This is a genomic window from Propioniciclava sp. LT294, assembly GCF_059516005.1.
Window position 1 is genome coordinate 512,279 of sequence record NZ_JCAKNG010000001.1, and the last position, 46,596, is coordinate 558,874.

47 protein-coding genes and 1 pseudogene (1 of these 48 running past the window's edge) are annotated in these 46,596 nt (G+C 69.9%); 25 read left to right on the plus strand and 23 right to left on the minus strand.

Going from position 1 to position 46,596, the window contains the following annotated elements; all coding sequences use genetic code 11:
- Both AC5YDA_RS02385 and AC5YDA_RS02390 read right to left on the minus strand, forming a co-directional pair.
- On the minus strand, positions 1-356 hold the 5' portion of the coding sequence (locus AC5YDA_RS02385; RefSeq protein ID WP_496189380.1) for a DUF8744 domain-containing protein. 748 nt of this gene lie to the left of the window's left edge; only the first 356 of its 1,104 coding nucleotides appear in the window; the start codon lies at positions 354-356; its stop codon lies off the left edge, out of view.
- Positions 357-371: 15 nt separating this feature from the next.
- On the minus strand, positions 372-656 hold the full coding sequence (locus tag AC5YDA_RS02390; RefSeq protein WP_496189379.1) for a DUF2249 domain-containing protein: 285 nt from the start codon (positions 654-656) through the stop codon (positions 372-374).
- 110 nt (positions 657-766) lie between these two features.
- On the opposite strand from AC5YDA_RS02390, the gene AC5YDA_RS02395 reads away from it, so the two are divergent.
- From AC5YDA_RS02395 to AC5YDA_RS02415, 5 genes are all read left to right on the plus strand, one after another.
- The gene (locus AC5YDA_RS02395; protein WP_496189378.1) at positions 767-1,423 is read left to right on the plus strand and encodes a helix-turn-helix transcriptional regulator; all 657 of its coding nucleotides are present in this window, start codon (positions 767-769) and stop codon (positions 1,421-1,423) included.
- Positions 1,424-1,427: 4 nt separating this feature from the next.
- Positions 1,428-4,076, plus strand: a complete 2,649-nt coding sequence (locus AC5YDA_RS02400) for an MGH1-like glycoside hydrolase domain-containing protein (protein ID WP_496189377.1) — start codon at positions 1,428-1,430, stop codon at positions 4,074-4,076.
- Between the two features lie 268 nt (positions 4,077-4,344).
- Positions 4,345-5,256, plus strand: coding sequence for a type IV toxin-antitoxin system AbiEi family antitoxin domain-containing protein (locus tag AC5YDA_RS02405; protein ID WP_496189376.1), 912 nt, complete (start codon positions 4,345-4,347; stop codon positions 5,254-5,256).
- Between the two features lie 293 nt (positions 5,257-5,549).
- Positions 5,550-6,980 carry a nitronate monooxygenase gene (locus AC5YDA_RS02410; protein WP_496189375.1) on the plus strand — a complete coding sequence of 477 codons (1,431 nt, stop codon included), beginning with the start codon at positions 5,550-5,552 and terminating at the stop codon, positions 6,978-6,980.
- Positions 6,981-7,103: 123 nt separating this feature from the next.
- Positions 7,104-7,910: a pseudouridine synthase gene (locus AC5YDA_RS02415; RefSeq protein WP_496189431.1), complete on the plus strand. Its 807-nt coding sequence runs from the start codon at positions 7,104-7,106 to the stop codon at positions 7,908-7,910.
- Positions 7,911-7,919: 9 nt separating this feature from the next.
- Here AC5YDA_RS02415 and AC5YDA_RS02420 read toward each other — a convergent pair whose 3' ends face one another.
- The 4 genes from AC5YDA_RS02420 to AC5YDA_RS02435 all read right to left on the minus strand — a co-directional run bounded on the left by AC5YDA_RS02420 (position 7,920) and on the right by AC5YDA_RS02435 (position 11,287).
- A complete protein-coding gene (locus AC5YDA_RS02420) occupies positions 7,920-8,888 on the minus strand; it encodes an amino acid ABC transporter permease (protein ID WP_496189374.1) in 969 nt (322 codons plus the stop codon).
- On the minus strand, positions 8,885-9,556 hold the full coding sequence (locus AC5YDA_RS02425) for an amino acid ABC transporter permease (protein WP_496189373.1): 672 nt from the start codon (positions 9,554-9,556) through the stop codon (positions 8,885-8,887). The genes AC5YDA_RS02420 and AC5YDA_RS02425 overlap by 4 nt, the downstream gene beginning before the upstream one ends.
- Before the next feature lie 82 nt (positions 9,557-9,638).
- Positions 9,639-10,484: a glutamate ABC transporter substrate-binding protein gene (locus AC5YDA_RS02430; RefSeq protein WP_496189372.1), complete on the minus strand. Its 846-nt coding sequence runs from the start codon at positions 10,482-10,484 to the stop codon at positions 9,639-9,641.
- 62 nt (positions 10,485-10,546) lie between these two features.
- Positions 10,547-11,287, minus strand: coding sequence for an amino acid ABC transporter ATP-binding protein (locus AC5YDA_RS02435; protein WP_496189371.1), 741 nt, complete (start codon positions 11,285-11,287; stop codon positions 10,547-10,549).
- A 243-nt stretch (positions 11,288-11,530) separates the two neighbouring features.
- Between AC5YDA_RS02435 and scpC the strand changes: the two genes are divergently transcribed.
- Complete coding sequence (gene scpC / locus AC5YDA_RS02440) at positions 11,531-13,036, plus strand: succinyl-CoA:acetate CoA-transferase ScpC (RefSeq protein WP_496189370.1); 1,506 nt, start codon at positions 11,531-11,533, stop codon at positions 13,034-13,036.
- Between the two features lie 53 nt (positions 13,037-13,089).
- Here the strand turns inward: scpC and purB are convergent, their stop codons facing one another.
- The 6 genes from purB to AC5YDA_RS02470 all read right to left on the minus strand — a co-directional run bounded on the left by purB (position 13,090) and on the right by AC5YDA_RS02470 (position 18,480).
- Complete coding sequence (gene purB, locus AC5YDA_RS02445) at positions 13,090-14,523, minus strand: adenylosuccinate lyase (protein WP_496189369.1); 1,434 nt, start codon at positions 14,521-14,523, stop codon at positions 13,090-13,092.
- Positions 14,524-14,643: 120 nt separating this feature from the next.
- Positions 14,644-15,939, minus strand: a complete 1,296-nt coding sequence (purD, locus tag AC5YDA_RS02450; RefSeq protein WP_496189368.1) for a phosphoribosylamine--glycine ligase — start codon at positions 15,937-15,939, stop codon at positions 14,644-14,646.
- Between the two features lie 4 nt (positions 15,940-15,943).
- The gene (locus tag AC5YDA_RS02455; RefSeq protein ID WP_496189367.1) at positions 15,944-16,330 is read right to left on the minus strand and encodes a thiol-disulfide oxidoreductase DCC family protein; all 387 of its coding nucleotides are present in this window, start codon (positions 16,328-16,330) and stop codon (positions 15,944-15,946) included.
- Positions 16,330-17,610, minus strand: a complete 1,281-nt coding sequence (locus tag AC5YDA_RS02460; RefSeq protein ID WP_496189366.1) for an adenylosuccinate synthase — start codon at positions 17,608-17,610, stop codon at positions 16,330-16,332. Before AC5YDA_RS02460 ends, AC5YDA_RS02455 begins: the two co-directional genes overlap by 1 nt.
- A gap of 100 nt (positions 17,611-17,710) precedes the next feature.
- Positions 17,711-18,163, minus strand: coding sequence for a DUF3151 domain-containing protein (locus tag AC5YDA_RS02465; protein ID WP_496189365.1), 453 nt, complete (start codon positions 18,161-18,163; stop codon positions 17,711-17,713).
- Between the two features lie 20 nt (positions 18,164-18,183).
- The gene (locus AC5YDA_RS02470; RefSeq protein WP_496189364.1) at positions 18,184-18,480 is read right to left on the minus strand and encodes a hypothetical protein; all 297 of its coding nucleotides are present in this window, start codon (positions 18,478-18,480) and stop codon (positions 18,184-18,186) included.
- Positions 18,481-18,592: 112 nt separating this feature from the next.
- Here AC5YDA_RS02470 and AC5YDA_RS02475 point away from each other — a divergent pair, with 112 nt between their 5' ends.
- Together AC5YDA_RS02475 and AC5YDA_RS02480 are read left to right on the plus strand one after the other, a co-directional pair.
- On the plus strand, positions 18,593-19,537 hold the full coding sequence (locus AC5YDA_RS02475) for a hypothetical protein (protein WP_496189363.1): 945 nt from the start codon (positions 18,593-18,595) through the stop codon (positions 19,535-19,537).
- Between the two features lie 36 nt (positions 19,538-19,573).
- The gene (locus AC5YDA_RS02480; protein ID WP_496189362.1) at positions 19,574-19,768 is read left to right on the plus strand and encodes a hypothetical protein; all 195 of its coding nucleotides are present in this window, start codon (positions 19,574-19,576) and stop codon (positions 19,766-19,768) included.
- A gap of 66 nt (positions 19,769-19,834) precedes the next feature.
- Here AC5YDA_RS02480 and fbaA read toward each other — a convergent pair whose 3' ends face one another.
- From fbaA to AC5YDA_RS02495, 3 genes are all read right to left on the minus strand, one after another.
- Positions 19,835-20,857 carry a class II fructose-bisphosphate aldolase gene (gene fbaA / locus AC5YDA_RS02485; protein WP_496189361.1) on the minus strand — a complete coding sequence of 341 codons (1,023 nt, stop codon included), beginning with the start codon at positions 20,855-20,857 and terminating at the stop codon, positions 19,835-19,837.
- A gap of 134 nt (positions 20,858-20,991) precedes the next feature.
- Entirely contained in the window at positions 20,992-21,555 is a 564-nt protein-coding gene (locus AC5YDA_RS02490) for a hypothetical protein (protein WP_496189360.1), read from the minus strand.
- Between the two features lie 60 nt (positions 21,556-21,615).
- A complete protein-coding gene (locus tag AC5YDA_RS02495; RefSeq protein ID WP_496189430.1) occupies positions 21,616-22,263 on the minus strand; it encodes a TrmH family RNA methyltransferase in 648 nt (215 codons plus the stop codon).
- A 69-nt stretch (positions 22,264-22,332) separates the two neighbouring features.
- On the opposite strand from AC5YDA_RS02495, the gene AC5YDA_RS02500 reads away from it, so the two are divergent.
- On the plus strand, positions 22,333-23,265 hold the full coding sequence (locus tag AC5YDA_RS02500; RefSeq protein WP_496189359.1) for a DUF368 domain-containing protein: 933 nt from the start codon (positions 22,333-22,335) through the stop codon (positions 23,263-23,265).
- A 759-nt stretch (positions 23,266-24,024) separates the two neighbouring features.
- Here AC5YDA_RS02500 and AC5YDA_RS02505 read toward each other — a convergent pair.
- Positions 24,025-25,470 (minus strand): annotated as a pseudogene (locus AC5YDA_RS02505) (MDR family MFS transporter); the annotation flags it as partial.
- On the opposite strand from AC5YDA_RS02505, the gene AC5YDA_RS02510 reads away from it, so the two are divergent.
- Complete coding sequence (locus AC5YDA_RS02510; RefSeq protein ID WP_496189358.1) at positions 25,385-25,870, plus strand: MarR family winged helix-turn-helix transcriptional regulator; 486 nt, start codon at positions 25,385-25,387, stop codon at positions 25,868-25,870. The pseudogene AC5YDA_RS02505 and the gene AC5YDA_RS02510 sit on opposite strands and share 86 nt — an antisense overlap.
- Before the next feature lie 304 nt (positions 25,871-26,174).
- Here the strand turns inward: AC5YDA_RS02510 and AC5YDA_RS02515 are convergent, their stop codons facing one another.
- The 4 genes from AC5YDA_RS02515 to AC5YDA_RS02530 all read right to left on the minus strand — a co-directional run bounded on the left by AC5YDA_RS02515 (position 26,175) and on the right by AC5YDA_RS02530 (position 30,026).
- Positions 26,175-26,957, minus strand: a complete 783-nt coding sequence (locus AC5YDA_RS02515; RefSeq protein WP_496189357.1) for a LemA family protein — start codon at positions 26,955-26,957, stop codon at positions 26,175-26,177.
- 21 nt (positions 26,958-26,978) lie between these two features.
- Positions 26,979-27,521: an orotate phosphoribosyltransferase gene (pyrE, locus tag AC5YDA_RS02520; protein WP_496189356.1), complete on the minus strand. Its 543-nt coding sequence runs from the start codon at positions 27,519-27,521 to the stop codon at positions 26,979-26,981.
- 10 nt (positions 27,522-27,531) lie between these two features.
- The gene (locus AC5YDA_RS02525) at positions 27,532-28,221 is read right to left on the minus strand and encodes a class E sortase (RefSeq protein WP_496189355.1); all 690 of its coding nucleotides are present in this window, start codon (positions 28,219-28,221) and stop codon (positions 27,532-27,534) included.
- A 98-nt stretch (positions 28,222-28,319) separates the two neighbouring features.
- Positions 28,320-30,026 (minus strand): MSCRAMM family protein, encoded by a 1,707-nt coding sequence (locus AC5YDA_RS02530; protein ID WP_496189354.1) that lies wholly within the window; start codon positions 30,024-30,026, stop codon positions 28,320-28,322.
- A 165-nt stretch (positions 30,027-30,191) separates the two neighbouring features.
- Between AC5YDA_RS02530 and AC5YDA_RS02535 the strand changes: the two genes are divergently transcribed.
- Positions 30,192-30,875 carry a LuxR C-terminal-related transcriptional regulator gene (locus AC5YDA_RS02535; protein ID WP_496189353.1) on the plus strand — a complete coding sequence of 228 codons (684 nt, stop codon included), beginning with the start codon at positions 30,192-30,194 and terminating at the stop codon, positions 30,873-30,875.
- On the opposite strand, the gene AC5YDA_RS02540 is transcribed toward AC5YDA_RS02535, so the two are convergent.
- Together AC5YDA_RS02540 and AC5YDA_RS02545 are read right to left on the minus strand one after the other, a co-directional pair.
- Positions 30,868-31,680 (minus strand): spermidine synthase, encoded by an 813-nt coding sequence (locus AC5YDA_RS02540; protein WP_496189352.1) that lies wholly within the window; start codon positions 31,678-31,680, stop codon positions 30,868-30,870. The two genes, AC5YDA_RS02535 and AC5YDA_RS02540, sit on opposite strands and share 8 nt — an antisense overlap.
- Before the next feature lie 47 nt (positions 31,681-31,727).
- Positions 31,728-32,558: an alpha/beta fold hydrolase gene (locus tag AC5YDA_RS02545; RefSeq protein ID WP_496189351.1), complete on the minus strand. Its 831-nt coding sequence runs from the start codon at positions 32,556-32,558 to the stop codon at positions 31,728-31,730.
- Positions 32,559-32,895: 337 nt separating this feature from the next.
- Here AC5YDA_RS02545 and AC5YDA_RS02550 point away from each other — a divergent pair, with 337 nt between their 5' ends.
- A complete protein-coding gene (locus tag AC5YDA_RS02550) occupies positions 32,896-34,089 on the plus strand; it encodes a S8 family peptidase (RefSeq protein ID WP_496189350.1) in 1,194 nt (397 codons plus the stop codon).
- A gap of 96 nt (positions 34,090-34,185) precedes the next feature.
- Here the strand turns inward: AC5YDA_RS02550 and AC5YDA_RS02555 are convergent, their stop codons facing one another.
- Entirely contained in the window at positions 34,186-34,632 is a 447-nt protein-coding gene (locus AC5YDA_RS02555) for an NUDIX hydrolase (protein ID WP_496189349.1), read from the minus strand.
- A 205-nt stretch (positions 34,633-34,837) separates the two neighbouring features.
- On the opposite strand from AC5YDA_RS02555, the gene AC5YDA_RS02560 reads away from it, so the two are divergent.
- The 13 genes from AC5YDA_RS02560 (at position 34,838) to istB (ending at position 46,535) form a co-directional block, all read left to right on the plus strand.
- Positions 34,838-35,140, plus strand: a complete 303-nt coding sequence (locus AC5YDA_RS02560; RefSeq protein WP_496189348.1) for an urease subunit gamma — start codon at positions 34,838-34,840, stop codon at positions 35,138-35,140.
- A gap of 11 nt (positions 35,141-35,151) precedes the next feature.
- Positions 35,152-35,484 (plus strand): urease subunit beta, encoded by a 333-nt coding sequence (locus AC5YDA_RS02565; protein WP_496189347.1) that lies wholly within the window; start codon positions 35,152-35,154, stop codon positions 35,482-35,484.
- Positions 35,481-37,193, plus strand: coding sequence for an urease subunit alpha (gene ureC / locus AC5YDA_RS02570; RefSeq protein ID WP_496189346.1), 1,713 nt, complete (start codon positions 35,481-35,483; stop codon positions 37,191-37,193). The genes AC5YDA_RS02565 and ureC overlap by 4 nt, the downstream gene beginning before the upstream one ends.
- Before the next feature lie 7 nt (positions 37,194-37,200).
- Positions 37,201-37,689 carry an urease accessory protein UreE gene (locus AC5YDA_RS02575; RefSeq protein WP_496189345.1) on the plus strand — a complete coding sequence of 163 codons (489 nt, stop codon included), beginning with the start codon at positions 37,201-37,203 and terminating at the stop codon, positions 37,687-37,689.
- The gene (locus AC5YDA_RS02580) at positions 37,670-38,389 is read left to right on the plus strand and encodes an urease accessory protein UreF (RefSeq protein WP_496189344.1); all 720 of its coding nucleotides are present in this window, start codon (positions 37,670-37,672) and stop codon (positions 38,387-38,389) included. Before AC5YDA_RS02575 ends, AC5YDA_RS02580 begins: the two co-directional genes overlap by 20 nt.
- Before the next feature lie 15 nt (positions 38,390-38,404).
- Positions 38,405-39,037 carry an urease accessory protein UreG gene (gene ureG / locus AC5YDA_RS02585; RefSeq protein ID WP_496189343.1) on the plus strand — a complete coding sequence of 211 codons (633 nt, stop codon included), beginning with the start codon at positions 38,405-38,407 and terminating at the stop codon, positions 39,035-39,037.
- A gap of 2 nt (positions 39,038-39,039) precedes the next feature.
- Complete coding sequence (locus AC5YDA_RS02590; RefSeq protein ID WP_496192730.1) at positions 39,040-39,894, plus strand: urease accessory protein UreD; 855 nt, start codon at positions 39,040-39,042, stop codon at positions 39,892-39,894.
- A gap of 44 nt (positions 39,895-39,938) precedes the next feature.
- On the plus strand, positions 39,939-40,838 hold the full coding sequence (locus AC5YDA_RS02595; protein ID WP_496192731.1) for an urea transporter: 900 nt from the start codon (positions 39,939-39,941) through the stop codon (positions 40,836-40,838).
- Between the two features lie 92 nt (positions 40,839-40,930).
- Positions 40,931-42,814, plus strand: coding sequence for an ATP-binding protein (locus AC5YDA_RS02600; RefSeq protein ID WP_496189340.1), 1,884 nt, complete (start codon positions 40,931-40,933; stop codon positions 42,812-42,814).
- On the plus strand, positions 42,811-43,545 hold the full coding sequence (locus AC5YDA_RS02605) for a helix-turn-helix transcriptional regulator (RefSeq protein ID WP_496189339.1): 735 nt from the start codon (positions 42,811-42,813) through the stop codon (positions 43,543-43,545). Before AC5YDA_RS02600 ends, AC5YDA_RS02605 begins: the two co-directional genes overlap by 4 nt.
- 134 nt (positions 43,546-43,679) lie before the next feature.
- Positions 43,680-44,054: a DUF4242 domain-containing protein gene (locus AC5YDA_RS02610; RefSeq protein WP_496192732.1), complete on the plus strand. Its 375-nt coding sequence runs from the start codon at positions 43,680-43,682 to the stop codon at positions 44,052-44,054.
- Complete coding sequence (gene istA, locus AC5YDA_RS02615) at positions 44,026-45,735, plus strand: IS21 family transposase (protein ID WP_496192733.1); 1,710 nt, start codon at positions 44,026-44,028, stop codon at positions 45,733-45,735. Before AC5YDA_RS02610 ends, istA begins: the two co-directional genes overlap by 29 nt.
- Complete coding sequence (gene istB, locus AC5YDA_RS02620) at positions 45,732-46,535, plus strand: IS21-like element helper ATPase IstB (RefSeq protein WP_496189084.1); 804 nt, start codon at positions 45,732-45,734, stop codon at positions 46,533-46,535. The genes istA and istB overlap by 4 nt, the downstream gene beginning before the upstream one ends.
- Positions 46,536-46,596: the final 61 nt, after the last annotated feature.

The window sequence follows — 46,596 nt, forward strand, 5'->3', positions numbered from 1 at the left end:
AGGAGGATGCACCCCTGCACCAGCAGGAGCTGACCCAGGGCGTGCTGGCCGGCGGCAAGGGTGATGCCGCCGGCTCCGAGCACGCCGGGCGCGAGGTGGGCCCAGGGCTGCCGTAGCGCCTGGGCTCTCTCGAGAGCGATCACGGTGCCCATGAATCCGAGCACCATCACCATGCCGTGGACGCCGGGCAGGTGCGCGGCGTCCACGGGTGCCCACACGCCGACGGCGAGCAGGGCGGCGTCGAGTCCCGCGACCAGGCAGGCCCCGCCGAGCGCCAGCAGGGCGACCCGGCCGCGCGCGGGGCGCCGGCCGGACGCCGTGGGTCGCGGCGGGGCGGGCGCCTGGGTGGGACTCACGCGATCACGTGCCGATCAGACGCGGGCGAGCTTGAGCGTCCAGGCCTCGGGGCCCTCCTCGAGGTAGGACACCTCGATCGCGTCGCCGTGGGCCTCCTTGATCTGGGCCAGCAACGGCAGCGGGTTGTGCGGCGCGACGAGCGCGAGCGCACGGCCGGGGGTCAGCGACGCGACCGCGCCGAGGATCGAGGCGTGACGGATGGCGTGCGGGATCACGCGCGCGTCGAGGACCGGCAGGTCCTCGTCGTGGTGCCCGCAGGTGCAGCCGCCCTTCTTCTCGGTGATGTTCAGGTCGGTCATGGTTCTCCTCCTAGGTGACAGGGAGGGGCGGCCCCTCTGAGTCCACTGAGGGGCCGCCCTCACCGATATTTATACACCCTCATGTGTAAATATTCGAGTAGACTCCCGCCATGGACATCCCGGCACTCGGCCCGGCTCCCGCACCGGCGGAGCCGCTGAGCCCCGCGCGGGCGCGGGTGGCCCGGGCGCTGGCGGAACGTGGCCCGAAGGCTCTCCTGGCCACGCTCGCCGACCACCTCGGGGGGCACCCGAACGCGACCCGGCAGCACCTGGAGGCCCTGGTCTCGGCGGGGCACGCGACCGTCGAGTCCCTGTCCCCCGGTGGGCGGGGACGCCCCGCCCAGGCCTGGACCATCACGACCGCGGGACGCCGGGCCCTGTCCGCGGAGTCCGGCGATTCCGCCTACGCCGAGTTGGTCGACGCCCTCGCGTCCCGCCTCGCCGACCGGCCGGACGCCGTGGCGGAGGCCCGGGCGATCGGCCGGTCCTGGGGTGCCCGCCGCGCGCAGGACGGGCGGTCGCTGGTCGAGGTGCTGGACGAGTTGGGGTTCACCCCCGTCACCGATGAGGCGTCGCCGGCGACGGTGCGCCTGTTGACCTGCCCGATCCTGGACTCGGTCCGGACGCACCCCGATGTGATCTGCGCGATCCACCAGGGGCTGGTCGAGGGGGCGCTCGGGCCGGGTGCCGACGTCCACCTGGAACCGTTCGCCGAACCGGGCGCCTGCGTGCTCACTGCCGGGACGGATGGCGCGCGACTAGGGTGAACGCATGCGACCCAAGCGCGCGCCCCAAACCACCGCCGAGCACCGCCGCCTTGCCGAAGCGCCGACCGATGACGATCCGTGGCGCCTGTGGGGGCCCTATCTCTCGGGACGACAGTGGGGCACCGTCCGCGAGGACTCCTCCGCCGACGGCAACGCGTGGGCGTCCTTCCCGTTCGACCAGGCCCACACGCGGGCGTACCGGTGGGGCGCGGACGGCATCTCCGGGCTGTGTGACCGCTACGGATTCCTGAACCTGGCCGTCGCGCTGTGGAACGGCCAGGACGACCGCCTCAAGGAGCGCTGGTTCGGCGTCACGAACCCGCAGGGCAACCATGGCGAGGACGTCAAGGAGTTCTGGTGGGACCTCGACGCCACGCCCACCCACTCCTGGGCCCAACAGCTGTACCGCTACCCGCAGGCCGCCTACCCGTACGCCGACCTGGTCGCCGGGAGCGCCGCGCGGACGCGTGACGAGCTCGAGTACGAACTGGCCGACACGGGGATCCTGGCCGAGGACCGCTTCTTCGACGTGGTGACCACCCACGCGAAGGCCTCCCCGGACGACATCTGCATCCGGATCACCGCGACCAACCACGGCCCGGACGCCGCCCCGCTCGATCTCGTCCCGCACTTGTGGTTCCGCAACACCTGGTCGTGGGGACGCGACGAGCGGCGTCCGGCGATCCGGCAGGTGCACCCACCGGAGTTGACCCCCGGGGGCGTGGTGGCGGTCGAGGCGACACACGGCTTCCTGGGGCGCTACCACCTGTACGGCCACGGCGAGCCGGAGGTCCTCTTCTGCGAGAACGAGACGGACGACGAGCTGACCTGGAACACCCCGCGCCGGTGCCCGCACCCCAAGTCGGCCATCGACCGGGCGATCGTGCACGGCGACCCGTCGTTGTTGAACCCCGCCGGGACCGGCACCAAGGTGGCGTTCCGCTACCACTTCGATGCCGTGGCACCCGGCGAGAGCGTGACCGTCGACCTGCGGCTGCGCGAGGAGCCGCTCCAGGGGCAGCCGTTCGGGCGCTCCTTCGCCTCCGTCCTGGAGAACCGGCGGGCGGAGGCGGATGACTTCTACGCCGCGGTCATCCCGGCGGAGGCCGACGACGAGGAGGTCCTCATCGCACGCCGGGCCTTCGCCGGCCTGCTGTGGACGCGCCAGCACTACCGCTATCCGGTCGCCGCATGGCAGGAGGGCGACCCCAACGCCGCTCCCCCGCCCCCGCGGGCGCGCAACGCCGGCTGGAAGCACCTCTACCTCGCCGACGTGATCTCGATGCCGGATGCCTGGGAGTACCCGTGGTTCGCCGCGTGGGACCTCGCCTTCCACTGCGTGGCGCTGGCCCATGTCGACCCGGCGTTCGCCAAGAACCAGCTGATCCTGATGTGCCGGGAGTGGGCGCAGCACCCCGACGGCCAGCTGCCGGCCTACGAGTGGGACTTCGGCGACGTGAACCCACCGGTCCACGCCTGGGCGGCATGGCAGGTGTTCCTGGCCGACGGCGGCTGGGACCACGAGTTCCTGGTGCGGATCGGGACAAAGCTGCTGCTGAACTTCGGCTGGTGGGTGAACCGGACCGACCTCAACGGGACGCAGCTGTTCTCGGGCGGATTCCTGGGGCTGGACAACATCTCCGTGATCGACCGGTCGCACGACGTGCCCCCGGGCTGGGAGCTCGAGCAGTCCGACGCCACCAGCTGGATGGCTTTCTTCTGCCTCTCGATGCTGAAGATCACCTTGGAGCTGGCCCGGCGTGACGACGCCTGGGACGACCTCGCAACCACCTTCACGGAGCGCTTCGTCGCGATCGCCGAGGCCATGGACGCCTTCGGGCCCGAGGCGACGGCCTTGTGGGACGACGAGGACGGGTTCTTCTACGACGTGCTCGTCGATGACGTCGGCCACGAGTCGCACAAGCTGGCGGTCCGCTCGATGGTGGGGCTGCTTCCCCTGATGGCGGTCACGGTCGCGCCGGACTGGGTCGCGCACGAACTCACCGACTACACCGCGCGCCTGCGCTGGCTGCAGCGACGGTTCCCCGGACGGCTGGCCCAAGTGCTGACGTCGACCCCCGAGGGTGGCGACCAGGAGCTGACCTTCGCGGTCGTGCCCAAGGACCGGTTGCAGCGCCTGCTCACCCGGATGTTCGACGAGGGTGAGTTCCTGTCGCCGCACGGGATCCGGTCGCTGTCGGCGGCCCACGGGCCGGACCACTGTGCCGAGGTGGGCGACCGGAGGATCCCGATCTCCTACGTCCCCGGTGAGTCGAACTCGCCGATGTTCGGGGGCAACTCGAACTGGCGCGGTCCCGTGTGGTTCCCGGTGAACGTCCTGTTGATCGATGCGCTGCACACGTACGCGCGCGCCTCGGGCAAGGATGTCTCGGTCGAGTTGCCCAAGGGCTCGGGTCACTGGGTCTCGTTGGAGGAAGCGGCCTACGACGTCGAACGTCGCTTGGTCGACCTGTTCCGCCCGGGCCCGGACGGCCGCCGTCCGGGTGACCCCTACCACCAGCCCACGGGCCCGTTGTGGGCTGAGCACCCGACGTTCAGCGAGTACTTCCACGGCGACACCGGGGCCGGGCTCGGGGCGTCCCACCAAACCGGCTGGACAGCCCTCGTGGCACACCTGATCTGTACGCCGTAGGCACCTCGTCGCCGTGGTGTCGGCGTGTGCCCGCCGGGCGGGTGGGGGCCGGGCAGGTGGGGGCCGGGCGGGTGGGGGCCCGACACTCAGACTTGCCACATCTGAGCGCGTGGCAAACCCGCCCGATGTGGCAAACCGCTGCGTGGGCGCCCCCAGGGATCGTCCGGCCGCTCGGCACGCCTGTGGACACCCGCCGACATGCGTGACAGTTGTCCACAGCGCCGAAGGTCGCTGCCCGGAATCGGGTTCGTTCGCCCATCGTCCGGCCATGAACGACATGCTCGACCTGGCCCGCCGACAGGGCTACGTCTCCGCCGCGGACGCCAAGGCCCTGGGCCACCACCGTCAGGAACTCACCCGCTTGACCAGGGCCGGGGAGCTGAGGCGCAGCGTCCGCGGTATCTACCTGCCGCTGCCCGACAACCACACTCGGGAGACACGCCACGCCCTGGTGACCCGCGGGATCCTGGACGGTGACCCCTTCTCGGCGGCCAGCCACCATTCCGCGCTCGCCGTGCACGGGATCAACCTGTACGGCGTCCCGTGGAGCCAGATCCACCTCCTCGATCCACGCAAGAGCAGCAAGGCGCATGAGACAGTCCACCGCCACGTCCTCCGTCCGGGCGACCAGATCGTGACCGTCGATCGTCACCGGGTCGCTGCGCTCCCCCTCGCCCTGTGCCAGGTCGCGGCCCGGTTCGGCCTCGCCAGCGGCTTGGTGGCGATGGACCATGCCCTCCACCGGGGACTCGTCACCACCGACGAACTCTCGGCCCTCCTCCAGAGCGGACGCCTCCGTCGCGGGGTCCGCTCGGCCAGGCGCGCTGTCGAACTGGCGGACGGGCGTGCCGAGTCACCCGGTGAGTCGCGGCTGCGCGCCATCGTCGCGGCGGGCCCCTTCTCCTTCGACCCCCAGGTCAACGTCGGCGGCCCGGGCTCGGGGCACCGGGTCGACCTCCTGATCGACGGGCGCGTGGCACTCGAGTTCGATGGCGAGCAGAAGTACGAGGGCATCGAGGGCAAGAAGGCGCTCGTCGACGAGAAGCGCCGGGAGGACTGGATCCGCAGCCAGGGCTACGGTTTCGTCCGGGTGATGTGGGCCGAGTTGGACCACCCGGCCACACTGAGACACGTGATCCACAAGGAAGTGCTCCAGAGCCGCGTCCGGCGTGCCGCGTGACGGCGTCCGGAGCCATGCGTCGCCTTGCCACATCTGATCGGGTTTGCCACGCGCTCCCATGTGGCGAACCTGAGTGTCGGGCTTCCCAAGAGGCGCAGATGCGGCAAATCTGAGTGTCGTGACCCAGCAGCACGGCAACCCGAAACCCACCACAACTCAACCAACCCGACCGAAACCCGAACCCCAGGGCCGCGCAACCGAGACACTTCCTGCAACAGGTCACCAGCGCTTTTCAGGAGCTCTAACCTACGTTAGCGTAGGTTCAACCGTGTCACACACCCGGAGGATTCATCATGGCTAGTCAGCACCCGACGATCATCCAAGGCGGGATGGGCGTGGCCGTTTCCTCCTGGCGACTCGCCAATGCGGTTGCACGCTGCGGCCAGCTGGGGGTGGTGTCCGGCACCGCCCTCGACGGCGTCGTCGCCCGCGTCCTCCAGGACGGGGACCCGGGCGGTCACGTCCGCCGGGCGCTCGCGCACTTCCCCTTCCCCGAGATCGCCGAGCGCGTTCTGGCTACCTATTTCCTCCCTGAGGGGCGCGCCGAGGGACAGCCTTATCGCCCGCACCCCACCCTCACGATCGCACCGACCCGGCCGGCCATCGAGCTGAGCCTGGTGGGCAACTTCGCCGAGGTCTGGCTGGCCAAGGAGGGCCACGACGGCGTGGTGGGCATCAACTTCCTCCAGAAGATCCAGACCGCGACGTTGTCCGCGACCCTCGGCGCGATGCTCGCCGGCGTGGACTATGTGCTCATGGGCGCCGGGATCCCCAAGGAGATGCCCCGCGTCCTCACCGAGTTCGCCGCCGGACGCCCCGGCCGGATGACCATCGAGGTCGAGGACCAGACCAAGACGCACACGGCCGTCCTCGATCCGAAGACCTACCTCGGCGACCAGCTCCCCACCCTCCGGCGACCCCACTTCCTCGCCATCATCTCCCTGCACGTGCTGGGCGGCTACCTGGCCCGCGACCCCGAGATCCGCCCCGACGGCTTCGTGGTCGAGGGACCCGTCGCCGGCGGGCACAGCGCCCCACCGCGGGGCAAGCTCACGCTGAACGAACAGGGCGAACCCATCTACTCCGCCAAGGACGAGGCCGACGTGGCGAAGATGGTCGCGCTGGGGCTGCCGTTCTGGCTGGCCGGCGCGTGGTCAACGCCCGAGAAGGTCGCCACGGCGCTGAAGGCCGGCGCCGAGGGCGTCCAGTGCGGCACGATCTTCGCGCTCGCGTCCGAGTCGGGCCTCACCGACGAGATCCGCGGTGAGCTGCTCGACGAGCTCCGCGCCGGCACGCTCCAGGTCAAGAACGACGCCCTCGCCTCTCCGACGGGGTTCCCGTTCAAGGTCGCCCACCTCGGCGGCACCCTGTCGGAGCAGCCCGTCTACGAGGCCCGCAACCGGATCTGTGACCTCGGTTACCTGCGCCAGCCCGCCGAGCGCCCGGACGGCACCATCGTGTACCGCTGCGCCTCCGAGCCGGTCCACATGTTCGTCAAGAAGGGCGGCGAGGAGTCCGAGACCGTCGGACGCAAGTGCCTGTGCAACGCGCTGTTCGCCAACATCGGCATGCCGCAGCGCCGCAAGGACGGCTACGTGGAGGTGCCCGCCATCACCCTCGGCTCCGACCTCGATGGCGCGCGGGGCCTGCAGGCCGCATACCCCGACGGCTGGACCGGCGCGCAGGCCGTCACCTGGCTCCTGCGCGACACCTCCGCCGGCTGACCGATGGGACGGCGTCGGGCGCGTCCGCCCCTGGCGCAACAGGACGGACTGGACGCCGTCTGGGTTCGGACGCCGGCGCGCGTGGGTGACGCTCCGGCACCGTGGCCGACGTTGGACGCCTTCCTGCGCGACCGCCTGCCGCCGCGCGTCCCCGTCGAGCAGTGGCTCACCCAGGGGCGCTTCGTGGACGCCGCGGGTCGCCCCCTCCGGCCCGGGACGCCCTATGCCCCGGCCACCCTGGTGTGGTTCCACAAGGACCCGCCGGTCGATCCGGAGCCGGAGGACCTCATCGTCCTGCACCGCGACGACCGCATCGTCGTGGTCGACAAGCCCCCCTTCCTGGCCACGATCCCCCGCGGCGACCACGTCAACCGCTCCGCGCTGGTGAAGCTCCGCCGGCAACTCGACCTTCCCGACCTCGCCCCGGCGCATCGACTCGACCGCCTCACCGCGGGCGTCCTGCTGTTCACCCTTCATCCCCGGTACCGGGCGGCCTACCAGGAGCTCTTCGCCCAGCGGCAGGCGCGCAAGACCTACGAGGCACTCGCCCCCGCGCCCCCGGAGCTGGCCGGGTCCCGCGTCGTGCGCAGCCACCTCATCAAGCGTCGCGGCTCACTCCAGGTCCAGGAACTCCCCGGTGAACCGCCGAACGCCGAGACCCGCATCACCCTCGTCGAGCGACGCGGCACCCTCGGCCGCTACCTCCTCGAGCCCACCACGGGCCGGACGCACCAGCTGCGCGCCCACCTCAACGCACTCGGCGCGCCCATCGTGGGCGATCCGCTCTACCCCGTCGTCCGCGACGACCCCGAGGACCGGGCCAACCCACTCAGGCTCGTCGCACGGACGCTCGCCTTCACCGACCCCGAGGACGGCAGCGCCCGGGAGTTCACCTCCCGGGCACCGCTCGCGTGGCCGCGGGCCACCTGAGCCGACGGGTCAGCCCTTCCGCTGGTGGTGGTCCTCCCGCCAGGCCTCGCGCCGCCCATGGAAGTCTTCCTCGACGGCGTCGGCGATGTCGGCGCCGAACTCACCCGGTGCAGCGCCACCCTGGACGAGGTTGGACGCCGCCGTCGCGGCCGGCGCGGCCACGTGGCCGCGGCGGTTGATCCAGCGCTCGACGAACTGCGCGGCGAGGGTCAGCAGCCAGTTCAGCAGGATGAAGAGGAGCGCGATGACGATGTAGGCCGGAACCACATTGCCGTAGCGGGAACCCAGCTGACGTGCGGCGGCGATGAGCTCGGGGTAGGTGATCGCGGTGCCCAGGGCGCTGTCCTTCAGCACCACGACCAGCTGGCTCATCAGGGCCGGCAGCATCGCGGTGAGGGCCTGCGGCAACTGGATCGAACGGAGGGTCTGCCCGGGCGTGAGCCCCACGGCCAGTCCGGCCTCACCCTGCCCCTTGGGCAACTGGTGGACGCCGGAGCGGACGAGCTCGGCGATGACCGACCCGTTGTAGAGCGTCAACGCGATGACCACGGCCCAGAAGGACGCCTCGGCCCCCGGCATCTGCAGGGTGCGTGCCAGGTAGAAGAACGCGAAGATCATCATCATGAGCACCGGCACGGACCGGAAGAACTCGACGATGACGCCGCAGATCCAGCGCACCAGCCCCACCTGCGACAGACGGCCCATACCGAACACCAGGCCATAGGCGATGGCGAACACGACCGACACGGCCGCCGCCTGCAGGGTCTTCAACAGGCCGGGAAGGATGTACTGGGTCCACGTGTCGCCGATCAGGAACGGACTCCAGAGGGCCGGTTCGAGCTGGCCCTGCACCCAGAACTTCCAGAGCAGGGCGGCCAGGATCCCGAAGCCGAGCAAAGCGCCGACGATCGTCAGGATGGCGTGCCGGCGGCGGGCCTTGGGACCCGGCGCGTCGAACAGGACCGCCTGCGCGCTCATCGCTTCACCGCCAGGTGACGCGAGAGGGAGGTGAACCCGACGCCGATCGGGAGCGTCAGGATGACGAAGCCCAGCGCGAAGATGAAGAAGACGAGCAGGCTGCCCGTCTCGTTCTCGATGATCGTGCGCATGATGGCGGACGCCTCGGGAACGCCGATGATGGCGGCGACCGTCGTGTTCTTGATGAGGGCGATCAGCACCGAGCCGAGCGGCGCGATCGCGCCCCGGAACGCCTGCGGCAGGATGACCTCCGACAGCGACTGGGCGAAGGTGAGGCCGATGGCGCGGGCGGCCTCGGCCTGACCGACGGGGACGGTGTTGACGCCGGAGCGGAGGGCCTCGCACACGAACGAGGCGTGGTAGGCCGACAGGCCGATGATGGCCCACCAGTACACCTTCACCGCCTGGGGGAACGACTCGGGGACCGGCGACAGCTGGAGGATGTAGAGGGCGCCCAGCACGCAGAAGACCAGGATCAGCGTCAGCGGGGTGTTGCGGGCGACGTTGACGTAGAACGCGCCCAACGCCTGCAGCACCTTGACGGGCGACACCCGCATGACCGCGAGGATCGTTCCGAGGATGAGTGAGCCGAGGGCGGACCACAGCGCCAACTGGACGGTCATCCAGAAGGCTCCGAGGATGTCGTACCTCGTGAGGATGTCGATCATGCGTCCTCCGGGTTGGTGCGGGCGGTGTTCTCCCAACAGAGGTGGGCATGCCCGGACGGCATGCCCACCTCGTCAGGTTGGATCAGGAGCAGGCGGCCGGGGTGGGCGGGTTGCCGGGGCCCGGCTTGTAGTTGGCCGGGCCGAGCGTCTTGTCGACGGCCTTCTGCCAGTCGCCGTCCTTGATCATCTTGGTGATCGCGGCGTTGACCTTCTCGCACAGCGCCGTGTCGCCCTTCTTCAGGCCGACGCCGTAGTTCTCCTTGGTGAAGGGGTCGCCGACCAGCTTGAGCTTGCCCGCGTACTGGGGCTGGGCGGCGAAGCCGGCCAGGATCGTGTCGTCGGTGGTCACCGCGTCGATGCCCTTGGACATCAGGGCGGGGAGGCACTCGGAGTAGGTCCCGAACTCCTGGAGCTGCACGCCCGGGTACTGCTCCTTGATCTTCTGGGCCGGCGTGGAACCGGTGACCGAGCAGAGCTTCTTGCCGTCGAGCGTGTCGGGACCGGTGATGGCGGTCTCGTCCGAGCGGACCAGCAGGCCCTGGCCGGCGATCAGGTACGGGCCGGCGAAGGAGACGCGCTCCTTGCGCTTGTCGGTGATCGAGTAGGTGGCGAAGATCAGGTCGACCTGGCCGGTCTCGATGAGGGTCTCGCGCTGGGCGCTCGGCGACTCGACCCAGGTGATGTCCTTCTCCTGGTGGCCGAGCTCCTTGGCGACGTACTTGGCGACCTCGACGTCGAAGCCGGTGTAGTTCGAGCCCTCGCGCAGGCCGAGGCCCGGCTGGTCGAACTTGATGCCGATCTTGAGGGCGCCGCCGGCCCCGCCGGGGGCAGCGGCGCCTCCCGGCGCAGCGGCGCCGCCTCCACAGGCGGCGAGGGTGAGGGCGAGGCCGGCCGCGGCCGCGCCTGCGATCAGTCGTCGTGTGAACATCAAGGTTCCTCCTGGGTTTCCGGTGGTGGGAACCGCTGCGGCGTCGGTGCCGGGCGGTGGGATCAGTGGGTCAGGATCTTGCCGAGGAAGTCCTTGGCGCGATCCGACTTCGGGTGGTTGAAGAACTCCTCGGGGGTCGCCTCCTCGACGACCTGGCCGTCCGCGAGGAAGACCACCCGGTTGGCCGCCTTGCGGGCGAAGCCCATCTCGTGGGTCACGACCACCATGGTCATCCCGTCCTTGGCGAGCTGGATCATGACGTCCAGCACCTCGTTGATCATCTCCGGGTCGAGCGCCGAGGTGGGCTCGTCGAAGAGCATCACCTTGGGGTCCATGGCCAGCGCACGGGCGATGGCCACGCGCTGCTGCTGGCCCCCCGAGAGTTGGGCGGGGTACTTGTTCGCCTGGGCCTCGACCCCGACGCGCGTGAGCAGTTCCATCGCGCGCTTGTCGGCGTCGGCCTTCTTCATGTTGCGGACCTTGATGGGACCCAGCGTGACGTTCTCGAGGATGGTCTTGTGGGCGAACAGGTTGAACGACTGGAACACCATGCCCACGTCGGAGCGCAGCCTCGCGAGCTGCTTGCCCTCCTCCGGCAGCTTCTGCCCGTCGATCGTGATCGTCCCGTCGGTGATGGTCTCCAGGCGGTTGATCGTCCGGATGAGGGTCGACTTGCCCGAACCGGACGGACCGATCAGCACGACGACCTCGCCCTTGTTCACCGTGAGGTTGACCTGCTTCAGGGCCTGCATGTCCCCGTAGTGCTTGTTCACGTCCTTGAGGACGACCAACGGCTGCGACATGGGCCCGAACCTACCCACTCAACGGGGGCGCTGTCTGCCCCGCGAAGCGCCCGGAAGAGTAACCATGCGATTACATTTCGTCGGGCGACGGGCGTGCGGCCGCGCCTTTCGCCGTCCGCGGGCGGGGTCCGTGCCGCCCCGTCAGCCCGGGGGGGCCTCGTGGGCGGCGACGTCTTTGGGTAGCCTCGGCCCCGACGTGCCGGGCCAGCCCCACGACACCATTACGACGTTAGGAAGACATCGATGTCCGAACGCATCAGCAACGCCGCCCTCAGGTCGAAGGTCATGTCCGCCGGTGACGCGGCCGCCCTCATCCCGCACGGTGCGAAGGTCGGCATGTCCGGCTTCACCGGCGCGGCCTACCCGAAGGCCCTGCCCACCGCGATCGCCAACAACGCGGTCGACCACCACGACCGGGGCGAGGCCTACCAGATCGACCTGTTCACCGGCGCGTCCACCGCCCCCGACTGCGACGGCGTCCTCGCCGCGGCCGAGGCCATCCGCTTCCGGATGCCGTACCAGTCCGACCCGGCCATGCGGAACGCCATCAACGCCGGCGAGATGAAGTACTCCGACATCCACCTGTCGCACTCGTCGCGCCAGGTCGTGGACGGCTTCTTCGGTGACCTCGACTTCGCGATCGTCGAGGCCACCCGCATCACCGAGGACGGGCACATCATCCCGTCGTCCGGCGTGGGCAACAACGTCGAGTTCCTCGACCAGGCCAAGAAGATCATCATCGAGGTGAACGCGTGGCAGTCCCTCGACCTGGAGGGCATGGCCGACATCTTCCGCATCCCGCGTGGCGCCAAGCGCGGCCCGGTGCCGATCAACCTGCCCGGTGACCGTGTCGGCACGACCCACATCGACATCGACACCTCGAAGGTCGTCGCCGTGGTCCACACCGACTCCCCGGACCGCAACTCGCCCTTCAAGCCCGTGGACGACATCTCGCAGCAGATCGCCAACCACTTCCTCGACTTCCTGGAGGGAGAGGTGGCCGCCGGCCGCCTGCGCTACGACGAGTACGTCATGCAGTCGGGCGTCGGCAACGTCCCCAACGCGGTGATGGCGGGCCTGCTCAACTCGAAGTTCACCAACATCCAGGCCTACACAGAGGTCATCCAGGACGGCATGGTCGACCTGATCGACGCCGGCAAGATGACGGTGGCCTCCGCCACGTCCTTCTCGCTGTCGCCCGACTACGCGCACATGATGAACGAGAAGGCGGGCCACTACCGCAAGTACATCATCACGCGTCCGCTGCAGGTCTCGAACCACCCCGAGGTCATCCGCCGCGTCCACCTGATCGCGACCAACGGCATGATCGAGGCCGACATCTACGGCAACATCAACTCCACCAACGTGTCGGGTTCGCGCATCATGAACGGCATCGGCGGCTCCGGCGACTTCACCCGCAACGGCTTCATCAGCTCGTTCATCTCCCCGTCGGTGGCCAAGGACGGCGCCATCTCCGCGATCGTCCCGTTCGCGTCGCACATCGACCACACCGAGCACGACGCCATGGTCGTCATCACCGAGTACGGGTACGCCGACCTGCGCGGCCTGGCCCCGCGGGACCGTGCGAAGAAGATGATCGCCATCGCGCACCCGGACTACCGTCCGCTCTTGGAGGAGTACGTCGCGCGGGCGTCCGCGGACGGCCGCCCGATGCACACCCCGCACGACCTGGAGACCGCGTTCTCGTTCCACACGCGCCTCGCGCACACGGGGTCGATGAAGGGCTGACCCCACAGACGAAGCGGGGCCGCCCCTTCGGACGGCCCCGCTCGCGTCGAGCCCTACAGCACGTCACCCGGCGCGTACGCCGCGCCCTCGGGATGCTTCACGGCCAGGGCGCGGACGCGCTCGACGACGGCGTGCACCTGGGCGGCGGCGGAACCGGTGAGTTCCAGCGGGTTGGCGACGGCGGCGTCCAGGACCGAGCGGTCCACGCCGAGGCGCGGGTCAGTGGCGAGGCGGTCGAGCAGGTCGTTGTCCTTGCGACCGGTCCGACGCATGTCGAGGGCGACGGCGACGGCGTGCTCCTTGATGACCTCGTGGGCGACCTCGCGACCGACGCCGTGCTGGACGGCGGCCATCAGCACCTTCGTCGTGGTCAGGAACGGAAGGTAGCGCTGCAGCTCGGCCTCGATGACGGCCGGGAACGCCCCGAACTCGCCGAGCACCGTCAGGAAGGTCTCGAACAGGCCATCGAGGGCGTAGAAGGCGTCCGGCAGGGCCACGCGGCGGACGACGGAGCAGGACACGTCGCCCTCGTTCCACTGGTCACCGGCGAGTTCTCCGACCATGGAGAGGTAGCCGCGCAGCACGACCGAGAGCCCGTTGACGCGCTCGCAGGAGCGGGTGTTCATCTTGTGGGGCATGGCGGACGAGCCGACCTGCCCCTCCTTGAAGCCCTCGGTGACCAGTTCGGCGCCGGCCATGAGCCGGATGGACGTCGCCACGTTGCTCGGCGCGGCCGCGACCTGCACCAGCGCCGACAGCACGTCGACGTCGAGCGAGCGCGGGTAGACCTGCCCGGTCGAGGTGAGCACACGCTCGAAGCCGAGGTGCTGGGCGACCCGCTGCTCCAGCGCGGCGAGCTTGGCGGCATCGCCGCCGAGCAGGTCGAGCATGTCCTGCGCGGTGCCGACCGGGCCCTTGATGCCGCGGGCCGGGTAGCGCTCGATGAGGTTGTCGAGGCGGTCGTACGCCACGAGCAACTCGTCGATGGCGGTGGCGAAGCGCTTGCCGAGGGTGGTCATCTGGGCGGCCACGTTGTGGGAGCGCCCGGCGATCGGCTGGTCGCGGTACTGGACGGCGAGACGCGACAGCGCCACCAGGACGGAGACCACCCGCTCGCGGACCAGCTTCAGCGAGGCGAGCACCTGGTACTGCTCGACGTTCTCGGTCAGGTCCCGCGAGGTCATCCCCTTGTGGACGTGCTCGTGGCCGGCGAGGGCGTTGAACTCCTCGATGCGGGCCTTCACGTCGTGCCGGGTGACGCGCTCGCGCGCGGCGATCGAAGCGAGGTCGACCTGGTCCAGGACCCTGGCGTAGTCGGCGAGCACGGAGTCGGCGTCCGCCCCACCGAAGTCCACCCCGAAGTCGCGCTGGGCCTCGATGACGGCCAGCCAGAGTCGGCGTTCGGCGACGATCTTGTGCTCAGGGCTCCAGAGGTCGCGCATCGCAGGCGACGCATAGCGGGTGGCCAGCACGTTCGGGACGGTCATGGGTGCTCCTCAACTCCAGGCGACTCGGCAACCCCGACATTCTCCCACGGCGGCCCGCCAAGGACGCCGCGGTCCCTAACCTGCCGCCCTCGGGGTGCCGGGGTCACAGGAGGCCTGCGCTCACAGCTCCGGGGTGGGGATCCCGCCGGACGCCGCCCGCTCGGCGATGTCGCGCCGGCAGAACAGGGTCGGGGCGTCCAAGTCGTCGATGGCCGCGTAAGCCACGGCACGGGCCGCGCCGAGGTCGGCACCGCGTCCGACCACGCCCAAGACCCGGCCACCCGAGGCGACGAGGTGCTCGTCGACCAGCGAGGTGCCCGCGTGCAGGATGTGCACGACGTCCCCCTCGATACCCTCGGGGCCGCAGCCGAACACGTGCGGGCCGTTGATCCGTCCGCCCTTGTCGGGGGTACCCGGATAGCCGTTCGCGGCCATCACCACCACGACCGCCGAATCCGGGGACCAGCGCAGCTCCCCCACCTCGGCGAGGCGCCCGGTGGCGGCGGCATCCAGCACCTGGCCCAGCGGCGACTCGAGCAACGAGAGCACGGCCTGGGTCTCGGGGTCGCCGAAGCGGCAGTTGAACTCGACCACGCGCAGCCCGCGCGAGGTGAGCGCGAGGCCGGCGTAGAGCAGGCCGGCGAAGGGGGTGCCGCGGCGGGCCATCTCATCGACGGTGGGTTGGACCACGTCGCGCATGATCGCGTCGACCAGCCCCTCGGGTGCCCACGGCAGCGGCGTGTAAGCGCCCATGCCGCCGGTGTTGGGGCCCTCGTCGCCGTCCCGCGCACGCTTGAAGTCCTGGGCGGGCTGCAGCGGCAGCGCGGTGACGCCGTCCGTGATCGCGAACAGCGACACCTCGGGGCCGTCGAGGTACTCCTCGACGATGGCCGGAAGCGCCCCGTCCGCATGGGCGAGCGCGGCGTCCCGGTCGGACGTCACGATGACGCCCTTGCCGGCGGCCAGTCCGTCCTGCTTGACGACGTAGGGCGGGCCGAAGCGGTCGATCGCCGCGGCCACCTCAGCGACCGTCTCGCAGTAGACGGACGCCGCGGTCGGCACGCCTGCGGCCTCCATGACCTGCTTGGCGAACTGCTTCGAGCCCTCGATGGCGGCGGCTTCGGCGGACGGGCCGAAGCAGGCGATCCCGGCCGCGCGCACGGCGTCCGCCACGCCCGCGACGAGAGGCGCTTCAGGGCCGACGACGACGAGGTTCACGCCCAACGCGCGGGCCAGCGCCACCACGGCGGCGCCGTCGTCGGCGTCGATCACGTGGTTGGTGGCGAGGGCGGCGGTCCCGGGATTCCCGGGGGCGCAGTGGAGGGCGACCACCGAGGGGTCGCGGTGCAGCGCGAGCGCGAGGGCGTGCTCGCGTCCTCCGCTGCCGAGGACGAGGACGTTCAGTTCACGGGCCACCGGGTCAGCCTATCGAGGCTGCGGTGCGGTGGGCGACGAGTTCGCCCTGCAGCCGGCACTCCCGTGTGCCACCGGGCAGGCGGTGCCGGTACCGGGCCACCGCGCGGTAGACCAGCGCAGCCGGCCAGGCGAGCGGACGCCGGATCAGCCACCCCACCACCCGCAGCCACGCTGGCCCGAACCGCAGCGCCTCGCCGATCGCGCGAGCCCCGTACACGACCTCACCGTCCGCGAGCACGGCCGGGATCTCACGGGTCGCACGCACGGCGTCCACGCCCAGGGCGGCCAGGTCGACCGACTGCGCCGCCCGAACCCCCGGGACGCCGCGCGCAGAGAGCCACGACGCCGACCGCGAGCAGAACCCGCAGTCGGCGTCGTGGAGGAGATGCATCAGATCAGGTCGTGGATCATCACGGCCTGCTCACGGCCGGGGCCCACTCCGATGCCGGAGATCCGGCAGCGGATCAGCTCCTCGAGGCGCTTGACGTAGGCCTGGCACGTGGCGGGCAGCTCGTCGAAGGTGCGGCACTCGGAGATGTCCTCGGTCCAGCCGTCGAGGTACTCGTAGATCGGCTGGGCGTTGACGATGTCGTCCATCATCACGGGGTAGTGCTCGACGCGCTGACCGTCGACCTCGTACGCCACGCAGACGGGGATCTTCTCCCAGCCGGTCAGGATGTCCAGCTTGGTGAGGAACACGTCCGTCACGCCGTTGTAGGTGCAGGCCGCCTCGACGACGAGCGGGTCGAACCAACCGCAGCGACGCGGGCGACCCGTGGTGGTGCCGAACTCGCCGCCATCGTTGCGGAGGCGGTCGCCGTCCTCGTTGAGCAGTTCGGTCGGGAACGGACCCTCACCCACGCGCGTCGTGTAGGCCTTCGCGATGCCGATGATGCGGTCGAGCTTGTTGGGGCCCACGCCCGAGCCGGTGCAGGCGCCCGCCGCGATCGGGTTGGACGACGTCACGTACGGGTAGGTGCCGTGGTCGACGTCGAGGTGGTGCGCCTGGGCGCCCTCGAACACGACGAGCCGGCCATCCTCGAGGGCGTCGTTCAGCTCGCGGGCGACGTCGCGCACCATGGGGCGGACACGGTCGGCGAAGCTCAGCAGGTGGTCGGCGACCTCGGTGGCGTCGATCTCCATCTGGTTGTAGACCTTCACCAGCAGCTGGTTCTTCTGGATCAGCGAGGCCGCCACCTTGTCGCGCAGGAGCTGCTCGTCCAGCAGGTCCTGGATCCGGATGCCCACGCGGTTGATCTTGTCGGCGTAGGCCGGGCCGACACCGCGGCCGGTGGTGCCGATCTTGCGCTTGCCCAGGAACCGTTCGGTGACCTTGTCGAGCACCTTGTGGTACGGCGTGATGATGTGGGCGTTGGCGCTGATGATGAGCCGGGACGTGTCGATGCCGCGGGCCTCCAGCGCGTCGATCTCGCTGAACAGCACCTCGAGGTCGACGACGACGCCGTTGCCGATCACCGGGATGCCCGGGTTCAGGATGCCGCTCGGCAACAGGTGCAACGCGTACTTCTCCCCGTTGACGACGAGGGTGTGGCCGGCGTTGTTGCCGCCCGAGTAGCGGACCGTGTAGTCGACCTTGTCGCCGAGCTGGTCGGTGGCCTTCCCCTTGCCCTCGTCACCCCACTGGGTCCCGATCACGACGATGCCAGGCATACGTTGCCCCTTCTCACAAAGCGAAAGCCCGGCGCAAGGCTGCCCGGGCTCTTACCGAGCCAGACTACCTGAAACACGGTTTGGACGCCGGGGATCTCGCCTACAGGGACAACGGACGCGTCCGCGCGAGTTCCACGTAGCCCGCCTCGGACGCCTCGAGCAGGAACAACACACACCGCTCGTACTCCTCCTGCTCGCCGAGGCGCCACGCGGCGCAGGCCAGGGCCCACAGGGCGCGGAGGAACCCCTGGTTCGGCTCGTGCTCCCACGGGATCGGACCCTTGCCCCGCCAGCCGGCCCGGCGCAGGGCGTCCAGACCGCGGTGGTAGCCGGTACGGGCGAAGGCGTAGGCGGAGAGGTTGCCCTGCACGGTGCGCGCGCTCAGGGACCCTTCGGCCAGGAGTGCCCAGGCCAAGCAGGACGCCGGGTGCTTGGCCACGACGTCGAGGAAGAAGTCCTCCCCCAGTGCCACGATGTCGGCCAGCGCCTCGTCGACCGGGAGTTCGGTTCGACCCACGGGGGCAGCCAGCAGCAGGGTGCGCGCGTCAGACATGGACGCCAGCCTAGTGGCGATCAGGCGCGGTTGAGGGCGTCCACGAGGGCCTTGGCGGATGAGGGCGTGAGCCTGGGCTCGGCGTCCCGCAGGACCTTCATGGCGTAGAGCGGGTCCGAGTCGGCGTCCACGCCGGCGTCGAACAGCGTCGCGAGCGCCCACAGGCGTGCCTCGTGCCCCGGGCCGGTGATCGAGCGCTCCCCGAAGATGGCCTCGAGGTTGCTGGCGACGCTCGGCTGGCGCCCGCGCGCCATGATGGCCATCACGACGACGAACACCACGAGCAGGACGCCTGTCTCGAGCGGTCCGATCTGCATGCGCTCACGCTAGCAACCAGCCGCAAGCAGATCGCTGCCGGGGACTACCCTCGATGGGTGACCCCGCCCGCCGCCGGGGCGGCCCCCACCGTTCCCGCACGAGAGGAACCCGATGAGCATCCCGTTGTCGTCGCTCTGGACCACCGCCGCGTGGCGCGAGGCCGCCCGGCTCCGGGCCGCCGAGGTCGACGTCGACCACCTGTACCTCGGGCTCATCGCCGTCGGTGGGGCGGCAGCCCAACTACTGGGCACCCACGGCATCACGCTGGCCTCCGCACGCCGCCAAGTCCGGGCCGCCCACCCGGCCGATCCCGGAGCCCTGGGCGTGGATGTCGCCGACCTGCCGTCGCCGATCCACTTCATGCAGGCGGGCGACGCGGCCTGGAGGGCCACCGCGCGTGCCGACGAGGTCGTCAAGGGCGCCGGGATGACCGACACCTACGAACTCCTCGTCGCCCTCCTCAAGGAACCCTCCGGGACGGTCCGCCGCCTCGTCGCCGCCGACGGCGTCACCCCGCAGGGCCTCGTGCCCGCCCTGAAGGCGGGCGCCGACGACCCCTACACCACCGAGCGCGCGGTCCCCGACACCACCCTGCTGCCCGGCCCGGCCCGCGCCCAGCGCGTCCGGCGGTACGTGTCGGCCCCGGTCGGCCTGGTGGCGGACGCGCTGGCCGACCCCACCCTGCTGCAGCTGTGGTCCTACGACCCGACGAAGGCCGACGTGTCCGGTGGCGGGTGCACCGTCCGGCACCACAAGGGCGGGGACTCACTGACGGTCCGGCTGACGGTGACGACCGCGGCCGAGGGCGACAGGCGCGTGGTCACCTGGGTGCAGGAGGCGCTCGACGGAAGGTATGCCGGCGAACGGCTCACCTATGACCGCTTCGAGGTCTCGCCCGCGGCGGGCGGCGCGACCATCGTCCGTACGGCCGGACGCCGCACCTTCGGCCTGCTCGGGCGCGCGGCCTCCCCCTTCACCGACCGGTTCATCGGGTGGGGGATGCTGCACACCATGCAAGCCATCACGTTCGGGATCGCCGACCGCCAGCCGAGTTGACTCTCCCCTCCACCACGAACCTGAGAGGATCGGACCATGCCACGCCCCCTGCACCAAGAGCCCTGCCAGTCGAAGTGTGACTGGTCCCCCACCGGGGAGACGCGCGACGAGCTGTACGTCTTCGCCTGCGCCGGCTGCCGTTCGGAGTGGGTCCGCACCGAGGGCTGGACGCCCCGCAACCTCGACGGCTCCATCGCCGCCGCGGTGGCGGACGACCTCCACCGCTCCTGAGAACACAAGGACGCCGCGGGTGCATGGGCTGCACCCGCGGCGTCCGACGTGGTCAGACCGTCAGACTCACTTGCCGGACGTACCGACCGAGCCCAGGTCCTGGCAGGCCTCGACGATGCGCGCAGACATGGCGTTCTCGGCCTCCTTGCCCCAGGCGCGCGGGTCGTACTGCTTCTTGTTGCCGACGTCGCCGTCGATCTTGAGGACGCCGGCGTAGTTGCCGAGCATCCAGCCGGCCACCGGGCGGGTGAACGCGTACTGGGTGTCGGTGTCGACGTTCATCTTGATGACACCGTAGGACACCGCGTCCGCGATCTCCTGCTCCGAGGAGCCCGAGCCGCCGTGGAAGACGAGGTCGAACGGCTTGTCCTTGCCGTACTTGGCGGCGACGGCGTCCTGGATCTCCTTCAGCACCTCGGGGCGCAGCTTGACCGCGCCCGGCTTGTACACGCCGTGCACGTTGCCGAAGGTGAAGGCCGCCATGTAGCGACCCTTCTCGCCCAGGCCGAGGGCCTCGGCGGTGCGCAGGCCGTCCTCAGGAGAGGTGTAGAGCTTCTCGTTGATCTCGTTGGCGACGCCGTCCTCCTCGCCACCGACGACACCGATCTCGATCTCGAGGATCTGCTTGTTGTACGCGGTGAGCTTCAGGAGCTCCTCGGCGATCTGCAGGTTCTCGGCCATCGGCACGGCGGAGCCGTCCCACATGTGGGACTGGAACAGCGGGTCCTGACCTGCGGCGACGCGCTGGCGGGAGATCTCGAGCAGCGGGCGGACGTAGGTGTCCAGCTTGTCCTTGGGGCAGTGGTCGGTGTGGATCGCAACGTTCACCGGGTACTTGCGGGCAACCACGTGGGCGAACTCGGCCAGTGCCACGGCGCCGGTCACCATGTCCTTGACGCCCTGGCCGGAGCCGTACTCGGCGCCACCGGTCGAGAACTGGATGATGCCGTCGGAGCCGGCATCTGCGAAGCCCTTGAGGGCGGCGTTGAGGGTCTGGGACGAGGTCACGTTGATGGCCGGATACGCGAAGCCCTTCGACTTCGCACGGTCGATCATCTCGGCGTACACGTCGGGGGTTGCAATGGGCATCTGTCACTCCTAGGTGAATGCGTCGTCGAACACGTCCATTCAACCGCAAATCCCCCTTCGACGCCCACGCGGCCACCCCCGGCTCGAACGGTGGACGGGCGACGCAGGTTCGGCCGGACGGGGTGGTCCCCGGCTCAGGCGTCGAGCGGCGTCAGGTCGATGTGGTGCCGGTTCCCCGACAGCGCACGGACGGCGGAGTCGACGGCCGAGGGCGAGTGGCTGAGCCAGTCGACCGGGACCTCGCGCCACGCGCCGTTGGTGGCGACGACCACGAGGCGTCCGGAGCCGCGGCCGCCGCCCGGGACGGCGACCAGGTGGTCGACGTCCTCCCAGGCCAGGTAGTTGTCGAGGTGGAGCCCTCCGCGTCCGACACCCAGGGCGAGCCCCTCGTGGAGGCGTCCGAGAGCGCGCTTGATGCGGACGGTCCCCACGATGGCGTGGACGAGGAACGCGAGCGAGATGCCCACGCTGACGCCGAGGATCGACCAGAAGAACACGTCGAGGGTCTCCCGGTTGAGCCACCCGATGACGGCCCAGATGACCAGGGAGAACACCAGGCCGATCACGCGACCGACGACGCGGCCGCGCTTGAGCCGGTAGAGCTCGACGGCTGGTTCGGGGGCGAAGAACACCGGGAAGTCCAGCGCCTCGCGCGGTGGGGGCGCCCACCCCTGGGGCAGAGGCGTCGGCTGGCTCATGGCGCCATGCTACCCAGCACGCGCCGGCCCGGCAGATGGGGGGGCCGACGGCTCCCCGGTCTACGGGCGGACACCCCCACCCACCGGCGGAGTGTGCTGCAGCGACCAGTGGTACATCGCGATCGCCGCCGCGGCACCTGCGTTCATGGAACGCGTCGAGCCGTGCTGGGTGATCGCGACGACCTGGTCGCAGGCGTCCACGACCTCATCGGTCAGGCCCGGTCCCTCCGACCCGAACACCAGGCAGCAGTCCCGGGGCAGTGCGGCTGTCTCCAGCGGGACCGAGCCGGGCAGGTTGTCGACCCCCACCAGACGGACGCCCGCGGCGTCCGCCCAGGCGACGAAGTCGGCGACCGAGGCGTGGTGGTGGACGTGGAGGTAGCGGTCGGTGACCATCGCGCCGCGCCGGTTCCAACGGCGGCGCCCGAGGATGTGCACGCCGGCGACGTTGAAGGCGTTGGCCGTGCGGACGACCGACCCGATGTTGAAGTCGTGTTCCCAGTTCTGGATCGCGACGTGCAGCGGCGCCCGGCGGGTGTCCAGGTCGGCCACGATCGCCTCGAGGCGCCAGTAGCGGTACTCGTCGACGACGTTGCGGCGGTCCCCCTCGGCGAGCAGCGCCGGGTCGAGGCGCGGGTCGTCCGGCCATGGCTCGGGATGGGGGCCCACACCCACCGACGGTTCCGTCGGGTCGGCAACCGGCTCGATCTCGCTCACCGGCCCACGGTAGCCTGAGCGCGAACCATCCCCCCGCACCCAGCGCATCGAGGAACTCACATGACCGAAGAGACCCCCGTCCGTCCGGGCGCCCCGGACGCGACCGACCTGCACGACCCTGACAACGTCGCCGCTTGGTTGGTCCGCCTGCTGAAGGGCATCGCGGTCGGGATCGGCTTCATCCTGCCCGGCCTCTCGGGCGGCGTGCTGGCCGTGATCTTCAAGATCTACGACCCGCTGATCAAGTTCCTCGCCAACCCGTTCAAGCACTTCGTGCGCCAGGTGAAGTACTTCCTGCCCGTGGGCATCGGCGGCATCATCGGCGTGGTCCTGTTCTCGATCGTGGTCGCCGCCGCGTTCGGCCGCTACGAGGCCGCGTTCGTCTGCCTGTTCATCGGCTTCGTGATCGGCACCTTCCCGAGCCTGTGGCGTCAGGCCGGCAAGAAGGGTCGCACCGCCAAGCACCTGGTCATCCTCGCGGTCTCGGCCGCGGCGATCTTCGGCATCATGCTGCTGGGCGGCGGCCTCAACCTGGAGGTCCCGCCGAGCATCCCCGTGTGGCTGGGTTCCGGCGCGCTCATCGGCCTGGGCGTCATCGTCCCGGGCATGAGCCCCTCGAACTTCCTCATCTACTTCGGGCTCTACGACAAGATGGCCGCGGGTATCAAGGACTTCGACCCGACCGTCTTCATCCCGCTGGGCATCGGCCTGGCGCTCTGTGTCGTCCTGTTCGCCAAGGCGGCCAACTGGGCCTTCTCCCACCACTACGCGGGCATGTACCACTTCATCCTCGGCATGGTGGCCGGGTCGTCAATCGCGATCTTCCCGACGGTCGTCCTCGCCCCGGACGCCATCGGGAAGGCCGGGCTCGGCATGGGGGCCTTCCTCGCCTTCTGCGCCGTCATGCTGGCCGCCGGCGTCGTGGCCTCGTGGCTCTTCTCCAAGCTCGAGGACCGGTACGCCGACGAGCGGGAGGCGATCGACGCCGCCTGATGCGTCACCCGCCCGGGCGGCGGCCTCCCCCACCCAGCGGCGGGAGGCGGAGTCAGCCACCAGAGCGGTGTCGAGCATCCACACGGCGCGCTGGAGGGCGTGGCTGTCCAGCCCCTCGACCGAGTCCAGACGCGGTTTCGTCGGGTGGGAGGACGCCGTGTCCCCGGCATCCTCCGCCACCCGCTTCGCGACCGCGGTGAGGCGCGCGGTGAGTTCGGGGCTCAGCATCTGCTGCCGGTGACCGTGGCCGGCCAGTTCGACGGCGAACGACTCGTGCTCGTCGATGACCTCGGGATCCTCTGCCAGCAGCATGGTCGAGGTCGACCGCAGCAACTGCAGGCCGCGCTCCAGGTCTCCCCCACCGAACTCGGCCAGAGCCGACCGGAGGATCGCGTTCTCGGGGCGTTCGACCTGTTCGGTGAGCAGGATGAGGTGCGCCGCGACCATGCGCTCCTTGTTGCGCGCGTGGTGCTCCTCCGGGGTCAGGGAGAGAGCCTGCGGGTCGGCCGCGCTCATGCCCGCGGACTGGCCGGGCTCCTCGGGCGCGAACGAGTCGCGGAGCGGGATCGCCCGGATCATCAAGGTGGTGGCGAGCACCGCGATGCTCAACCACGGCAGGATGGCGTAGATCGCCTGCATCGCGTCCGACAGGGACAGTCGCAGCACCAGGGCCACCGAGTCGGGCAGGTCCTTCATGGCGGACGGGTTGAGCACGGCATTGGGGTCGATGCCACCGCGCGGCCCCTCGTGCCGGGCCTGCGGTGTCATCCGCCAGTTCAGGCTGGTCACGAGTTGCGACGTCATCAGGCTGCCGGCGATGGCCGTGCCCAGAGTGTTGGCGATGTTCCGGAAGAACTGGAGCGCCGACGTCGCCGGGCCGAGGTCGCGGCGCTGGACCGCGTTCTGCACGGTCAAGGTGTAGATCTGGAAGGACATGCCCACGCCCAGGCCCATGACCGTCGTGGAGAGGGTGAGCTCCAGCGGGGTGGACTTCGCGTCGAGCCGGAGCAGCAGCACGGACGCCACGGTCATCAGCACCACGCCGGCCACGGCGAACGACTTGTACCGCCCCGTCCGGGTCGTCAGGTTGCCGACCACGATGCCCATGGCGAACAGGCCCACGTTCATCGGGATGAGGATCGCGCCGGACGCGGTGGCCGACACCCCGAGGACGCCCTGGGCGTACACCGGCGTGTAGATGATCAGCATCATCAGCACCATGTTCATGAGGCTGGCGGCGATGACCGACCACGTGAAGATCGAGTTGCGGAACAGCGACATCGGCACGATCGGCTCCGCCGCCCGCCGCTCGATGACGACGAACGCGACGAGGAACACGACCCCCAGCCCGAGCAACCCCAGCACCAGCGGGTCGGTCCAGCCGCGCGTGCCGCCGAAGCTGATGCCCAGCAGGGCGGCGCTGACACCGATGGTCATGGTGGCGATGCCGGCGTGGTCGACCCTACGGGGGATGTCCAGCTCCGGGATCTTCATGAAGCGCACCACGAGGTACAGCGCCAGGAATCCGACGGGCAGGTTGATGTAGAACAGCCAGCGCCACGTCGAGACGTCCGTGACGAAGCCGCCGATCAGCGGTCCGGCCACCTGTGAGGCACCCATGAGCGCCCCCATGTAGCCCGCGTACTTTCCGCGCTGGCGGGGCGGGATGATGTCACCGAGGATCGTCTGGGACAGGGGCATCAGGATCCCCATGCCCGCCCCCTGGACGGCGCGCGCCGCGACCAGCCAGGCGAAGGACTGCGCGACGCCGGACAGGACGTTGCCCAGCATGAAGATGATCAGGCCCAGCGCATAGAACCGCTTGCGGCCGAACATGTCGGACAGCTTCCCGCTGATCGGGGTGACGATGGTCATCACCAGCATGACGATCGTGGACAGCCACGAGTAGTACTCGACGCCACCGAGGTCGGCGATGATCCGTGGGATCGCCGGGCTGACGACCGTCTGGCTGATCGAACTGGTGAACATGCCGATCAACAGACCGAAGTAGATCCACCGGATCTTCCGGAACTCGAACTCCTCGCGGGCATCGGTCACGAACGGCGACGATACTCCTGCCCCGAACGGCCCCCGGGCGTTCGCGAGTACGATGCGCCCCATGAGCGAGGAGACCACGACGCACGACGGCCTCGTGACGGCGCTGGTCTCGCAGGTGCAGGCCCTGGCGCTGGCGTCCGACCGCATCGGCACCGTGTTCGCCGGGCAGCACCACCTGCACACCACCGATTTCCGGGCTCTCACGCTGATCTACCGGGCCGAGCGCGAAGGGGTCCCCCTCACGGCCCGACAGCTGGCCGATCACCTGCAGGTGTCCCCCGGGGCGGTCACCTACGTCGTCGATCGCCTGGCCGCGTCCGGCCACGTCTACCGGGACGCCGACCCGACCGACCGGCGCCGGGTGCTGCTGCGCTTCGGGGAGCACGGGCGCCAGGTCGCCGGAGCCTTCTTCGGCCCCCTCGGCCGCGTGCACGCCGAGGCGATGGCGTCCTACTCGGTGGACGACCTGCGCACCTGCCTCCGCTTCCTGCAGGACGTGAACGCGTCCCTCGACGACTTCGGCCGGGGTCTTCGCAGTACTGAATAGTCCATTCGATTCAGGGAGCGGGAACGGCCCGCCGACCTGGTCGAGACGGGTCTCCATCCTCTTCGCCGCGACCTGCGCCCTGACCCTTGGCACCCTGGCCCTGGTCTGCCGCAGGCCCACGACGGCCGGCCGGGTGCCGACGCCCAGGGTGGGCCCCTCGGGTTGGGACGGCCCGACACTCAGGCTTGCCACATCTGCACGCGTGGCGAATCCACCCTGGACGTGGCATTCCTGAGTGTCGGCGCTGAGACCACACAGCACGAACGCCCGGCCCCCAACGGGACCGGGCGTTCAGAAGGAAGGATCAGTTGTACTTCGGGGGCTGGTAGCCCTCACCCTCGGGGCGGTCAGCCGGCTGCGGCTGCTGCTGGCCGAAGTCGAGGGGCTGGGACTCGCGCCCCGCCTGCGGGTTGGGCAACTCGTTCGGGTTCGAGCCCTGGACCGACGCCGGACCGGACTGGCGCTGCGAGTCGGGGGCGTCGCCCCGGTAGGAGATCTCACCGAAGCTGACGTCGGGAGCGCGGCGCACCTCGGCGTCGTTGACCTCGAAGTAGGTCGCCTTCTGGAAGTTGAACGAGTTCGCGATGAAGTTCGACGGCACCGACTCGATCCGCGTGTTGTAGTTGCGCACGTTGGCGTTGTAGTAACGACGCCCTGCCGCGATGCGGTCCTCGGTCTCGGCGAGCTGCCGCTGGAGCTCCAGGAAGTTCTGGTTGCTCTTCAACTCGGGGTAGGCCTCGACCTGCACCATCAGGCCATGCACCTGCTGGGTCAGCTGCTCCTCCACCGCGGCGCGTTGGGCGGACGGGGCGTCCCCCCGCTCGGCCGACGCGAGTTGCTGGGCCTGCTGGCGCAGCCGGACGATGCCCTCGAGGGTGTTTCGCTCGTGGCCCGCGAAGGCGCGCACGGTCTCCACCAGGTTCGGGATGAGCTCGTAGCGCCGGTTCAGCTCGACGTCGACCTGCCGCCAGGACTCCTGGATGAGGTTGCGCTGCTTCACGAAGCCGTTGTAGGCGCCCACGGCCCAGGCGATGCCTCCGACCACGACGAGCAGGACGATGATCAGGGGGATGGCGATCCATTCCATGCGCGCCAGCCTAGCGGGCGATCACGACAATCCGAGATCCCCCAGCCCCACCGCGTAGCGGTAGGGCAGGCCCGCGGCCTCGATCCGCTCCCGGACGCCCGTGTTGCGGTCCACGATCGTCACCACACCCGCGACGATGCCGCCCGCGTCCTGCACCGCCTCCACGGCCTGCATGACGGAGCCACCGGTGGTGGAGGTGTCCTCGACGACGAGCACGCGTCGTCCGGACACCTCGGTGCCCTCGATGCGCCGCTGAAGGCCGTGCGCCTTGGACTCCTTGCGCACGACGAACGCGTCCAGGCGTTCTCCGTCCGCGGCGGCTGCGTGCAGCATGGCGACGGCCACCGGGTCGGCCCCGAGGGTGAGCCCGCCGGCGGCCTCGAAGTCCCAATCGGCGACCAGCTCGCGCATCACGCGTCCGACCACGGGCGCCGCAACGCCGTCGAGGGTGACGCGGCGCAGGTCGACGTAGTAGTCGGCCTCCTTGCCGGACGCCAGCGTGACCTTCCCGTGCACCACGGCGAGGTCGAGGATGTGCTTGATCAGATCTTCCCGGTCGGACATGGGCGAAAGCCTACTTCGACTGCGTCGCCACGAGCTTGCCGAACGCGATCGTGCGGTCCGGCGAGCGGAAGAGGTCCTGGCAGGTGGTGAGCGTGAGCAGCGACTCGGTGGGCCGCACCTCCGGCTTGCCCGGGACCGGCTGGATGACCCACGTGTCGGTGTCCTTGACGGTCATCTCCGCGGGGTTGTTGGTCAACTCGTAGGTGTAGGTCGCATCCCGGGTCTCGACGATGACCTGGTCGCCGACGGCGAGGTCCACGATGGGGGCGAACGGCCCGGTGGCCCCCCGGTGGCCGGCGACGGCGAAGTTGCCCACCTGCCCCGGCGCGGCCGTGCCGTCGTACCAGCCCAGGCCCTTCTTCAGCGTGGGTTGCTCGGTGCCCGCCAGCACCGGTTGCTCGAAGTCCGCCCCGAACTTCGGGATGCGCATCAGCGCGACCGCGTCGCCGGGCAGGGGTCGGACGGGCTGGGCGGCCGCCGGCCGCTGCCACTCGTCCCGCAGGTCGGACGCCTCGGCCGCGGCCACCTGCGGGTCGACCAAGGGGTTCCAGAACAGGTCGTAGGACGACCACCCCAGGGCCCCGAGCCCCAGCACCAGGAGCGAGACGCCCGCGATGGTCAGGCCGCCGCCCCTGCGCGGGGCCCCGCTGCGACGCCCGCGCTCCTCGGGCAGTGCGCGGCGGGGTGCGGTCTCGGTCACCCGGTCAGTATGCCAGCGACCCGTGCCCCTCCTCCCTGAACGGGGCTCGGCCCGCGGCATGGGGCGCCGCGGGCCGGGCCATGGGCCGGACCGACCGCTTACGGGTCGATCACGATGGTGCAGGTGTAGGTACCTTCGACGAGGTTGGTCACCGCCTCGGCGGTGTCGTCGAAGACCGTCCCACCGGGTGTCGCGTCAGAGCCGAGGACGGCGTCGGTGGCATCCCGGCAGACGATGCTGGCCGCGGTACCCCCGGTCACCTGGGGGGTGAACGTCACCGAGATGTTGGACAACGGCTTGTTCTCGAAGCTCACCGTCGCCTTCGTCCCCGTGCTGCACGTGGCCTTCTGGCTGACCGTCACGGACTTGGTTCCTGCCTCGAGCTGGTAGCCGGCCTGCCCGGACTTCTCCTCGACCGTGTAGTCGGTGCCGAACAGCAGGTCCGGAATGCAGACCTTGCCGGTGGTGGCGTCGGTGGACCAGGTGCCGGAGCTGCCGTTCATGATCACCGTGCTTCCCTTCTTCACCTCGAAGGTGGCGGTCAGGTTCGGCTCGGTGGGTGTGGCGAGCGTCCGTCCGAAGTGCTTGGCGGTCTTGGTGATCTCGATGACGCCGCGTTGCCGCGGGTCGACGAGGGTCACCGTGACCATCTGATCGGTCGTGACGGTGATCGCCGTGTCCGGAGCGGGGTCATGGTTGGTCGGGACCACGGTCTCGACCACCCAGTAGGTGCCGAAGAGGACGCTGTTGATCGTGCAGACACCGGCGCTGCCCGTGGTGCACTTCTGAACCGGATCGGTGATGACGTCGACGTTGGGGTCGCGCGTCCCGCCGATGGTGCCCAGGTCCTTGTACAGCGTGAACTCGGCGCCGGCCAACGGCGCGTTGGCGTCGTCGGTCTTCACGATCCGCACCGAGCCACAGTTGTTGATCGACACGGACAGGGGCGCGATGAAGTCCTTCAGCGCCGAGGTGAAGGAGTCGGACGAACGGCTCTTCAGGTAGGCGCTGCCGAACGACGTACACGTTCCGGGCGGGATCAGTGCGGTGAAGTTGACCGTCGCCTCGCCGAACGTGCGCGCACTGATGGCACCGAGCCCGTCCGAGTCAGTGTCGAGGATCGCCGACGTGTTGATCGAGCCGGCCGCGATGCCCGCCGAACTCAGGTTGCTCTTCGTGCTCCAGCAAGGGACCTTGTTCGAGGCCTGGCACTTGGTCTTGTCCATCGTCTCCCACGTGGACAGCCACAGGGTCGGGTGCGTGCCGCCGTTGGAGAGGTCGTACTGGATCAGCAGGTCGCCTTGCGTGCGCTCCGGGGTGATGGTGTTGGCGCTCTGCGTGGAGGACTGGTTGAACTCGAAGTCCATGTTGGTCGTGCCGGTCGGGTCCTGGACACGGTGCCAGAACAGGTGCAGGAACTTCGTCGCGCCTGCCACCTCGAGGTAGGTGCCGAAGGTCTTCAGGTCGCTCTTGTTGGGCGGGATGCTGCCGTCCACGACCGTGGGCACTGCCGTGTCCTCGGACGCGCCCTGCCCGAACGAGTCGTCACCGCTACCGCTGGGGAGGTCCGCCTTGCGAGCCTCCCCGACGGTCGCCCAGTCCATCGACGGGGCCGGGTCGTCGAGTTTGAGGTTGGCGTCGGCGTCGATCTCGAAGTTGCTGCCGGCCAGCCCCACCAAGGCGTGGGTGGCGAAGGCCGGCTGCAAACCGCCCAGGGCCAGTGCGCCCGCCGCGACGAACACGGCGGCCAGGCGTCCGGCCCTGCTGGTATGCGAGCGTCGGGGTGATGCGGGTGGTGTGTGCATGATGTCCCCCTAGACATGCGGGGTGCCCGGACACCGACGGTGTCGCGCCAAGCACTCCGTGTGTCGAACCTAGGAGCGTCACGACGGCGTTGGTATCGGTCAATCACTTGATTTTGTCGGTAGGCACTCATTACAGTGGATCATTAGGGTTTCGACGGGGGTCGCATGGACATCCTGATCCTGGCCGAGCATCGAGCCTCGGTCGCCTCGCTGGCCGCCGCACTCGTCACCCAAGGCTTCGTGGTGAACGTCGTCACCTCGGTGGCGGACGCCCTCGAGGCGATGGTGCCGAGCGCTCCGGACCACCCCTGTCGCGCTCTCCATGCCGCCCTCCTGGAAGTCGAGTCCGGTGGCCTCGTCCTCTGCCGCGAACTGCTCTACCGCGACTCCAGCATCCCCGTCCTGCTCTTCTCGAGCACACGGACCGATCCCCTGGACCGCGTGGTCGGCTTCATGCTGGGTGCCGACGACTACCTCGTCACTCCCCTGCACCCGGAGGAGGTGCGCTGGCGCATCCAGCGCTCGGTCTCCCGTGCCGGTGAAGGGTCGACCCGGCGCGGGCCACCGTCGTCCGCCGCCGACGCAACGTTCCGGGCGCTCACCCCGCGGGAACAGGACATCTTGGCGCGACTGCTGGCCGGTCGGACACAGCGCCAGATCGCGCGCGAGCTCGTGATCTCCGACAAGACCGTGGGCACCCACATCCAGCACATCCTGGCCAAACTCGATGTGCACCATCGCGCCGAGGCGATCGCCCTGGCCCATCGCCTGGGCTTTCGGCCAGGCGTGACCAACGACGGCCACGCACCCCAGGACGGGCTGGGCACCGACACCACCACCGTCAACTGAACCAGGTCCCCCGCTTGGGCACCGGCGAGGACTGCTGCTCGTCGTCCGTGAACGGCACGGCCGCCCCGATCCACTCCACCACGTCGCGGCCCGCGATGTACCGGTACGGGAACGCCGCACGCGCGGCCTGCCGCGACAGTTCGGTCGCGGGCAGGCGCCCATCGGAGGCGACGACCACGAGGTTGCCGAAGCGGCGACCCTTCCAGACCGCCGTCTCGGCGCTGAGGAGGATCGAGCGGTGCACGTCCCGCACCGCCGCCACGAACCGGCGCGACCAGGCGAAGGGAGAACGGTCGGTGATGTTGGCGATGAACACCCCGCCCGGACGCCGGCGCAGAGCCACTTCGGACAGGAACTCCCCCGTCGCCAACGATGCCGGCACGCGCGGCCCGTCGAAGGCGTCCAGCACCAGGGCGTCGAAGTAGTCCTCGGGCATGGCCTGCAGGCCCTCGCGTCCGGCGACCGTCCTGATCTTGATCCCCGAGCAGGCCGGCAGGGGCATGAGGCGGCGGACGTCCTCGACGAGGTCGGCGTCCGGCTCGCACACGACCTGGGCCGTGCCCGGACGGCGGGCGGTGACGTAGCGCGGGATCGTCAGGCCTCCCCCTCCCAGGTGGACGACCCGCACCCGGTCCGCGTCAGGGCGTCCCAGCACCGTGGCGTCCAGCGCCTCGACGATGCGCTGGACGTACTCGAACTCGATCCGCAGCGGGTCGGCCGGATCGACCCACGACTGCGCCGTGTCGCCGGCGACCACCCGGAAGGCGCCCGGATGGAACGGGTCGGCTTCCACGTGCGCAGGCATGGCGAGAACGCTACCGGCGCGTGCGTTCCTGCGCAGGCGGGGTGGCGCTAGAGAGAACCGAGGAACTCCAGCAGCACGCGGTTGAACTCGTCCGCATGCGAGGTGGTGATGCCGTGGGGTCCGCCGGCGACGACGTGGAGGCGGCAGTTGGGAATCATCTCCGCCGCGCGTCGGCCGGACGCCGAGAACGGGACGTTGTTGTCCGAATCCCCGTGGACGACCAGCGTCGGCACGGTGAACTTCGCCACGTCCTCCCGGAAGTCGGTCGCCCACGCGATGATCGTGTCCTGGAGGGCCCGGTCGGAACCCTGTCCGGCGATCCTCAGCACGTCGCGGAACTGGTCGTCGCTGATCGTCATCTCCGACGGGTTGCTGAAGAACCAGGTCATGAACTTCTCCAGGAAGGCGCCCCGGTCGCCTTGGCACTCGTCGCGCAGACCACCGAAGCCGGACAGCGGCATGCCGCCGTCGGGGTTGTCGTCGGTGATGCAGAGCGCGGGCGTGATCGCCGAGGCCAACACCGCGCCGGACAGCCTCGACTCACCGTAGGTGCCGATGTAGCGCGCGACCTCACCGCCCCCCATCGAGAAGCCGACGAGCACGGCGTCGGTCAGGTCGAGTTCGGTCATCAGGTGGTTGAGGTCGGACGCCAGCGTGTCGTACTCGTAGCCGTCCGGCGCCTTGTCGGAGCGCCCGAATCCGCGGCGGTCGTAGGCGATCGTGCGGTACCCGGCGTCCTGCAGGGCAGGGATCTGGGCAGCCCAGGCCTCGGCCGAGAGCGGCCAGCCGTGGATCAACACGACCGGACGGCCCTCGCCACCGGAGTCCTCGTAGTAGAGCTGGATCGGGGTGTCACCGGGAATGGTCAGGTACGGCATTGCGCCCTCCTCGTCGTCGAGCCTTCTGGGCCCGACCCTACCCACACCCCCGGTGTCGCGGGAGCCCCGGATCCGGCTCAGTGTCTCGGGTGTGGCTGCGGTCCCCCTCGAAGAACAAAACCGCCCACCGCCGAAACTTCGTACGGGCCAAACTCGGCCCCGCGGTGCGATAATTGAGGGTGTCGGAGTCCGCGTGATCTGTTCGTGGCCGCCGGGCGGCGCCGCCTCGCTCCAGTCGAGCGGAGCAGCCTCCCCGAGGACCAGATCGTCCCGCGCACCCGGGCGACGACATCGGCGGGCAACAGCGTCCGTGTGGTTCAACCATGGGGAGAACACCATGTCAGTTCATCACCGCCCTTCCGACAAGGGAACGGCCACTTGGCGACGCACGTGCGCGGCGCTGGTCCTGACGATCCCCCTGGCGGTGCTGCCGGCCACAGCCATGGGTCAGCCGGCACCAGGTCCGAGCACCGACACCAAGACCTACATCGTGCAGTTCCGTGACGGTGTCGACCCCCGAGCTGAGGCCGCGGCCGCGAAGGCGCGCGGCGTAGGAGTGGGCAGGGTCCTGACGCATGTCTTCCCCGGCATGATCACCCAGCTCAACGACGCGCAGCGAACCGCACTCGCCAGGAACCCGCGCGTCGTCGTCATCGAAGAAGACCAGGTCGTGACAGCCGACACCACCCAAACGGAGGCTACGTGGGGCTTGGACCGCATCGACCAGCGGAAGCTGCCGCTGTCGGGCTCGTACTCGTATGACTCCAGTGGTGTGGGGGTGCAGGCCTACGTCATCGACACGGGCGTGCGGGCCGATCACGAGGAGTTCGGCGGTCGAGTCGCCGGGGGCTACGACTTCGTCGACGACGACACCGATGCGAGCGACTGCAACGGCCACGGCACGCACGTGGCCGGGACCATCGGCGGCGCCACCTATGGGGTCGCCAAAGAGGTGACCATCGTTCCGGTGCGCGTCCTCGACTGCGCCGGGTCGGGCACCACCAGCGGTGTCATCGCGGGCCTGGACTGGGTGAAGGAAGTCCACGTCAACGGCGAACTCGCGGTCGGGAACATGAGCTTGGGCGGTCACAAGTCCAAGACGCTGGACACGGCGGTGAAGAGCGTCATCGCGGACGGCGTCACCATGGCCGTGGCGGCAGGGAACAGCAATCAGCTCGCCTGCAACTTCTCGCCGGCGGGGGTGCCGGAAGCGCTCACCGTCGCTGCCTCCACCAGCACGGATGCTCGGGCTTCGTACTCCAACTACGGCTCCTGTGTCGACCTGTTCGCACCGGGGTCGTCGATCACCTCAGCGTGGTACACATCCACGACCGCCACGAACACGATCTCAGGCACGTCGATGGCCACACCGCACGTCGCTGGAGTGGCCACCCGAATCCTCGAGAAGAACCCGGGGATGACCCCGGCCGAGGTTGCCGCAACGATCAAGGGCACCGCCACGAAGAAGGTGGTCGAGAGCGCCGGCAGGGGAACGCCGAATCGGCTCCTGTACATCGACCCCACATCCTGAGCGCGTTGAGGCAGCGCTCGGTTGGCGCTGCCTCCTGACCCCATTCACCCCGAATCCGCCGCGCGGCATGGCTGATCGCGCCACCGCAGTCGGGGGTCAGGGTGCTTGGGGAAGCCAGGAGGCCGCGTTCGCGGGGTAGAGCGGCAGATCGCCCTCAGCATCGTCGAAAGGTCGCCACACGACCGGGACCACGGACCCGTCCGTCTCGATGAGCGCGGCACCGCCTGGGGCCGGCTCGGGGTCCAGGCGGCCCGTGTAGAGGAAGACGATCTCGTGGCCGAGTTGACCGTCCATGCGGAAGATGTTCTCCACCACCCCCAGATAGGTCAGGCGGTTGACGGTCGCTCCGAGTTCTTCACTCACCTCGCGGAGGACTGCGTCGCGATGGGTCTCACCGAGCTCCACGCTGCCCCCGATGAGCCGGTGGTAGCCGTCGGGGTTCTCGAGGGTGGGTTGGTTCACAGAGACGGCATGCGCCGTCCCAGCGGCGTTCGGAGCGATCAGCATCGCCTTCACCCGGATACGCGAGCGTTCAGTGGCCACTGACCGACCGTACAGCGCCGCGCGAGCTGCTGCCCCTCCCCACGCAGGGGCGTGACCGTCGCGCTGGAAGCCTTCCTGACGCCTTGGAGTGTGGGGCGGAGGCTGCTCCCGTGAGGACCACGGTGGGGACTGCACCGACCTGTGTGGGCAGGACTACCATCCCCCTGTGGCCCGGTCGGGCCACGCATCGGAGAGGAGTCAGCACATGCACCTCACTCCCCGCGAACAGGAGAAGCTCCTGATCGTGGTCGCAGCAGACCTGGCCAGGCGCCGCAAAGAGCGAGGCCTCCAGTTGAACCACCCGGAGGCGGTGGCGTACATCACCGCCGAGTTGCTCGAAGGGGCGCGCGACGGTCGAACCGTCGCCGAACTGATGTCCTACGGCACGACCTTGCTGTCGCGCAGCGACGTCATGGAAGGCGTCCCCGAGTTGATCCACGCCGTCGCGGTCGAGGCGACGTTCCCTGACGGGACCAAGCTGGTCACCGTCCACGACCCGATCCGCTGAGGGGGGGCAGCATGATTCCTGGAGAGTACCGATTGGGCACGGGCCCGATCACGATCAACGCGGGTCGTCCGACCAAACAGGTGCGCGTGACGAACACGGGCGATCGGCCCGTGCAGGTCGGCTCGCACTTCCATTTCGCGGAGGTCAACACAGCCCTGGACTTCGACCGTGCCGCTGCGCACGGCTTCCGACTGGACATTCCCTCCGGTACAGCTGTCCGCTTCGAGCCAGGCGATGCCAAGACCGTCCGACTGGTGGCCCTCGCCGGCGCCCGCGAGGTGTACGGGCTGGCGAACCAGACCAACGGCCCGCTCGATCCGGCGCGGGGGGAGGAGGCATCATGAGTTTCGAGATGAGCCGCGAGGCCTACGCGAGCCTTCTGGGCCCGACCACGGGCGACGCCGTTCGCCTCGGCGACACGGACCTGTTCGTCGAGATCGAGTACGACCTCACCCACAAGGGCGACGAGGTCGTGTTCGGCGGCGGCAAGGTCATCCGCGACGGCATGGGGCAGAACGGACGCCGCTCCCGCGATGACGGCGTCCCCGACACCGTCATCACCAACGTGATCGTGCTCGACCACACCGGCATCTACAAGGCTGACGTCGCCATCCGCGACGGCGTCATCTCTGCGATCGGCGCCGCCGGCAACCCCGACATCATGGACGACGTCGACATCGTCATCGGCGCCTCCACCGAGATCATCGCCGGCGAGGGCCGCATCCTGACCGCGGGCGGGATCGATTCGCACATCCACTTCATCTCGCCCCAGCAGATCCCGACGGCGCTGGCGTCCGGCATCACCACGATGGTCGGTGGCGGCACCGGTCCGGCCGAAGGGACCAACGCGACCACCATCACCCCGGGCCCCTGGCACCTGGCCCGGATGTTCGTCGCCCTGGAACGCTTCCCGATGAACGTGGGCCTGCTCGGCAAGGGCCACGCCTCGGCCCGCGGCCCGCTGGCGGAGCAGATCGAGGCCGGCGCCATCGGCCTGAAGGTGCACGAGGACTGGGGCGCCACCACGTCGTCCATCGACGAGTCGCTGAAAGTGGCCGACGAGTTCGACGTCCAGGTGGCGATCCACACCGACACGCTCAACGAGTGCGGCTTTGTCGAGGACACCAGGAGGGCCATCGGCGGGCGGGTGATCCACACGTTCCACACCGAGGGCGCCGGCGGCGGGCACGCCCCCGACATCATCACGCTTGCCGGCCTTCCCAACGTGTTGCCGGCGTCCACCAACCCGACGCTGCCGTACACGAAGAACACCATCGACGAGCACCTCGACATGCTCATGGTGTGCCACCACCTCAACCCGGACATCCCCGAGGACGTCGCGTTCGCCGACTCCCGGATCCGCGCAGAGACCATCGCCGCCGAGGATGTCCTGCACGACATGGGCGTGTTCTCGATCACGTCGTCCGACTCCCAGGCGATGGGACGTGTCGGCGAGGTCATCACGCGCACCTGGCAGGTGGCCGACCAGATGAAGAAAGCGCGCGGCGCGCTACCCGGCGACCCCGCCAACGGCGACAACTTCCGGGTGAAACGGTTTGTCTCCAAGTACACGATCAACCCCGCCCGCGCCCACGGCATGGCCGACGTCATCGGCAGCGTCGAGGTGGGCAAGTGGGCCGACCTGGTGCTGTGGGAGTCGGCCTTCTTCGGCGCCAAGCCGAGCCTGATCCTGAAGGGCGGCCAGATCGTGATGGCGCTGATGGGCGATTCCAACGGATCGATCCCGACCCCCGAGCCGCGCACCATGCGGGACATGTTCGGGGCCCTCGGCGACGCACCGCAGCAGAACTCCATCACGTTCATGTCCCAAGCGGCGGTGGACGCCGGCGTCCCGGAGAAGTTGGGGCTGCGGAAGCAGATACGCGCGGTGCACGGCATCCGGACCCTCACGAAGGCCGACATGGCGTTCAACGGCGAGACTCCCGAGTTGAAGGTCGATCCGCAGACCTACGAAGTGACGGTCGACGGGGTGCTCGCCACCTGCGAACCGGCGGAGCGGCTCGCCCTGACGCAGCTCTACTTCCTCTTCTGAGGCCTCGGTGATCGTCGAAGAGGTGGTCGGCAACATCGCCGACATCCCGCCGGACGAGCGGTCGGCCGTGCACGTGGAGAGGGTCGTGCTGGACCAGGCGTCACTGCGACGCAGGGTCCAGCGGGTTCGGACGGACCACGGCCGCGAACTGGGCCTGCGGCTCACCGGCTCCGCCGACCTCGCGGACGGGGACATCCTCCTCCGCGAGCCGGGCGTCCTCGTGGTGGTCTCCGTCGAGCCCACGGACGTGCTGGTGATCGCGCCGGGCAGCGTGCTCGAGATGGGGGTGGTGGCCCACACGCTGGGCAACCGCCACCTGCCCGCCCAGTTCCTCCCGCCGGGGGTGGATGCTCCGGGCCTGGAGGGGCACCACGGGCTGATGGTCATCGAGTACGACCACACGGCCGAGCACTACCTGCAGGAGGTGGGGGTCCGCTTCATCCGGCAGAACCGGCTGATGGAGGTGCCGTTCCGGCATGCCGAGCACAGCCACTGACCGGGCGTGGGACGTCCCGGGCTGGCAGTTGCCGTTGGCACAGTTGTGCGACTCGGCCCTGCCCACCGGGGCGTTCAGCCACTCGCTCGGCCTGGAGACCTACATCGACGAGGGAAGGGTCACGGACGAGGCGTCCCTCACCGCCTGGCTGACCGTGCTGGTCCGCACCCAACTCACCCACGCCGACGGGCTCGCCGCCCGGATGGTCTACGAGGCGCTCGACGCGGGCGCCCCCGACAGGGTCTGGGGCGTCGACGAGCGCCTGGCGGCGCAGGCGCTGCCCCGCCAGGTGCGGGATGCTGCCCGCACGATGGGGGCCCGGATGGTCGCCATCGCGCGGGCTTCCAACGCCCTGCCCCTGCTCGATGACTACGCCGGACGCCTCGCCGACCGTCGCTGCCACGGCCATCCGGTCGTCGCCGTGGCCATCACCGCCCAGCAATTGGGGGCGCCCCGGGGAGTGGCCGTCGCGGCGTACCTGTACTCGGTGGCGACATCGCTGACGCAGATCGCGGTTCGAGCCATCCCGCTCGGGCAGACGGCTGGCCAGCGGGTCCTGGCGGCGGCCCGCGCCGAGGTGACGGACGCCGTGGCACGCATCGCCACGCTGTCCCCCGAAGACTTCGGAGCTGTTCCGCCCGGCGTCGAGATCGCCCAGATGCGCCACGAGCGCCTCCGGGCACGCATGTTCATGTCCTGAGAGAGCGAGGCAACGATGACGCATTCAACCGGCCACGGCCCCATCCGCATCGGGGTGGGCGGCCCCGTGGGTGCCGGCAAGACCCAACTCATCGAGCGGATCACCCGCGCCCTGGCCGACGAGGTGTCGATGGCCGCGGTCACCAACGACATCTACACCACCGAGGACGCCAAGATCCTGGCGGCCAACGGCGTCCTGCCCGTCGACCGGATCATCGGTCTCGAGACCGGGGGGTGCCCCCACACCGCGATCCGCGAGGACACGTCGATGAACGAGGCGGCGGTGGCCGACCTCGTCCGCCGTCACCCCGACCTGGAGCTCGTCTTCGTCGAGTCCGGCGGGGACAACCTGTCGGCGACGTTCAGCCCCGAGTTGGTCGACTTCTCGATCTATGTCATCGACGTGGCCCAGGGCGAGAAGATCCCCCGCAAGGCCGGTCAGGGGATGATCAAGGCCGACCTGTTCGTGATCAACAAGACCGACCTCGCCCCCTACGTGGGTGCCGACCTGTCGGTGATGGAGGCCGACTCGCGGACGTTCCGCGGTGACAAGCCCTTCTGCTTCACCAACCTGAAGACCGACGACGGTCTGGCCCGCGTCCTGGACTGGATCCGCCATGACGTCCTCATGATCGACCTGCAGGGCTGACGGTGACCGGTTGGCAGGACGCCCCAGCCGGCTGGCCGGACGAACCGACCGGGCGACTCCACCTGCGGATCGCCCGGCGGGACGGTCGCTCCGTCGTCGCCGCCCAGTACCACCGCGGCGCGCTCCGCGTCCTGAGGCCGCACCGGCTCGACCACTCGGGGCAGGTCTGCCTCGTCTCGGTGAACCCGGGCGGCGGCTACCTGGGCGGGGACACCTACCTGACCGAACTCGACGTCGGCCCGGACGCCTCCCTGCTGTTCACCACCCAGGCAGCCACCAAGATCTACCGGACGCCGACCGCCCCCGCCCGCCATCACACCCACGTGCGTGTGGCGGCCGGCGGCGTCCTGGAGATGGTCCCCGACCAGGTGATCGCCTACCGCGACGCGCGCTACGACCAGAGCATGACGCTCGAGCTCGACCCCGCCGCCACGTTCGTCGGCGCGGAGGTCGTCACGCCAGGCTGGTCCCCGGACGGCACATGGTTTTCCTACGACCAGGTGCGGCTCTTCACGAGCGTGTCCGTCGGTGGGCGCCCGGTCGTCTGGGACAACCTCGTCCTGCGCCCGCACGACGGTGACGTGTCCGGCCTCGGCGCCATGGAGGGGTTCTCGCACGCGGGGTCCCTGCTCGCGATGGACCGCCGCGTTGACCAGGCTCTGCTGGACGACGTCCACCAGGTGGCGGACGCCGCCGTCGGCGTCCGCGCCGGGCTGACGCTGGTCGACGGGCCGGGTCTGCTGCTGCGGGCGCTGGGCCGCGACACCAAGGTCGTGGCGGACCTGCTCCTCGACGTGGATGCGCTGCTGCGCGATCGCTGGTTCGGTACCGCGCGCATTGACCTGCGCAAGTGGTGAGAGCCACACCCTTGCGATCCTCGACCCCAACCACAGGACCCTCCATGACCATGACAGAACCCATCACGTGGGCCGGAACGGCCAGGAACTTCGCCCACGGCGTCGGCCAGATCTTCTTCCAGCCCAACCCGGCCACCGGTCTGCTGACCCTCGCCGGCATCGCCGTCTGGTCGGTCCCGATGGCGCTGATGACCGCGCTGGGAGTCGCTGTCGCCACGGCGTCCGCCCGGCTGGTGGGGGTGTCGACCGCCCAAGGGCTGCAGGGCTACTGCGGTGCTCTGGTGGGCGCGGCCGCGTGGACCACGTTCGCCCACCCGTGGCCCGCCTTCCTCGCCACCGTGCTCGGCGGGGCGGCGTGCCCGGCGGTGACCAAGGGGCTCGACCTCGCGCTGACCCTGGGCGGTACGGCCAGAGCCGGGCTCCCCGTCCTCACCGCCCCGTTCTGTGTGGTGAGCTCGCTGCTCGTCCTGCTGAACCAGGCGATCATCCCCCCGGCGGCGCCCGCACCCCCGGCGGGCCTGGAGGGGCCGCCCCTGCTCCTGCTGCTGCAGGGGATCCTTGCCGGGATCTCCCAGGTCGTGCTGGTGGAGAGTTGGCTCGGTGGGTTGCTGATGCTGGTCGGGCTGTGCCTGGCCGGGTGGCGCGTCGGCCTGGCGGCGGTGCTGGGCAGCTCGCTCGGCGCGGCGACCGCCCTCGCCACAGGCACGCACGTCGGGACGGTCGCGCACGGGCTCGCGGGATTCTCCCCGACCCTGACCGCCATCGCCTTGGCGGTCGTGTTCCTGAAGCCGGGCTGGCCGGCCTGGCTGGCGGCTGCGGTGGGCTCGGTGGTGACCGTGGGGGCGCAGGCGCTGCTGGGCCTCACCCCGGCCCCGGTGTTCACGTGGCCGTTCATCGTCACCACGTGGCTCGCGCTCCTCGTCCTCAGACGCCAGCGCCGTTGAGGTGCCGGCGAGGGCAGCGCCCGGTCGTGGGAAGGTGAGAACACGCCGGTCCGACGCCGTCCCCGAGCCCCTGCCGGGGTAGCGTGCCCACCATGGTGTCACCGCTTGTGGTGCTGGAGCGCGAGACGGTCCTCGCGGAGCTCCTTGCGCTCCACGACGCCGTCGCCACCGGCGAGGGTCGCATGGTCCTGCTCACCGGCGAGGCGGGCATCGGGAAGACGACCGTCGCGCGGCAACTCGCGGAGCAGGTCGAGAGTCCGACGTGGTGGGGCCAGTGCGACCCGCTCGCCACGCCGAGGCCTCTCAGCCCGCTGCTCGACATCGTGGACGACCCCGCAACCGGACTCTCAGACCTCTTCCGCGGGGCGCCTGAGCCGTACGACATCTTCGCCCGACTCGTCGCGGTTCTGCGGGCCCTTCCCGAACCCGTGCTCGTGGTCCTTGAGGACATCCACTGGGCGGACGGGGCGACTCTTGACTTGCTCCGCTTCCTCGGAAGACGTCTGACGCGGTGCCATGCCCTCGTTCTGGTGACCTTCCGGGACGACGAGGTCACCGCCGAGCACCCACTCGCCGCCATCGTCGGCGAGATCGAGCGGCAGCCGGCCGTGATCCGGATCGGTCTGGCGCCGCTCAGCGAGACCGCTGTCGCCCAGCTCGCGTGTACGACCGGGACCCCCTTGGACCCCACGCGGCTGCACGCGCTCACCGGCGGCAACCCGTTCTTCGTCACCGAGGTCCTCGCCAGTGGCGACTACTCGTCTTCGACGGTCCGGGACGCTGTCATGGCCCGTCTGGGAGCGCTCGACCAGGACGCCCGCCGGGTGGTTGAGACGGTTTCGCTCGATCCGCGGGCCCTGGAGTGCACATACGCCATCGATCTGGCGGGCACGGATACCGGTGCGGCCGAGCGGGCTCTCCACTCCGGAGTACTCCTCGACGGCTCGGCGGGTCTGCGCTTCCGCCACGAGCTGGCCCGTGGCGCGGTGGTCGCCGCCATACCCACGGCCAGACGGAGGGAGTGGCATCGACGGCTGCTCCCGCTCCTGCTCGATGGGGAGCGGGTCGATCTCAGCCGGGTCGTCCATCACGCGATCGCCGCAGAGGAGTGCTCCGCCGTTGTCCAACATGGTCCTGGCGCTGCGCGACAGGCGCGACGGCGGGGTGCCACGCGGGAGGCGGCAGAGCTGCTCGATGCCGTCCTTGCCGCCGCAGAGCGCCTCCCACCGCCGGACAGGCTGCCGCTGGCGGAGCAGATCCGGTTGCGGCACGAGGCTGTCGACGTCCTCACGCTCGTCGACCGCCAGCAGGACGCCCTGCGTCGCGCGATCGAGGGCGTCGACATCGCACGAACGCTTGACGATCCAGCGCTTCTCGGCAGCTCCCTCCTCAAGCTCGCCCGAGCCGAGTGGCTCACCGGCTCGGCCGCCCAGGCCCGCGAGACTGAGAGGAAGGCGGTGGAGACCCTCCGTGCAGGCGCTCCCGGCCCGGCTCTCGCGGCTGCGCTGACTCAGGGTGCGAGCACCGCGATGCTGGCCAGACATCATGCCCCGGCCGTTGCGCTCGCACGGGAGGCGGTCGCCGTGGCCGACTCGCTCGGCGACGCCGAGCACCACGACCTCGCCCTGGTCTTCTGGGGCGCGGCCGAGCTCGTCACCGGTGACCCCGACTCCGGCATCACGATGCTCCTCGATGTTCTCGAGCGCGCGGATCGGGCGGGTGACCGAGGACTGGCGACCCGCGCGCTGGGGATGCTCGGGAGCGGTGGCGGTGAGGCCAGACGGTACGAAGACGCCTTCGACTGGCTGGAGCGGGGAATCGCGGAGGCGCAAGCGCACGACCTGGACTACAACGCGGCCTACGACCGCGCGTGGCAGGCCCGCATCCGATGCGAGCAGGGGCGGTGGGACGAGGCGGCAGAGCTGGCCCAGGGCCGGCAGGTCTTCCGGTGGAGGCCGCTGTCATTTCGCCGATGACAGCGCTCTCTGCGATCGGCAGGATCCGAGCGCGCCGTGGGGACCCTGAGGCGCGCGAGGTGCTGGACCGCGTCCTTTCGATCGGCTCCGGAGCCGAACTGCAGCACCGGTGGCCGGCGCTGTGCGCGCTGGCCGAGCTGGAGTGGCTCGCCGGTCGACCCGAGCGCGGACGAGAGATACTCACCCACCCGGGGGAGGAGGCCCTGTCGACGGACAGCCCGTGGGCCCAGGGCGAGATCGGATACTGGCTGTGGCGGTGCGGCGGTGTCGACACGGTCCCTGACAGCGCCGCGGAGCCCTTCCGGCTCATGGTGCGCGGCGAGTGGCACGCCGCATCGCAGGCATGGGAGCGCATCGGCTGCCCCTACGAGCAAGCCCTCGCACTCATGGACGGCGACACCGACGGACAACTACAAGCCCTGGGCATCCTGGACCGGCTGGGCGGCAGACCCCTGGCCCTGCGCCTCCGAACCCAACTGAGGGCCGGGGGGCTCGTCGCGGTTCCGCGTGGGCCGCGCTCGGCCACACGAGACCACCCGGCCGGTCTGACAGCACGACAGGCCGAGATCCACCAGCTGCTGACCCAAGGACTCACCTACGGCGAGATCGCCTCCCGCCTGTACATCTCGACGCGCACGGTGGAGCACCACGTATCCGCGGTCCTGGCCAAGTACGGCGTCGGCCGCCGAGAGGATCTGCCCCCGGCGGGTCAACGCACACCCGGGCGCTGACCACCACAGCCCAGCGGCGAATGTCCCGACATGGGGGGGCGTGCGCCCAATCTGGGGGTCTACCCCCCGATGCCCGCGCACCCCACCCTGAGCGACGGTGGAGGAGTCAGTTGCACCGCGATCAAGGAGATCCCATGCACCGCTACCTCGTCGAGCGCACCTTCCCGGACGGGCTCATCATCCCCGGCACGGCGGAGGGCGCCAAGGCCCTTCAGGGAGTCGTGGAGAAGAACCTCGAGCACGACGTGTCCTGGGTGATGTCCTACGTCTCCCCCGACCGAACCCGCACCTTCTGCATCTACGACGGTCCGACCCCTGTCGCCTGCCATGAGCATGGGACCGGGGTAGCGGGTTTTCTGCCAGGTTCATGGGACCACTTGGATTGCCAGTCATGGGACCACCCGGCGTGTCTTGCCGGTGGGTCCTGGGTCGGCTCGTTGGATCGCCGTGTCGGTGTCGCCGTCATGGAGGTCTACGGGCGTGGGATTCAGGGAGGTCAGTGTGGTTGAGGTCAGGGAAGTACTCCGCGGCTGGCTCGAGGGCGCCGGGCTGCGGACAGTCGCCGAGCGGGCGGGGGTGGACCGCAAGACGGCCCGCCGCTATGTGGCCGCCGCGCAGGAGGCCGGTCTGCAGCGGGACGCGGGGTTCACGGCGGTCGATGACGACCTGGTCGCTCAGGTGGTGTCGGCGGTGCGTCCGGCCCGCCCGAACGGGCACGGGACGGCGTGGGAGGCCCTGGAAGCCCGCCAGGAGCAGATCGCGGTGTGGTTGGCCGGTGACGGCAAGGACGCCAAGCCGTTGTCGGTGGTGAAGGTCCACGAACTGTTGGCGCGGCAGGGGTGTGTGGTGCCGTATCGGACGTTGCACCGGTTCGCCGCCGAACGGTGCGGGTTCCGCGTGAAGGACACCACCGTGCGGGTCGCCGACGGCGAGCCCGGCGTCGAGCTGCAGGTCGACTTCGGACACCTGGGCTACCTGACCGGCGAAGACGGTCGCCGGCGGAAGGTCCACGCCCTGATCTTCACCGCCTGCTACTCGCGGCACCTGTTCGTCTGGTTGACGTACTCGCAGACGTTGGTGGCGGTCATCGCCGGCTGTGAAGCGGCGTGGGCGTTCTTCCAGGGTGTGTTCAAGGTGCTGATCCCCGACAACATGAAGGCCATCGTCACCGACCCCGATCCGGTGAACCCGCGCCTGTCCCAAGGCTGGCTCGATTACGCCCAACACGCCGGGTTCGGCACCGACCCGGCCCGCGTCAGATCACCGAAGGACAAACCGAAGGTCGAGCGGGCGGTGCAGTACGTCCGCGGCAACTTCTGGGCCGGTGAGGTGTTCACCAGCCTGGAGGAAGCCCAACAACGCGCCACGGTGTGGTGCGCCGAGCGGGCCGGGATGCGGATCCACGGCACCCTGCAGGCCCGCCCGGCGGAGGTGTTCGACGAGCACGAGGCCGGGGTGCTGTTGCCCGTCCCGCCGGCGTATGACGTGCCCGTGTTCAAGACCGTGAAGGTGCACCGCGACTTCCACGTCGAGGTCGCCCGCGCCCTCTACTCGGTGCCCGGCGCCTACCTCGGCCACCAGCTGGACGTGCGCGCCGACCGGGAACTGGTCAAGCTGTACCACCGGGGCCGGCTGGTCAAGACCCACCCCCGCCAAGCGCCGGGGGGCCGATCCACCGACCGCGACGACCTGCCCGCAGAGAGGTCCGGCTACGCGTTACGGGACCTGACCCGCCTGATCAGCACGTGCGCGGTCCACGGGTCGAGTATCGGGATCTACGCCGAGCGGCTCCTGGACGACCCGCTGCCGTGGACGCGGATGCGCGCGGTGTACCGGCTCCTTGGGCTGGTCCGCCGCTACGGCAACGGGCCGGTCGAAGCCGCCTGCTCCCGCGCCCTGGACCTCGACGTGGTGTCGGTCACCAAGATCGCCTCCATGCTGGAGCGGGCCACCGAGGACACCCTGCCGCTGCTACCGACTGGCACCATCCCCGGCGGCCGGTTCGCCCGCCAACCCGCCGAGTTCGCCACCCGGCCGACGGCCTTCGCCAGTGACCGGACCAGCCCCGCTGCCATCCAGGGGACCACCCCTGCCAGTCACCGGACCCCCACCGCCGGCGGTCCGGTCGCCACGTTGACCCTGGTCCGCGACGACGGACCCGACACCCTCTTCGAGGAGGAGCACCGATGACCACCATGACCAGACCCCCGGCGCCGGTCGACCCGGTCGGCGTCGACCTGACCCGCACCCTGCGCGCCCTGAAGCTGGGCGGCATGGCCGACACCCTGCCCGAACGGCTCCACCTGGCCCGCCAGCAACAGCTGGGCCACGCCGCGTTCCTCGAACTCGTCCTGTCCGACGAGGTCACCCGCCGCGAGGGCCGCTCCGCGACCCTCCGCGCCGCCAAGGCCGGCCTGGACCCCACGATGCGGCTGGACACCTTCGACGACCAACCCGACCTCACCTACGACCGGCACCTGTGGTCCGACCTGACCACCCTGCGGTTCGCCGAAGCCGGCACCGGCGTCCTCATCCTCGGCCCCGTCGGCGTCGGCAAAACCCACCTCGCCACCGCGCTCGGGCACATCGCCATCCGTCGCCGCCTGACCGTCGGCTTCCACCGCGCCGACAAACTGTTCACCCGGTTGCGGGCGGCCCGGCTCGACAACACCCTCGAGGCCGAGCTCCGACGCCTGACCAGCATCGACCTGCTCATCGTGGACGACTTCGCGCTGCGGGCCCTCGACGCCACCCAAACCAACGACTTCTACGAGATCGTCGTCGAACGTCACCGCCGCGCCGCCACGATCTGGGTGTCGAACCGAGAACCCGCCGAATGGCTCGGCCTGACCACCGACGCCCTCCTCGCCCAATCCGCCATCGATCGACTCACCTCAGGCGCGCACACCCTCGTCGTCGAAGGCCCCTCCTACCGCCAACGCGGGCGCGTCACCGTTGACCCCAGAAACGAGGTCCGCCATGCTCGATAACACTTCCAAGTGGTCCCATGCTCGTGGCAACACGGTGGTCCCATCACGCTGGCAAGCGACA

What these genes read in the sequence shown, in the direction of transcription:
- AC5YDA_RS02420 (WP_496189374.1), bottom strand. Translation starts at nt 8,888, where the DNA reads ATGAGCGCGCAGGCGGTCCTGTTCGACGCGCCGGGTCCCAAGGCCCGC.
- AC5YDA_RS02410 (WP_496189375.1), top strand. Translation starts at nt 5,550, where the DNA reads ATGGCTAGTCAGCACCCGACGATCATCCAAGGCGGGATGGGCGTGGCC.
- AC5YDA_RS02480 (WP_496189362.1), top strand. Translation starts at nt 19,574, where the DNA reads ATGCCACGCCCCCTGCACCAAGAGCCCTGCCAGTCGAAGTGTGACTGG.
- AC5YDA_RS02610 (WP_496192732.1), top strand. Translation starts at nt 43,680, where the DNA reads ATGCACCGCTACCTCGTCGAGCGCACCTTCCCGGACGGGCTCATCATC.
- AC5YDA_RS02595 (WP_496192731.1), top strand. Translation starts at nt 39,939, where the DNA reads ATGACCATGACAGAACCCATCACGTGGGCCGGAACGGCCAGGAACTTC.
- AC5YDA_RS02540 (WP_496189352.1), bottom strand. Translation starts at nt 31,680, where the DNA reads ATGCCTGCGCACGTGGAAGCCGACCCGTTCCATCCGGGCGCCTTCCGG.
- purB (WP_496189369.1), bottom strand. Translation starts at nt 14,523, where the DNA reads ATGACCGTCCCGAACGTGCTGGCCACCCGCTATGCGTCGCCTGCGATG.
- scpC (WP_496189370.1), top strand. Translation starts at nt 11,531, where the DNA reads ATGTCCGAACGCATCAGCAACGCCGCCCTCAGGTCGAAGGTCATGTCC.
- AC5YDA_RS02390 (WP_496189379.1), bottom strand. Translation starts at nt 656, where the DNA reads ATGACCGACCTGAACATCACCGAGAAGAAGGGCGGCTGCACCTGCGGG.
- istB (WP_496189084.1), top strand. Translation starts at nt 45,732, where the DNA reads ATGACCACCATGACCAGACCCCCGGCGCCGGTCGACCCGGTCGGCGTC.
- AC5YDA_RS02460 (WP_496189366.1), bottom strand. Translation starts at nt 17,610, where the DNA reads ATGCCTGGCATCGTCGTGATCGGGACCCAGTGGGGTGACGAGGGCAAG.
- AC5YDA_RS02435 (WP_496189371.1), bottom strand. Translation starts at nt 11,287, where the DNA reads ATGTCGCAGCCGTTGGTCGTCCTCAAGGACGTGAACAAGCACTACGGG.
- pyrE (WP_496189356.1), bottom strand. Translation starts at nt 27,521, where the DNA reads ATGTCCGACCGGGAAGATCTGATCAAGCACATCCTCGACCTCGCCGTG.
- AC5YDA_RS02500 (WP_496189359.1), top strand. Translation starts at nt 22,333, where the DNA reads ATGACCGAAGAGACCCCCGTCCGTCCGGGCGCCCCGGACGCGACCGAC.
- AC5YDA_RS02490 (WP_496189360.1), bottom strand. Translation starts at nt 21,555, where the DNA reads ATGAGCCAGCCGACGCCTCTGCCCCAGGGGTGGGCGCCCCCACCGCGC.
- fbaA (WP_496189361.1), bottom strand. Translation starts at nt 20,857, where the DNA reads ATGCCCATTGCAACCCCCGACGTGTACGCCGAGATGATCGACCGTGCG.
- AC5YDA_RS02510 (WP_496189358.1), top strand. Translation starts at nt 25,385, where the DNA reads ATGAGCGAGGAGACCACGACGCACGACGGCCTCGTGACGGCGCTGGTC.
- AC5YDA_RS02475 (WP_496189363.1), top strand. Translation starts at nt 18,593, where the DNA reads ATGAGCATCCCGTTGTCGTCGCTCTGGACCACCGCCGCGTGGCGCGAG.
- ureG (WP_496189343.1), top strand. Translation starts at nt 38,405, where the DNA reads ATGACGCATTCAACCGGCCACGGCCCCATCCGCATCGGGGTGGGCGGC.
- AC5YDA_RS02470 (WP_496189364.1), bottom strand. Translation starts at nt 18,480, where the DNA reads ATGCAGATCGGACCGCTCGAGACAGGCGTCCTGCTCGTGGTGTTCGTC.
- AC5YDA_RS02605 (WP_496189339.1), top strand. Translation starts at nt 42,811, where the DNA reads ATGACAGCGCTCTCTGCGATCGGCAGGATCCGAGCGCGCCGTGGGGAC.
- AC5YDA_RS02550 (WP_496189350.1), top strand. Translation starts at nt 32,896, where the DNA reads ATGTCAGTTCATCACCGCCCTTCCGACAAGGGAACGGCCACTTGGCGA.
- AC5YDA_RS02515 (WP_496189357.1), bottom strand. Translation starts at nt 26,957, where the DNA reads ATGGAATGGATCGCCATCCCCCTGATCATCGTCCTGCTCGTCGTGGTC.
- AC5YDA_RS02465 (WP_496189365.1), bottom strand. Translation starts at nt 18,163, where the DNA reads ATGTCTGACGCGCGCACCCTGCTGCTGGCTGCCCCCGTGGGTCGAACC.
- ureC (WP_496189346.1), top strand. Translation starts at nt 35,481, where the DNA reads ATGAGTTTCGAGATGAGCCGCGAGGCCTACGCGAGCCTTCTGGGCCCG.
- AC5YDA_RS02455 (WP_496189367.1), bottom strand. Translation starts at nt 16,330, where the DNA reads ATGCATCTCCTCCACGACGCCGACTGCGGGTTCTGCTCGCGGTCGGCG.
- AC5YDA_RS02405 (WP_496189376.1), top strand. Translation starts at nt 4,345, where the DNA reads ATGAACGACATGCTCGACCTGGCCCGCCGACAGGGCTACGTCTCCGCC.
- AC5YDA_RS02545 (WP_496189351.1), bottom strand. Translation starts at nt 32,558, where the DNA reads ATGCCGTACCTGACCATTCCCGGTGACACCCCGATCCAGCTCTACTAC.
- AC5YDA_RS02530 (WP_496189354.1), bottom strand. Translation starts at nt 30,026, where the DNA reads ATGCACACACCACCCGCATCACCCCGACGCTCGCATACCAGCAGGGCC.
- AC5YDA_RS02535 (WP_496189353.1), top strand. Translation starts at nt 30,192, where the DNA reads ATGGACATCCTGATCCTGGCCGAGCATCGAGCCTCGGTCGCCTCGCTG.
- AC5YDA_RS02580 (WP_496189344.1), top strand. Translation starts at nt 37,670, where the DNA reads ATGCCGAGCACAGCCACTGACCGGGCGTGGGACGTCCCGGGCTGGCAG.
- AC5YDA_RS02565 (WP_496189347.1), top strand. Translation starts at nt 35,152, where the DNA reads ATGATTCCTGGAGAGTACCGATTGGGCACGGGCCCGATCACGATCAAC.
- AC5YDA_RS02395 (WP_496189378.1), top strand. Translation starts at nt 767, where the DNA reads ATGGACATCCCGGCACTCGGCCCGGCTCCCGCACCGGCGGAGCCGCTG.
- AC5YDA_RS02400 (WP_496189377.1), top strand. Translation starts at nt 1,428, where the DNA reads ATGCGACCCAAGCGCGCGCCCCAAACCACCGCCGAGCACCGCCGCCTT.
- AC5YDA_RS02560 (WP_496189348.1), top strand. Translation starts at nt 34,838, where the DNA reads ATGCACCTCACTCCCCGCGAACAGGAGAAGCTCCTGATCGTGGTCGCA.
- AC5YDA_RS02425 (WP_496189373.1), bottom strand. Translation starts at nt 9,556, where the DNA reads ATGATCGACATCCTCACGAGGTACGACATCCTCGGAGCCTTCTGGATG.
- AC5YDA_RS02430 (WP_496189372.1), bottom strand. Translation starts at nt 10,484, where the DNA reads ATGTTCACACGACGACTGATCGCAGGCGCGGCCGCGGCCGGCCTCGCC.
- AC5YDA_RS02600 (WP_496189340.1), top strand. Translation starts at nt 40,931, where the DNA reads ATGGTGTCACCGCTTGTGGTGCTGGAGCGCGAGACGGTCCTCGCGGAG.